The 56637-nt window shown below is 59.5% G+C and carries 53 protein-coding genes and 1 pseudogene (2 of these 54 only partly in view); 21 read left to right on the forward strand and 33 right to left on the reverse strand.

Annotated elements, in window-relative coordinates:
- The 3 genes from choV to AC1Q6D_RS02130 form a co-directional block, all read right to left on the reverse strand.
- A protein-coding gene (gene choV / locus AC1Q6D_RS02120; RefSeq protein WP_103404188.1) for a choline ABC transporter ATP-binding protein crosses the window boundary here: on the reverse strand, positions 1–743 show its 5' portion. It extends 436 nt beyond the left edge of the window; 743 of the gene's 1179 nt are visible here — the first part of the coding sequence; the start codon lies at positions 741–743; its stop codon lies beyond the left edge, outside the window.
- Complete coding sequence (gene choW / locus AC1Q6D_RS02125) at positions 740–1585, reverse strand: choline ABC transporter permease subunit (RefSeq protein ID WP_090466659.1); 846 nt, start codon at positions 1583–1585, stop codon at positions 740–742. Before choW ends, choV begins: the two co-directional genes overlap by 4 nt.
- A gap of 77 nt (positions 1586–1662) precedes the next feature.
- The gene (locus AC1Q6D_RS02130; RefSeq protein ID WP_103404187.1) at positions 1663–2613 is read right to left on the reverse strand and encodes a choline ABC transporter substrate-binding protein; all 951 of its coding nucleotides are present in this window, start codon (positions 2611–2613) and stop codon (positions 1663–1665) included.
- A gap of 436 nt (positions 2614–3049) precedes the next feature.
- On the opposite strand from AC1Q6D_RS02130, the gene AC1Q6D_RS02135 reads away from it, so the two are divergent.
- Together AC1Q6D_RS02135 and gbdR are read left to right on the forward strand one after the other, a co-directional pair.
- Entirely contained in the window at positions 3050–4426 is a 1377-nt protein-coding gene (locus AC1Q6D_RS02135; RefSeq protein WP_103404186.1) for an L-serine ammonia-lyase, read from the forward strand.
- A gap of 469 nt (positions 4427–4895) precedes the next feature.
- Positions 4896–5999 (forward strand): choline metabolism transcriptional regulator GbdR, encoded by a 1104-nt coding sequence (gene gbdR, locus AC1Q6D_RS02140; RefSeq protein WP_047534337.1) that lies wholly within the window; start codon positions 4896–4898, stop codon positions 5997–5999.
- Positions 6000–6114: 115 nt separating this feature from the next.
- Here the strand turns inward: gbdR and AC1Q6D_RS02145 are convergent, their stop codons facing one another.
- The 6 genes from AC1Q6D_RS02145 to AC1Q6D_RS02170 form a co-directional block, all read right to left on the reverse strand.
- Complete coding sequence (locus AC1Q6D_RS02145) at positions 6115–6378, reverse strand: hypothetical protein (protein ID WP_103404192.1); 264 nt, start codon at positions 6376–6378, stop codon at positions 6115–6117.
- Between the two features lie 366 nt (positions 6379–6744).
- Positions 6745–7908: a gamma-butyrobetaine dioxygenase gene (locus AC1Q6D_RS02150; protein ID WP_103404185.1), complete on the reverse strand. Its 1164-nt coding sequence runs from the start codon at positions 7906–7908 to the stop codon at positions 6745–6747.
- Positions 7909–7921: 13 nt separating this feature from the next.
- Positions 7922–8398, reverse strand: a complete 477-nt coding sequence (locus tag AC1Q6D_RS02155; RefSeq protein WP_103404184.1) for a thioesterase family protein — start codon at positions 8396–8398, stop codon at positions 7922–7924.
- A 123-nt stretch (positions 8399–8521) separates the two neighbouring features.
- On the reverse strand, positions 8522–9487 hold the full coding sequence (locus AC1Q6D_RS02160) for an L-carnitine dehydrogenase (protein ID WP_103404183.1): 966 nt from the start codon (positions 9485–9487) through the stop codon (positions 8522–8524).
- Between the two features lie 129 nt (positions 9488–9616).
- Positions 9617–10504, reverse strand: a complete 888-nt coding sequence (cdhC, locus tag AC1Q6D_RS02165) for a 3-dehydrocarnitine:acetyl-CoA trimethylamine transferase CdhC (RefSeq protein WP_103404182.1) — start codon at positions 10502–10504, stop codon at positions 9617–9619.
- A gap of 89 nt (positions 10505–10593) precedes the next feature.
- Positions 10594–11538, reverse strand: coding sequence for a choline ABC transporter substrate-binding protein (locus AC1Q6D_RS02170; protein WP_103404181.1), 945 nt, complete (start codon positions 11536–11538; stop codon positions 10594–10596).
- Positions 11539–11746: 208 nt separating this feature from the next.
- Here AC1Q6D_RS02170 and AC1Q6D_RS02175 point away from each other — a divergent pair.
- Positions 11747–12803, forward strand: a pseudogene (locus AC1Q6D_RS02175) (GlxA family transcriptional regulator).
- Here the strand turns inward: AC1Q6D_RS02175 and AC1Q6D_RS02180 are convergent.
- From AC1Q6D_RS02180 to AC1Q6D_RS02195, 4 genes are all read right to left on the reverse strand, one after another.
- Positions 12767–13183, reverse strand: a complete 417-nt coding sequence (locus AC1Q6D_RS02180) for a DUF3010 family protein (RefSeq protein WP_047534327.1) — start codon at positions 13181–13183, stop codon at positions 12767–12769. The pseudogene AC1Q6D_RS02175 and the gene AC1Q6D_RS02180 sit on opposite strands and share 37 nt — an antisense overlap.
- Before the next feature lie 33 nt (positions 13184–13216).
- The gene (locus AC1Q6D_RS02185) at positions 13217–13540 is read right to left on the reverse strand and encodes a helix-turn-helix domain-containing protein (protein WP_090466677.1); all 324 of its coding nucleotides are present in this window, start codon (positions 13538–13540) and stop codon (positions 13217–13219) included.
- Entirely contained in the window at positions 13524–13778 is a 255-nt protein-coding gene (locus AC1Q6D_RS02190; RefSeq protein ID WP_090466679.1) for a type II toxin-antitoxin system RelE family toxin, read from the reverse strand. The genes AC1Q6D_RS02185 and AC1Q6D_RS02190 overlap by 17 nt, the downstream gene beginning before the upstream one ends.
- 212 nt (positions 13779–13990) lie before the next feature.
- A complete protein-coding gene (locus tag AC1Q6D_RS02195) occupies positions 13991–14392 on the reverse strand; it encodes a lysozyme inhibitor LprI family protein (RefSeq protein ID WP_103404179.1) in 402 nt (133 codons plus the stop codon).
- A 249-nt stretch (positions 14393–14641) separates the two neighbouring features.
- Between AC1Q6D_RS02195 and AC1Q6D_RS02200 the strand changes: the two genes are divergently transcribed.
- The 7 genes from AC1Q6D_RS02200 (at position 14642) to AC1Q6D_RS02230 (ending at position 23110) form a co-directional block, all read left to right on the forward strand.
- A complete protein-coding gene (locus AC1Q6D_RS02200) occupies positions 14642–15619 on the forward strand; it encodes a dipeptidase (protein WP_103404191.1) in 978 nt (325 codons plus the stop codon).
- Between the two features lie 78 nt (positions 15620–15697).
- Positions 15698–16228 (forward strand): DUF5943 domain-containing protein, encoded by a 531-nt coding sequence (locus AC1Q6D_RS02205; protein ID WP_008048169.1) that lies wholly within the window; start codon positions 15698–15700, stop codon positions 16226–16228.
- 15 nt (positions 16229–16243) lie between these two features.
- Positions 16244–18304: a dimethylglycine demethylation protein DgcA gene (gene dgcA, locus AC1Q6D_RS02210; RefSeq protein ID WP_103404177.1), complete on the forward strand. Its 2061-nt coding sequence runs from the start codon at positions 16244–16246 to the stop codon at positions 18302–18304.
- A 172-nt stretch (positions 18305–18476) separates the two neighbouring features.
- A complete protein-coding gene (gene dgcB, locus AC1Q6D_RS02215) occupies positions 18477–20423 on the forward strand; it encodes a dimethylglycine demethylation protein DgcB (RefSeq protein ID WP_103404176.1) in 1947 nt (648 codons plus the stop codon).
- Complete coding sequence (etfA, locus tag AC1Q6D_RS02220; protein ID WP_103404175.1) at positions 20423–21643, forward strand: electron transfer flavoprotein subunit alpha; 1221 nt, start codon at positions 20423–20425, stop codon at positions 21641–21643. The genes dgcB and etfA overlap by 1 nt, the downstream gene beginning before the upstream one ends.
- 15 nt (positions 21644–21658) lie before the next feature.
- A complete protein-coding gene (gene etfB / locus AC1Q6D_RS02225; RefSeq protein ID WP_103404174.1) occupies positions 21659–22429 on the forward strand; it encodes an electron transfer flavoprotein subunit beta in 771 nt (256 codons plus the stop codon).
- A 114-nt stretch (positions 22430–22543) separates the two neighbouring features.
- Positions 22544–23110: a GNAT family N-acetyltransferase gene (locus tag AC1Q6D_RS02230; RefSeq protein WP_103404173.1), complete on the forward strand. Its 567-nt coding sequence runs from the start codon at positions 22544–22546 to the stop codon at positions 23108–23110.
- A 928-nt stretch (positions 23111–24038) separates the two neighbouring features.
- Here the strand turns inward: AC1Q6D_RS02230 and gbca are convergent.
- A complete protein-coding gene (gene gbca, locus AC1Q6D_RS02235) occupies positions 24039–25334 on the reverse strand; it encodes a glycine betaine monooxygenase oxygenase subunit (RefSeq protein ID WP_103404172.1) in 1296 nt (431 codons plus the stop codon).
- Between the two features lie 295 nt (positions 25335–25629).
- Here gbca and gbcB point away from each other — a divergent pair, with 295 nt between their 5' ends.
- Positions 25630–26730 carry a glycine betaine monooxygenase reductase subunit gene (gene gbcB, locus AC1Q6D_RS02240; RefSeq protein ID WP_103404170.1) on the forward strand — a complete coding sequence of 367 codons (1101 nt, stop codon included), beginning with the start codon at positions 25630–25632 and terminating at the stop codon, positions 26728–26730.
- 66 nt (positions 26731–26796) lie between these two features.
- On the opposite strand, the gene AC1Q6D_RS02245 is transcribed toward gbcB, so the two are convergent.
- The 7 genes from AC1Q6D_RS02245 to AC1Q6D_RS02275 form a co-directional block, all read right to left on the reverse strand.
- On the reverse strand, positions 26797–27288 hold the full coding sequence (locus AC1Q6D_RS02245) for a hypothetical protein (protein ID WP_103404169.1): 492 nt from the start codon (positions 27286–27288) through the stop codon (positions 26797–26799).
- A gap of 134 nt (positions 27289–27422) precedes the next feature.
- Entirely contained in the window at positions 27423–27806 is a 384-nt protein-coding gene (locus tag AC1Q6D_RS02250; protein WP_103404168.1) for a hypothetical protein, read from the reverse strand.
- A gap of 376 nt (positions 27807–28182) precedes the next feature.
- The gene (locus tag AC1Q6D_RS02255; protein ID WP_103404167.1) at positions 28183–28569 is read right to left on the reverse strand and encodes a hypothetical protein; all 387 of its coding nucleotides are present in this window, start codon (positions 28567–28569) and stop codon (positions 28183–28185) included.
- Positions 28566–30044 carry a hypothetical protein gene (locus AC1Q6D_RS02260; RefSeq protein WP_103404166.1) on the reverse strand — a complete coding sequence of 493 codons (1479 nt, stop codon included), beginning with the start codon at positions 30042–30044 and terminating at the stop codon, positions 28566–28568. Before AC1Q6D_RS02260 ends, AC1Q6D_RS02255 begins: the two co-directional genes overlap by 4 nt.
- On the reverse strand, positions 30041–30526 hold the full coding sequence (locus AC1Q6D_RS02265; protein WP_103404165.1) for an Hcp family type VI secretion system effector: 486 nt from the start codon (positions 30524–30526) through the stop codon (positions 30041–30043). Before AC1Q6D_RS02265 ends, AC1Q6D_RS02260 begins: the two co-directional genes overlap by 4 nt.
- A gap of 142 nt (positions 30527–30668) precedes the next feature.
- Entirely contained in the window at positions 30669–31493 is an 825-nt protein-coding gene (locus AC1Q6D_RS02270) for an SDR family oxidoreductase (RefSeq protein WP_103404164.1), read from the reverse strand.
- Between the two features lie 214 nt (positions 31494–31707).
- Positions 31708–32748 (reverse strand): threonine aldolase family protein, encoded by a 1041-nt coding sequence (locus AC1Q6D_RS02275; protein WP_047534314.1) that lies wholly within the window; start codon positions 32746–32748, stop codon positions 31708–31710.
- 131 nt (positions 32749–32879) lie between these two features.
- On the opposite strand from AC1Q6D_RS02275, the gene AC1Q6D_RS02280 reads away from it, so the two are divergent.
- From AC1Q6D_RS02280 to fdhA, 8 genes are all read left to right on the forward strand, one after another.
- On the forward strand, positions 32880–33623 hold the full coding sequence (locus AC1Q6D_RS02280; RefSeq protein ID WP_256590222.1) for a TraX family protein: 744 nt from the start codon (positions 32880–32882) through the stop codon (positions 33621–33623).
- 273 nt (positions 33624–33896) lie between these two features.
- Entirely contained in the window at positions 33897–35150 is a 1254-nt protein-coding gene (glyA, locus tag AC1Q6D_RS02285) for a serine hydroxymethyltransferase (protein ID WP_090466695.1), read from the forward strand.
- Positions 35151–35173: 23 nt separating this feature from the next.
- Entirely contained in the window at positions 35174–36424 is a 1251-nt protein-coding gene (locus AC1Q6D_RS02290) for a sarcosine oxidase subunit beta (protein ID WP_007980419.1), read from the forward strand.
- Positions 36425–36438: 14 nt separating this feature from the next.
- Positions 36439–36768: a sarcosine oxidase subunit delta gene (locus AC1Q6D_RS02295; RefSeq protein ID WP_047534309.1), complete on the forward strand. Its 330-nt coding sequence runs from the start codon at positions 36439–36441 to the stop codon at positions 36766–36768.
- The gene (locus tag AC1Q6D_RS02300; RefSeq protein ID WP_103404162.1) at positions 36765–39782 is read left to right on the forward strand and encodes a sarcosine oxidase subunit alpha; all 3018 of its coding nucleotides are present in this window, start codon (positions 36765–36767) and stop codon (positions 39780–39782) included. The genes AC1Q6D_RS02295 and AC1Q6D_RS02300 overlap by 4 nt, the downstream gene beginning before the upstream one ends.
- Positions 39783–39927: 145 nt before the next feature.
- Positions 39928–40560: a sarcosine oxidase subunit gamma gene (locus AC1Q6D_RS02305; RefSeq protein WP_047534306.1), complete on the forward strand. Its 633-nt coding sequence runs from the start codon at positions 39928–39930 to the stop codon at positions 40558–40560.
- Between the two features lie 157 nt (positions 40561–40717).
- Positions 40718–41575, forward strand: a complete 858-nt coding sequence (purU, locus tag AC1Q6D_RS02310) for a formyltetrahydrofolate deformylase (protein WP_047534304.1) — start codon at positions 40718–40720, stop codon at positions 41573–41575.
- Between the two features lie 199 nt (positions 41576–41774).
- A complete protein-coding gene (fdhA, locus tag AC1Q6D_RS02315) occupies positions 41775–42974 on the forward strand; it encodes a formaldehyde dehydrogenase, glutathione-independent (RefSeq protein WP_047534302.1) in 1200 nt (399 codons plus the stop codon).
- Between the two features lie 47 nt (positions 42975–43021).
- On the opposite strand, the gene AC1Q6D_RS02320 is transcribed toward fdhA, so the two are convergent.
- From AC1Q6D_RS02320 to AC1Q6D_RS02335, 4 genes are all read right to left on the reverse strand, one after another.
- The gene (locus AC1Q6D_RS02320) at positions 43022–44014 is read right to left on the reverse strand and encodes an RHS repeat-associated core domain-containing protein (RefSeq protein ID WP_103404161.1); all 993 of its coding nucleotides are present in this window, start codon (positions 44012–44014) and stop codon (positions 43022–43024) included.
- Positions 44015–44144: 130 nt separating this feature from the next.
- Complete coding sequence (locus AC1Q6D_RS02325) at positions 44145–44819, reverse strand: anti-sigma factor (RefSeq protein WP_103404160.1); 675 nt, start codon at positions 44817–44819, stop codon at positions 44145–44147.
- A complete protein-coding gene (locus AC1Q6D_RS02330) occupies positions 44816–45460 on the reverse strand; it encodes an RNA polymerase sigma factor (protein WP_103404159.1) in 645 nt (214 codons plus the stop codon). Before AC1Q6D_RS02330 ends, AC1Q6D_RS02325 begins: the two co-directional genes overlap by 4 nt.
- Before the next feature lie 55 nt (positions 45461–45515).
- On the reverse strand, positions 45516–46109 hold the full coding sequence (locus AC1Q6D_RS02335; RefSeq protein WP_103404158.1) for a fasciclin domain-containing protein: 594 nt from the start codon (positions 46107–46109) through the stop codon (positions 45516–45518).
- Between the two features lie 300 nt (positions 46110–46409).
- Here AC1Q6D_RS02335 and AC1Q6D_RS02340 point away from each other — a divergent pair, with 300 nt between their 5' ends.
- A complete protein-coding gene (locus AC1Q6D_RS02340) occupies positions 46410–46970 on the forward strand; it encodes a DUF2780 domain-containing protein (protein WP_103404157.1) in 561 nt (186 codons plus the stop codon).
- Here AC1Q6D_RS02340 and yihG read toward each other — a convergent pair whose 3' ends face one another.
- Positions 46971–47858 (reverse strand): 1-acylglycerol-3-phosphate O-acyltransferase, YihG family, encoded by an 888-nt coding sequence (gene yihG / locus AC1Q6D_RS02345; protein ID WP_103404156.1) that lies wholly within the window; start codon positions 47856–47858, stop codon positions 46971–46973.
- Between the two features lie 304 nt (positions 47859–48162).
- On the opposite strand from yihG, the gene rloA2 reads away from it, so the two are divergent.
- Positions 48163–48666 (forward strand): retropepsin-like aspartic peptidase RloA2, encoded by a 504-nt coding sequence (rloA2, locus tag AC1Q6D_RS02350; protein WP_090466713.1) that lies wholly within the window; start codon positions 48163–48165, stop codon positions 48664–48666.
- Positions 48667–48714: 48 nt separating this feature from the next.
- Here rloA2 and AC1Q6D_RS02355 read toward each other — a convergent pair whose 3' ends face one another.
- The 7 genes from AC1Q6D_RS02355 to AC1Q6D_RS02385 form a co-directional block, all read right to left on the reverse strand.
- Positions 48715–49800 (reverse strand): RHS repeat-associated core domain-containing protein, encoded by a 1086-nt coding sequence (locus AC1Q6D_RS02355; RefSeq protein WP_103404155.1) that lies wholly within the window; start codon positions 49798–49800, stop codon positions 48715–48717.
- Positions 49801–49957: 157 nt separating this feature from the next.
- On the reverse strand, positions 49958–51037 hold the full coding sequence (locus AC1Q6D_RS02360; protein ID WP_103404154.1) for an RHS repeat-associated core domain-containing protein: 1080 nt from the start codon (positions 51035–51037) through the stop codon (positions 49958–49960).
- A gap of 102 nt (positions 51038–51139) precedes the next feature.
- Positions 51140–51769: a glutathione S-transferase gene (locus AC1Q6D_RS02365; RefSeq protein WP_103404153.1), complete on the reverse strand. Its 630-nt coding sequence runs from the start codon at positions 51767–51769 to the stop codon at positions 51140–51142.
- A gap of 198 nt (positions 51770–51967) precedes the next feature.
- Complete coding sequence (locus AC1Q6D_RS02370; protein ID WP_047534278.1) at positions 51968–53266, reverse strand: MFS transporter; 1299 nt, start codon at positions 53264–53266, stop codon at positions 51968–51970.
- Between the two features lie 291 nt (positions 53267–53557).
- The gene (locus AC1Q6D_RS02375; protein ID WP_047534276.1) at positions 53558–53737 is read right to left on the reverse strand and encodes a hypothetical protein; all 180 of its coding nucleotides are present in this window, start codon (positions 53735–53737) and stop codon (positions 53558–53560) included.
- Entirely contained in the window at positions 53734–54864 is a 1131-nt protein-coding gene (locus AC1Q6D_RS02380; RefSeq protein WP_103404190.1) for a PepSY-associated TM helix domain-containing protein, read from the reverse strand. The genes AC1Q6D_RS02375 and AC1Q6D_RS02380 overlap by 4 nt, the downstream gene beginning before the upstream one ends.
- A 72-nt stretch (positions 54865–54936) precedes the next feature.
- Positions 54937–56637, reverse strand: partial view of a TonB-dependent siderophore receptor gene (locus AC1Q6D_RS02385; protein WP_103404151.1) — the 3' portion only. 729 nt of this gene lie beyond the right edge of the window; only the last 1701 of its 2430 coding nucleotides appear in the window; its start codon lies beyond the right edge, outside the window — the gene reads right to left on this strand; the stop codon is at positions 54937–54939.

Consider the following 56637-nt stretch of genomic DNA (forward strand, 5'->3'; position numbering starts at 1 on the left):
TGGATGATCCGGCCGTCTTTCATGATCGCGATACGGCTGCCGAGCTTGAGGGCTTCATCGAGGTCGTGGCTCACGAACACAATGGTTTTGCTCAGCTTGCGTTGCAGTTCCAGCAGTTCGTCCTGCAGGCCCTGGCGGATCAGCGGGTCGAGGGCCGAGAACGGTTCGTCCATCAGCAGAATGTCGGCGTCCATCGCCAGGGCGCGGGCCAGGCCCACACGTTGCTGCATACCACCGGACAGCTCGTTGGGTTTCTTGTTGCGCCACTGGGTCAGGCCCACCAGCTCAAGCTTGTCGTCCACCAGCTTGCGCCGTTCTTTCTCGGGACGGCCCTGCATTTCGAGGCCGAAGCTGATGTTCTCGCGCACCGTCAGCCAGGGCATCAGGGCGAACTTCTGGAACACCATCGCAATGCGCTTGGTGCGCATCATTTTCAGTTCTGCGGGGGTACAGGACGCAATGTCGATCTGCTTGCCTTCGTGCTCGACGAACAGCTTGCCGCGGCTGACGGTGTTGAGGCCGTTGATGCAGCGCAACAGGCTGGACTTGCCGGAACCAGACAGGCCCATCAGTACGCAGATTTCACCTTTTTCAATATCCAGGCTGGCCTTTTCGACCCCCACGATCTGCCCGGTCTTTTTCAGGATCTCGTTACGGGTCATGCCCTGATCCAGCAGCTTGAGCGCCTCGCGTGGATCCTTGGCGAAGATAACGTCGACGTTATCGAAGCGAATAATGCTCATGCGTCACCCCCTACTTTGGCGTCGGGTTGTTTGCAGATACGGTCGAGCATGATCGCCAGCAGTACGATCGCCAGGCCGGCTTCGAAGCCCAGGGCGATATCAGCGGTATTCAGTGCGTTGACCACCGGTTTGCCCAAGCCATCGGCGCCCACCAGTGCCGCGATCACCACCATCGACAACGACAGCATGATGCACTGGGTGATGCCGGCCGCGATGCTTGGCATGGCGTGGGGCAGTTCGATTCGCGAGAGCAACTGACGGCGCGAGCAGCCAAAGGCCTTGCCGGCGTCCATCAATTCTTCCGGAACATCGCGGATACCCAGGTAGGTCAGGCGGATGGGCGCGGCAATCGCGAACACCACCGTCGAAATCAGACCCGGGACCACACCCAGACCGAAGAGGGTCAGGGTAGGAATGAGGTACACGAACGTCGGTACGGTCTGCATCAGATCGAGTACCGGACGCATCAGCGTGTAGAACATCGGTTTGTGCGCGGCGACGATGCCCAGGGGGACGCCGATAACCACGCAGACCAGGGTGGCGAACATCACCTGGGCGAGGGTTTCCATGGTTTCCTGCCAGTACCCCAGATTGAGGATCAGCAGAAAGGAGGCAATGACGAATACGGTCAGGCCCCATTTGCGTTGGATGAAGTGTGCCAGTAGCGCGATGAGGCCGATCAATGCCAGCGGGTTGAACCAGGTCAGCGCAAACGTCACGCCGTGGATCATCGTTTCCAGTGTCACGGCGATTGCGTCGAAGGTGCTGGCGCCGTGTTGCGTCAACCATTCAACGAAGCCCGCGATGTACTGGCCTAGGGGGATTTTCTGATCAATCAGCATGGTAGTGAACGTCCGCATGCAAGGAAATAAACAGCCCGGACGGCGTGAGCCGCCCGGCGTAAGCGATGCTCCCTAATTCAAGGCTGGGCAAGCTTGGCTTTCACGGCCTCCAGGCCAGGTTTACCGTCAATGGTGGTCACGCCAGCGAGCCAGGTATCGAGCACCTGTGGATTCTTTTTCAGCCAGGCCTTGGCGGCCGCGTCAGGCTTCATCTTGTCGTCCAGGATGTTGCCCATGAGGGTGCTTTCCATGTCGACAGTGAACTCCAGATTCTTCAGCAACTGACCCACGTTACTGCATTCCTGGGCGTACCCCTTGCGGGTATTGGTCAGGACGGTTGCTGCACCGAAATCCGGGCCGAAATAATCGTCGCCGCCGGTGAGGTATTGGATTTTGAAACGCTTGTTCATCGGGTGAGGGGCCCAGCCGAGGAACACCACGGCGGTGTCGCGCTTCTGCGCGCGGTCGACCTGGGAGAGCATGCCGGCTTCACTGGATTCAACCACTTTGAAACCGGCGTCTTTGAGGCCGAAGGCGTTCTTGTCGATCATACTCTGGATCAGGCGGTTACCGTCATTGCCCGGTTCGATCCCGTAGATCTTGCCGTCGAGCTCTTTCTTGAACTTGGCGATGTCGGCGAAATCGTGCAGGCCTTTGTCATACAGGGCCTGAGGGACCGCCAGGGTGTATTTGGCGCCCTTGAGGTTGGTGCGCACGGTGTCCACGGTGCCGGCATCGCGGTAGGCCTTGATGTCGTTTTCCATGGTCGGCATCCAGTTACCGAGGAACACATCCATGTTCTTGCCATCGGCCAGCGACTTGTAGGTCACCGGCACGGAAATCATGGTGGTCTTGGTCTTGTAGCCGAGGGCATCGAGTACGACGCTGGTGGTTGCGGTTGTCGCGGTGATGTCGGTCCAGCCGACATCGGAGAAGTTTACGGTACTGCATTGTGCCGGCTCGGCGGCTTGCGCCAAGAGCGGCAGACTAAGCATGGCGGCCAACAACAACGACGGGGAACCTTTCATGGATGGACTCCTTGGTGTTTTTTTTGGCAGTGTTCCGACTGGGACCACCGCACTTATGGGTTGCGGTTGGATGGCGTTTTGGAGACAGCTCTACCACGGCGCCTTGCAATCGAGTCGATACGATCATGTACCAGTGAAAATCTGACGCCTACAGGGTGCGTCGTAACCAGTACAGGGATGGTCGCATCCAGTGTCAGTGACGTCGTTTACAGCTTTTTTCAGCCCGATTTCCCCCTGCGCCTCGCGAAAAAACGGCGAAAACGCGACGTAAAAGACACGCGGCGTTGGTGGGCATGAGTGCGTCGGTGTGAGACGTCGAGCGACACATTAAAAGCCTGATGATGCGGCCATCCTGACGGATTGCAGCTTGAGCGTAGCAGCTCCGTCACCGGGCGCTTTTGCGCCTGGAATTGGCACATCCAGGAGTCCGGCAGTAATGGCTATCAGTGTTTTCGACCTGTTCAAAATCGGCATCGGCCCTTCCAGTTCGCACACCGTGGGGCCTATGCGGGCGGCGGCGCTGTTCGTGCAAGGCTTGCGTGAACGCGGGATGCTGGAGCAAGTACGGCGCGTCGAAGTTCGTCTTTACGGTTCGTTGTCGGCCACGGGCATCGGCCACGGCAGCGACAATGCGGTGATCATGGGCCTGATGGGCGAATGGCCGGATGCGATCGATCCGTCGCAAATCGGCATTCGCATCGCCACCCTGCGCGAAACCCACACGCTGTTGCTCGACGGTCGTTTGTCGGTGCCGTTTATCTGGGACCGCGACATGCGCCTGATCGACGAGAACCTGCCGTTCCATCCCAACGCCATGACCCTGATTGTCGAAGACGACCAGGGTGAGTTGCATCGCGACACCTACTATTCGGTCGGTGGTGGTTTTGTCGTCGATGAAGCCCAGGCGTCCAGCGGTGTCGTCGACCTCGACAGCACCGTATTACCTTACGATTTCTCCAGCGCCGCCGAGCTGTTGGAACTGTGCAAAAAGCACGACTTGCGTGTGGCTGAATTAATGATGGCCAACGAGAAGGTCTGGCGCAGCGAAGACGAAATACGCAGCGGCCTGATGACGCTCTGGCGCGCCATGCAGGATTGCGTGGATCACGGCCTCAGGCACGAAGGCATCCTGCCCGGTGGCCTGAATGTGCGCCGGCGCGCGGCCAAGCTGCATCGCAGCCTGCAGGAGTTGAACAAGCCCAATGTGATCGGCTCGACGCTCAGCGCCATGGAGTGGGTCAACCTGTTCGCCCTGGCGGTCAACGAAGAAAATGCGGCCGGCGGGCGCATGGTCACGGCACCGACCAATGGCGCGGCGGGGATCATTCCGGCGGTGTTGCACTACTTTATGAAGTTCAGCGAAGACGTGACTGACGCCAACGTCGTCGACTACTTCCTCAGCGCGGCGGCCGTCGGGATTTTGTGCAAGAAGAACGCTTCGATTTCCGGTGCCGAAGTCGGTTGCCAGGGGGAGGTCGGTTCGGCCTGCGCCATGGCGGCGGCCGGGTTGGCGCAAATCCTCGGCGCCACGCCGGAGCAACTGTGCAACGCAGCGGAAATCGGCCTCGAACATAACCTCGGCCTGACCTGCGACCCGGTGGGCGGACTGGTGCAGGTGCCGTGCATCGAGCGCAACGCGATTGCCGCCGTCAAAGCGATCAACGCGGCACAGATGGCCTTGCGCGGCGATGGTCAGCATTTCATCTCCCTGGATCGGGTGATCCGCACCATGCGCGATACGGGTGCCGACATGCATGACAAATATAAGGAGACGTCGCGGGGTGGGTTGGCGGTCAGCGCTGTAGAGTGCTGAGACTGAGGTGGCCCCAATCGCTGGCTGGCCAGCGATAGCGTCAGACCAGTCAAAACTGCGCGCTAAGTGAACATCCGATCTCAAGCGCGCCACCTTTTGGAGCGTCGCAAACAGATAAATCATGACCCCGAGGTCAGGGATCGCCAGGGACCCTGACCGCCTGTCACCTGTGCCTGCGGTGACACTCTTTTCCGTATCGTTTCAGCCCTGTTCCCACAAGTGCTACCGATTTGCTCACACGCAACGGGGCAGCGCACCAGTCCCGCCTCATGGCCGCCTTAACCCTACTCGCCGCGCGTCATATGCAGACTCATTCCGACGTCGTTTTTAGGAGTTATTGAACGCGCATTCAAATTTAGGCATGGCATTTGCTCTGTCATTACAAAGCCCGTCTCCCACGCGAGAACGATGGCAATAACAAGAGCCTCCGCCTGAGGCCATCACCCGCTTTGTGTGAGGAGATACCGCGATGACGTCGTTCAACTCAGGGGCCCAACCCCAGAACCGTGCGCCTCAATCCATCGGCTTTTTGCTGCTGGACAATTTCACGCTGATTTCCCTGGCTTCCGCTGTGGAGCCTCTGCGAATGGCCAACCAATTGTCCGGTCGCGAGCTGTATCGCTGGACCACCCTCACAGTCGACGGCGGTCAGGTCTGGGCCAGCGACGGTCTGCAGATCACCCCCGACGCCTCCATGCACAAAGCACCACCCCTGGACACCGTGATCGTCTGCGGCGGCATCGGTATTCAACGCACCGTTACCCGCGAACACGTGTCATGGCTGCAGAGCCAGGCGCGTCAGTCCCGTCGCCTCGGCGCGGTCTGCACCGGCAGTTGGGCCCTGGCGTGCGCCGGCCTGCTTGACGGTTTCGACTGCAGCGTGCACTGGGAATGCCTGGCCGCGATGCAGGAAGCTTTCCCGCGTGTAGCCATGAGTACCCGTCTGTTCACCCTCGACCGTAACCGCTTCACCAGCTCCGGTGGCACCGCGCCGCTGGACATGATGCTGCACCTGATCAGCCGCGATCACGGTCGCGAACTGTCGGCCGCGATTTCGGAGATGTTTGTCTACGAGCGCATCCGCAACGAACAGGATCATCAGCGCGTGCCGCTCAAGCACATGCTCGGTACCAACCAGCCGAAACTGCAGGAAATCGTCGCGCTGATGGAGGCCAACCTCGAAGAGCCGATCGACCTCGACGAACTGGCGGTGTATGTCGCCGTGTCCCGTCGTCAGCTGGAGCGGCTGTTCCAGAAGTACCTGCACTGCTCGCCGTCGCGTTACTACCTGAAACTGCGCCTGATCCGCGCACGGCAATTGCTCAAGCAAACGCCGATGTCGATCATCGAAGTGGCGTCGGTCTGTGGCTTCGTGTCCACGCCGCACTTCTCCAAGTGCTACCGCGAATACTTCGGCATTCCGCCGCGTGACGAGCGCGTGGGCTCCAATACCACCCAGCAAGTGGCGATGATGCCGCTGCCGCAAGCGCTGGTGCTGTCGCCGTTGTCCGGGCCGTTGTCGGCGCTGAGCCAGGCGCGCAACGAATCGACGTTTGCCAGCGTAAGGCTCTAAGCCGAGGGGACTTCATCGCGAGCAAGCTCGCTCCCACATGGTTTTTGGGTTGTTCACAGAGGGTGTGTTCAACGCCAATCCCATGTGGGAGCGAGCTTGCTCGCGATGGGATTTATCAGGCGCGATGGCTCTGCTGATACTCCGCCAACGCCGGCAGCAATTGCTTGTCGATGGCCTGACGCACGGCGGGCAGGATGGTCGCGCTGCTGGTGTACATCTGCTTGACCATCGTGCGCAGCACGATCGCCCGTTCGTTGTTCAAACCTCGTACCGCACATTCGCAAGCCTGCTCGGCGGTGGAGCCGTTCGGTACTTGAAAGCCCAATGCCTTGAGCTGGCCCAACAGGTCTTCCTGGTCAATCAAATCGGCGTGCATCATGACGCAAATCCTTCTTCTGGGAACGGTGTCGTGGCTCGATTCTGGTGGGGGTGCAGGGTGGCGGCAAGGGCGATTTGTCGCGATGGCCGCAATGGCTATGAACAGGTCGTTTTCGGCTAACTTGCCGGTCAAGGGAGTGGGCACACTGGATTCAGCTTGCTTCACGAAGGTTTGGTCACCCTCGCGCGCAGCTCCTCAACAGTACCTTCTGCCTCGATCTTGTCACGGCTTGATCGGGGCTTTTTTTGCCTGTGAATCCTGGAATTTTGTTGCCTGTGCGGACGCCATCGCGAGCAGGCTCGCTCCCACAAAGTATCGCGTACCCCCTGTGGCAGCGAGCCTGCTCGCGATGAACAAGGACGCGGTCTAGCGTTGCAACACCAGGATGCGCGACAACAACTCATCGCGGTCCACATAGCAACCCTGGAAATGCCGGGCACCGGTGGCGGGGTCGAAGGCGTTGCGGGCGTGCAGGGTGCGGCGGTTGTCGAAGCACCAGAGTTCGCCGGGATTGAGTCGTTGCATCAAGCGGAACCGTGGCTCGCGCGTCATCGCGATAAAGCGCCGATAGGCCCGATACAACCGGGGCATCTGTTCCACCGACGCATCGAACGGGCCACGCAGAAAGTTGGCCATGCGGATTTCCGACACCTGGCCGCAAGCGTTCAGGGCGATGATCGGCGCGAGGCAGCGGTAGTCGCTGTGACGGTCCTTGTTGCGGAACTCCACGGGGATTTCGCAGAGGCTTTGAAAGGCTTGCGGATCTTCCTGGCGCAACGCCTCGGCGATGGCAAAGCCGTCGACAAAAATACTCTCGCCACCCTCGGCGTCGTTGACCAGGCAATGCAGGAACTGCAGCCCCGGTTGCAGCTCACGGGTCGGCAAATCGCTGTGCAACGGCAGGTTGAAAGCGGTGTAGGCGTTGCTGTCGGCATCGGCCTTGGATTGCACGTTGAACAGCACGCCGAAATTGCTTTCGCGAATGAACGAAATCCGCTGCGCGATCAACTTCAATGAGCCGGGTTCGGTGGGCACGCCACGGACCTGGGTCAGGCCGACATCGCGCACCGCCAGCAGCCATTGCAGCAAGGCATCGTTGTCTTGCATCAGCGCCGGGTAGTCGAACACCGGCAATTGCAAATCGCTGTGCCAGCGTTTGGCTTTCGGCTTGCCAGCCTGGCGCTCGGCACGGGATTCGTCGTCATACGCGTGGGCGCGCAGCCAGCCTGGATCGAATCGACTGCCGTGGCCGTCTTGCCACTGCACGCTCAGGCAGCCTTCAGCTTCGACGCTGGCCGCTGCGGGCACCAGCTGTTCCGGAACGTCGACGATCTCCAGGACCTGCTCGCGGGTGACGGTGTAGACGCATTGAGGGCAAGGGCAGTTGTCTCGTAGCCACTGATGATGAAACGGGCTGACGCGGTTGTCGGCCCACTCCACCAGAACATGATCGTCCATGACCTGCACGCCCTTCAGCGCGCTGATCAACGGGTAAGTACGGAAGTCGGCAAAAGCGGCGGCGGTGTTCATGGCGATCTCCTTGTTATTTTTTTGGGGGTAACGCGATCACTCGGCCAATGTACTCGGGGGTGGGCAGGTCGGTCTGGTCGGCGACGATAGCTTGCAGTCGGCCCAGGGTGTCCTCGCTGAAGGGCGCGGAACGCGGCCCGGCGAGGTCGACGTGCAGCAGCATTTGCTCGTTGCCCGCCAGTTCCTTGTCATCTCCCACAAGATGCAGGCTGTGATAGAGGTGCAGGCGTTTGCTGTCGTGACCGATGACCTGCGTGTGCACTTCAACGTCGGCGTCGAGCTTCACTTCGTGCAAGTAGTTCAGGTGCAGCTCCAGGGTAAACAACGAGTGGCCGCTGGCTTCGCGGCTGTTGCTGTCGAGCCCCAGGCGATCCATCAGCGCGTCGGTCGCGTAGCTGAAGATGAGCAAGTAGAAGGCGTCGCGCAGGTGGCCGTTGTAGTCGACCCAGTCGGGGATGATTTTGGTGCTGTAAGTGGTGAGGGTGGGCATGAGGACTTATCCAATAGGTGTAGTGACTGCGCCGCCCTCATCGCGGGCAAGCCCGCTCCCACAGTTCTTGCGCTGTTCACAAAACCTGTGGGAGCGGGCTTGCCCGCGATGGGGCCAGACCTGTTATTCGCTAAAGCTCATCCCATGCTTCTCTTTGGTGGTCTTCACCGCCTCCAGCACCGCCAGCAGGCAGTCATCACGATAGCGCTCCAGCGCCGAAATGCTGTGTTTGCCCAATTGCTCGCTAGTGCCATCGACCACGTCATCGATCAACTTGTCGGTGAGCTCCGGCGCCGGCAGGTAGGTCCACGGTAACTGCAACGCCGGGCCGAACTGTGCCATGAAGTGGCGCATGCCGGCATCGCCGCCGGCCAGGGTGTAGGTCAGGAAGGTGCCCATGAACGACCAGCGCAGGCCCGCGCCGAAACGAATCGCGTCGTCGATTTCGCCGGTGGTCGCCACGCCGTCGTTGACCAGGTGCAGCGCCTCGCGCCACAACGCTTCGAGCAAGCGGTCGGCGATGAAGCCCGGCACTTCCTTGCGTACGTGCAATGGGCGCATGCCGAGGGATTCATAGACTTTCATCGCCGCCTGCACCGCTTCAGGCGCGGTGTTTTTGCCGCCGACCACTTCGACCAATGGCAGCAGGTAAACCGGGTTGAACGGATGGCCAACCACGCAGCGTTCCGGGTGCGTGGCGCTCTCGTAGAACTCGCTCGGCAACAGGCCGGAAGTGCTGGAGCCGATCAAGGCGTCGGGCTTGGCGGCGGCGCTGATTTTGCTGTGCAGTTCCAGTTTCAGTTCCAGGCGTTCCGGGGCACTTTCCTGGATGAAATCGGCGTCGCGAACGCATTCTTCGATGGTCGCGACAAAGCGCAAGCGGTCCTGTGACGCGCCAGGGGCCAGGCCTTGTTTTTCCAGGGCTCCCCAGGCGTTGGCAACGCGTTTGCGCAAGGCTGCCTCGGCGCCGGGCGCCGGGTCCCAGGCGACTACGTCGAGACCGTGGGCGAGGGCGCGGGACACCCAACCGCTGCCGATGACACCGCTGCCCAGGGCGGCGAAGGTTTTGATTTCGGTGATAAAGCTCATGGCAACTTCCTGAATAGTTCGGTGATCCTTGCAGGAGTGAGCCAGCTCGCGATGGTGTTCCAGGCGCTGAGTGGCGTCGGCTGTACCTTTTTCGCGAGCAAGCTCGCTCCTACAGGGGAAAAGGAGCGGTTATCCGCGCTGGGTCAGGCCCATTTTCTTGCGGCCTTCAGCGGGGGTGAGCACGCGGGCACCGAGGCGGATGAGAATTTCCGAGGCCCGTTCAACCAGTTGGCCGTTGGTCGCCAGCACGCCTTTGTCCAGCCACAGGTTGTCTTCCAGACCGACTCGCACGTTGCCGCCGAGCAGCACCGCTTGCGCAGCCATCGGCATTTGCATGCGACCGATGCCGAAACCGGCCCAGACCGCGTCGGCTGGCAGGTTGTCGACCATGGCTTTCATGGTGGTGGTGTCAGCCGGCGCGCCCCATGGGATGCCCAGGCAGAGCTGGAACAGCGGGTTGTCGAGCAGGCCTTCCTTGATCATCTGCTTGGCGAACCACAGGTGACCGGTGTCGAAAATTTCCAGCTCGGCCTTCACGCCCAGCTCTTGAATGCGTTTGGCGCCAGCACGCAGTTGCGCCGGGGTGGAGACGTAGATGGTGTCGCCGTCGCCGAAATTCAGGGTGCCGCAATCGAGGGTGCAGATTTCCGGCAGCAGTTCTTCTACGTGCGCCAGACGGGTCAGCGGGCCGACCAGGTCGGTGTTCGGGCCGAACTCCATCGGGTTCTCGCCAGCGCCGATTTCCAGGTCGCCGCCCATGCCGGCGGTCAGGTTGACGATGATGTCGACGTCGGCTTCGCGAATGCGCTCCATCACCTCACGGTACAGCGCCACATCACGGCTGAACTTGCCGGTTTCAGGGTCGCGTACGTGGCAGTGAACCACGGTGGCGCCGGCCTTGGCGGCTTCCACGGCGGCAGCGGCGATTTGTTTCGGGGTGACCGGCACATGTGGGCTCTTGGCGGTCGTGTCGCCAGCACCGGTGAGTGCGCAGGTGATGATGACGTCGTGGTTCATGAGGTGGTTCCTTGCAGGCGTGATTAGTCTGTCCGCAGCCCTTTCGGGCTGCGAATCGGTGGTTCAATTCAGGTCTTTTTACGGGTGAGTCATTTGCTGGTCAGTTGCAGGTTTTGAGCCGCCGGTTTGCCATCGAAGGTGGTCACGCCTTCGAGCCAGCGTTGCTTGTCCTGCGGGTGATCCTTGAGCCATTGCCTGGCGGATTCGAAGGCGTCCTTGTGATCGAGCAGCGGCTGCATCATCCGGCTCTCGTCTTCGGCGGTGAACGTCAGGTTGCTCAGCAGGCGGCCGATGTTCGGGCATTGTTCGGCGTATTTGGGCGCGGTCACGGTCCAGACGGTGGCGCTGCCTTCGTTCGGGCCGAGGGCGTCGTCGCTGCCGGTGAGGTAGGTCATTTTGACGTTGACGTTCATCGGGTGCGGCGCCCAGCCGAAGAACACCACGGCTTCGTTGCGGCGCACGGCGCGATCCACCGCGGCGAGCATGCCGGCCTCGCTGGACTCGACCAGCTGGAACTTGCCGAGGCCAAACTGGTTCTTGGCGATCATCGCCTTGATCTGGGTGTTGGCGCCCGAGCCCGGTTCGATACCGTAGATTTTGCCGCCCAGTTCTTTTTCGAACCTGGCGATGTCGGCGAAGGTTTTCAGCCCCTTGTCCGCCAGGTAAGTCGGTACGGCGAGGGTGGCGCGCGCATCCTTGAGGCTCGGCGCTTGCAGCACCTTGACCTGATTGGCGTCGACAAACGGGGTGATGGTCTGGGTCATCAGCGGGTTCCAGTAACCCAGGAACAGGTCGAGGCGCTGATCACGGATCCCGGCGAAAATGATCTGCTGGGAGGCGCTGGTTTGTTTGGTGTTGTAGCCGAGGCCATCGAGCAATACCTGGGTCATGGCGCTGGTGGCGATCACGTCGGTCCAGTTCACTACACCCATGCGCACGTTCTGGCACGCGGCGGGTTCGGCGGCCATGACACTGGCGCTCAGGAAAGCGGTACCGCTGAGTGCAAGAACACAGCTGCTGATCAGTCGTTTCATCTCAGGTTTCCTCGGCAGTTCGTTATTGTGAGTTCCGGCGTCTGACGCGCCGGTGATGCCAAGTTACGCAGCTAAGGCGCCATGAAAGCGCACTGCGGCGACCAGCTCTTGCACTGCGGCGACCTGTGCTCTTGAATGCCACTGGTAAGTGGCGTATCAACATCAACACGCTACCCGCCCTCTCGTTCCCGCCAACCGAGTGTGCTCCATGTCCCAGGATTTCTATTTCTTGTTGATGCCGGGTTTCTCGGCCATTGGATTTATCTCGGCCATCGAGCCATTGCGGGTCGCCAATCGCTTTCGCGGCGAGCTGTATCGCTGGCATGTATTGAGCGCCGATGGCGGGGCAGTGCTGGCCAGCAACGGCATGTCGGTCAACGCCGACGCGGCGCTGGAGCCGCTGAAAAAAGGCGCAACCCTGTTAGTGGTCGCCGGTTTCGAACCGCTGAAGTTCGCCACCCCGACGCTGGAGCACTGGCTGCGCCGACTGGACAACGAAGGCGTGACCCTCGGTGCCATCGACACCGGCAGTTTCATCCTCGCGCAAGCGGGCCTGCTCGACGGTCATCGCCTGACCCTGCACTGGGAAGCCATCGACGCCTTCAAGGAGTCCTACCCGCAGCTCAGCGTCACTCAGGAGTTGTTCGAAATCGACCGTCGGCGCATCACGTCGGCGGGCGGCACGGCCTCCATCGACCTGTTGCTCGACCTTATCGCTCAAGCCCACGGCCCGGAGCTGGCGATTCAGGTCAGCGAACAGTTCGTACTCGGCCGCATCCGCCCGCGCAAAGACCACCAGCGCATGGAAGTCGCCACGCGTTATGGCATCAGCAACAAGAAACTGGTGCAGGTGATCGGTGAAATGGAGCAGCACAGCGAACCGCCGCTGAGCACGCTGGAACTGGCGGAATCGATCAAGGTCACCCGGCGTCAGCTCGAACGGCTGTTTCGCCTGCACCTGAACGACACACCGAGCAATTTCTATCTACGATTAAGGCTGGAGAAGGCCCGGCAATTGCTGCGCCAGACCGACATGAGCGTGCTGGAAGTGAGCATTGCCTGCGGGTTTGAGTCGCCGTCGTATTTCACTCGTAGTTATCGGGCGAAGTTTGAGCGTTGCCCGCGGGAGGACCGGCGTACTGCCAAAGCGTGATCCTGAAAACACCGAAAAAACTGTGGGAGCCAGCAGGCTGGCTCCCACAGTAATTTGTTTTGTCAGGAATACCGCTTACTTCTTCATCAGCGCCGAACACGCCGCCTTGTAAGCCTCATGCTGATACTTGTTCAGCGTCCCCGGCAGTTCAAAGTCGTGTTTCTTGCTCTGGGCATTGATGGTCTGCGGCGACAGTAGCGTCACCTCGCAACTTTCCAGCAACTGGAACACACCCTCGATCTTGAACGTGGTCGGTCCACCGGCGAACTCGCCTTTCTTGCTGCGCTTCTTGATGGCGATGCGATCAATGGCATTTTCGCGAACAAAGGACGCCACCTGAGCCGCGAAGACCTTGACGTTGGCGGCTTCGTCGTCATCGTCGAGGGCGATTTTCTTGGTGGCGAGCGCAACATGGCCCAGCGCCTGACCCTCCAGCATGGCCACGGCGATAATCGCTTCGCTGCCCTTGATTTCGATGCCGCAGACTTTCATGTTGAATCCCTTTACTGGCTGAAGGCATGCAGCTTACAGCTCTAGTTGACTGGCGTTGATGCCAAAAGCCGCAGCGATTTTTTCGCGGGTGGCCTTGCGCGGCTTGGCGACTGTTTCTTGCTGGGCGAAAGCCGGTTGGGAAATCCCCATCCGTTTGGCCACTTCATCCTGGGTAAGGTTCAAGTGTTCGCGCCAGGCGCGGATGGGTGTGGCGCCATCGACCACGCGACTGACTACATCGTGGGGGATCAGGTTGGGCTCGATTTTTTGCGCCAGATACTGCGCATAGGGGATGACCACGAATGCGGGGTTGCCGTATTCATCGTTGATGATTTGAACATCAGTAGGTGCGTTCATCGCGTTTTTTGACCTCTTGAATACTGACCACTTTGATCGCGCCATCCCAGTCGAACATGACCCGATAATTACCGACGCGTAGCCGGTAAGAGTGGTTATGACCAACCAGTGCTTTGACTTGACCCACATTGGGCATGTCAGCCAGCGCCGTGATGGCATCACGAACCTGAATCTGGTGAACGGAATGCAATCTCAAGAGTTGCTTAACGGCCTTTCGAGTCCAGTGAATGCTGTTCATGAAGAATATAAGTCTTTTATAAGATTTGCGAATCTTTGCTTATATTTTTCAGATGGCCAACAAGCGAAACTTATCGAGATATTGCTTGAAACGAATGCCAAAAATGCTCGTTCCGCCAGGAAGAGTCGGGAGAGTCAGAATGGTTTGTAGGAAGAGGGATTTTTGGGGCTGAAAGCTGGAGTTGGTTCCAGCTTTCGACGGCTAACCAGGGATTACTCCTGCCCAATCGACTCCAAAAACTCCGACCGCTCGTCACTCATCCGCGCCACGCAATCATTTTGCGCAATGGTGAAGGCCTTGCTGCCGGCGGTGGCCGGGAAGGCTTCGACGGCGCAGTCGGCGTCGCGGGTCTTCGTCCACTGCTGCTGGGCGGTCTTGATCCTGGCGGTGATGTCGCTCAGTTGCGACGGGTTCTTGCCGTAGAGCGACTGCATGCGCTCGTTCAGGCTTTTGAGGTTTTCGCTCAGCAGATCTTCGGCGGTGGATTTGCTGTAAGCCGAGCATTCCAGGGTCTGGACGTCGTTTTCGACTTTGTCGCAAGGGTTGTCGTCGGATTCCTCCGCCGCGTGTACGCCGGTCGCAATCAGCGCCAAAGCCAGGATGATGGATTTCATTACGTTGCCGCCCCTTATTCCAGTAAAGCTTCCAGTAAAGCCTCAAGAGATGCGGCGAATTCTGGCCCAAGCGGAAGGCCTTGAACAGGTAGCAGATTGCGCCTGGCGACGACCCTTTGTCGCGGATTGACGCTTTCGGCAATTCCCCTGTCGTTTTTGCACCCGGCTGCCAAGGCACCGAGGCATATGCTGGCCCCAAAGCGCCGGCAGACGATTCGGCGCATGAATCGCCAACAAGGGGACAGCCTGATGAGCCCAGCCGAATTGCACGCCGACAGCATCGTTATCGACGGGCTGATTATTGCCAAGTGGAACCGCGAACTGTTCGAAGACATGCGCAAGGGCGGTCTGACCGCTGCCAACTGCACCGTTTCGGTATGGGAGGGCTTCCAGGCCACCGTCAACAACATCGCCGCCAGCCAGAAACTGATCCGCGAGAACAGCGACCTGGTGATTCCGGTGCGTACCACCGCCGATATCCGCAAGGCCAAGGAACAGGGCAAGACCGGCATCCTCTTCGGTTTCCAGAACGCCCACGCCTTTGAAGACCAGATCGGCTATGTCGAAGTGTTCAAGCAGCTCGGCGTCGGTATCGTGCAGATGTGCTACAACACCCAGAACCTGGTGGGCACCGGTTGCTACGAGCGTGACGGCGGCCTGTCGGGCTTCGGTCGTGAAATCGTCGCCGAGATGAACCGCGTTGGCGTGATGTGCGACCTGTCCCACGTCGGCTCCAAGACTTCCGAAGAAGTCATCCTCGAATCCAAGAAGCCGGTCTGCTATTCCCACTGCCTGCCGTCGGGCCTGAAGATTCACCCGCGCAACAAGTCCGATGAAGAACTGAAGTTTATCGCCGACCACGGCGGTTTCGTCGGCGTGACCATGTTCGCGCCGTTCCTGGCCAAGGGCATCGATTCGACCATCGACGACTACGCCGAAGCCATCGAATACACCATGAACATCGTCGGCGAAGACGCCATCGGCATCGGCACCGACTTTACCCAGGGCCATGGCCAGGACTTCTTCGAATACCTGACCCACGACAAGGGCTACGCCCGCCGCCTGACCAGCTTCGGCAAGATCATCAACCCGCTGGGCATCCGTACCGTGGGCGAGTTCCCGAACCTGACCGAGACCCTGCTCAAGCGCGGCCACTCCGAGCGTGTGGTGCGCAAGATCATGGGCGAGAACTGGGTGAACGTCTTAAGAGATGTTTGGGGCGAATAAGCCGCCGCACTTCTGAATCCTTACCTGCGGCCATCCGCGCCGCAGGCAACACCAAAATTTTTCTGGAGTTAAGTTTCCATGGCCAAGATCGCCCCGCAATTGCCTATCGAAGTCGACAGCGAGACCGGTGTCTGGACGTCCGACGCCCTGCCGATGCTGTACGTGCCGCGCCATTTCTTCGTCAACAACCACATGGGCATCGAGGAAGTGCTGGGCGCCGAAGCCTACGCCGAGATCCTCTACAAGGCTGGCTACAAGTCCGCCTGGCACTGGTGCGAGAAAGAAGCTGAATGCCACGGCCTGGAAGGCGTCGCGGTGTTCGAGCACTACATGAAGCGTCTGTCGCAGCGCGGCTGGGGCCTGTTCAAGATCCAGGACATCGACCTCGACAAAGGCACTGCCAGCGTCAAGCTCGAACACTCGGCGTTCGTCTACGTCTACGGCAAGGTCGGGCGCAAGGTCGACTACATGTTCACTGGCTGGTTTGCCGGTGCGATGGACCAGATCCTCGCCGCACGCGGCAGCAAGATCCGCACCGTCGCCGAACAAGTCTACGGTGGTTCCGAAGAGGGCCACGAAGACGGTTTGTTCACCGTCAAGCCGTTGTAAGTCGAGGAACCCGCCATGGCTTTCGAAGCAATGTTCCAGCCGATCCAGATCGGCAAACTGACCATCCGCAACCGCGTGCTCAGCACCGCGCACGCCGAGGTCTATGCCACCGACGGCGGCATGACCACCGACCGGTACGTCAAGTATTACGAAGAGAAGGCCAAGGGCGGGATCGGCCTGGCGATCTGCGGCGGTTCGTCCGTGGTGGCCATCGACAGCCCGCAGGAATGGTGGAGCTCGGTAAACCTGTCCACCGACCGCATCATTCCGCACTTCCAGAATCTGGCCGACGCCATGCACAAGCACGGCGCCAAGATCATGATCCAGATTACCCACATGGGCCGTCGTTCCCGTTGGGACGGCTTCAACTGGCCGACGCTGATGTCGCCGTCGGGCATACGCGAGCCGGTACACCGTGCCACCTGCAAAACCATCGAGCCGGAGGAGATCTGGCGGGTTATCGGTAACTACGCTCAAGCCGCGCGCCGCGCCAAGGCCGGTGGCCTGGACGGTGTCGAGCTGTCGGCCGTGCACCAGCACATGATCGACCAGTTCTGGAGCCCACGGGTCAACAAGCGTACCGACGAATGGGGCGGCACCTTCGAAGGCCGCATGAAGTTCGGCCTGGAAGTGTTGAAAGCGGTGCGTGCCGAGGTCGGTGACGATTTCTGCGTGGGCATGCGTATCTGTGGTGACGAGTTCCACCCGGATGGCCTGTCCCACGAGGACATGAAGCAGATCGCCAAGTATTACGACGACACCGGCATGCTGGATTTCATCGGCGTCGTGGGTTCGGGTTGTGACACTCACAACACCCTGGCCAACGTGATTCCGAACATGAGTTATCCACCGGAGCCGTTCCTGCACCTGGCCGCCGGTATCAAGGAAGTGGTCAAGGTTCCGGTGCTGCACGCGCAGAACATCAAGGACCCGAACCAGGCCACCCGCATTCTGGAGGGCGGTTACGTCGACATGGTCGGCATGACCCGCGCCCACATCGCGGACCCGCACCTGATCGCCAAGATCAAGATGGGCCAGATCGACCAGATCAAACAATGCGTCGGCGCCAACTACTGCATCGACCGTCAGTACCAAGGCCTGGATGTGCTGTGCATCCAGAACGCGGCCACCTCCCGTGAATACATGGGCGTGCCGCACATCATCGAGAAAACCACCGGCGTGAAACGCAAAGTGGTGGTGGTCGGTGCCGGTCCTGCGGGGATGGAAGCGGCGCGTGTGGCCGCAGAACGTGGCCACGACGTGACCTTGTTCGAGAAGAAAGAATTCATCGGCGGGCAAATCACCACGGCCTCGAAAGCGCCGCAACGGGACCAGATCGCCGGTATCACCCGCTGGTATCAGCTGGAGCTGGCACGGTTGAAAGTCGACCTGCGCCTGGGGACTGCGGCCGATGCGCCAACCATCATGGACTTGCGCCCGGACGTGGTGGTGCTGGCGGTCGGCGGTCATCCGTTCCTGGAGCAGAACGAGCATTGGGGCGCGACTGAAGGCCTGGTGGTCAGCAGCTGGGACATCCTCGATGGCAAGGTGGCACCGGGCAAGAACGTGCTGGTCTACGACACCATCTGTGAATTCACCGGCATGTCCACGGCGGACTTCCTCGCCGACAAGGGCAGCCAGGTCGAGATCGTCACCGACGACATCAAGCCGGGCGTGGCGATTGGCGGTACGTCGTTCCCGACGTACTACCGCAGCATGTACCCGAAAGAAGTGATCATGACCGGCGACATGATGCTGGAGAAGGTCTACCGCGAAGGCGACAAGCTGGTGGCGGTACTGGAAAACGAATACACCGGCGCCAAAGAGGAGCGGGTGGTGGACCAGGTGGTCGTGGAAAACGGCGTGCGCCCGGACGAAGAAATCTACTACGCGCTGAAGGAAGGCTCGCGCAACAAAGGCCAGATCGACGTCGAAGCCTTGTTCGCGATCAAGCCGCAACCTTGCCTGGAGCAGAGCGGCGACGGCTATTTGCTGTTCCGCATCGGCGACTGCGTGGCCCAGCGTAACGTGCACGCGGCGATCTACGACGCGTTGCGGTTGTGCAAGGATTTCTAACGGCTTGTGGATAACCTTGTAGGAGCGAGCCTGCTCGCGATGAATTTGAAGGCGCCGCGTTCTTTCAGACCGCGCGCGTCATCGTTAACGACCATCGCGAGCAAGCTCGCTCCTACAGGGGGTCGAGCAAAGCATCCAGGTAGTTAAGCCCGAGGTCTTTGGGAGCTTCACCATGTTGAACACCCTTCTTCCAATCCTGTTGTTCGCTGCCCTGGGCCTTGCGGTTCTGGGCGCGTTGCGGCGGGTGTCCATGTGGCGCCGGGGCCGGGCCTCGAAGGTCGACCTGATCGGCGGCCTGTTCGCCATGCCCAAGCGTTACATGGTCGACCTGCACCACGTGGTGGCGCGGGACAAATACATTGCCAACACCCACGTGGCCACGGCCGGTGGTGCGGTGGCGTCCATCGTGCTGGCGATTCTGGTGCACGGTTTCGGCCTGCATAACCGCATCCTCGGGTACGCACTGCTGCTGATGTCGGCGGTGATGTTCGTCGGTGCGATCTTCGTTTACCTGCGTCGACGCAACCCGCCGAGCCGTTTGTCCAAAGGCCCGTGGATGCGCCTGCCGAAAAGCCTGCTGGCGTTCTCGGCGTCGTTTTTCCTGGTGACCCTGCCCGTGGCGGGCATTGTTCCGGAGCACTTCGGCGGCTGGCTGTTGGCGACGATCCTCGGCATCGGCGTGCTGTGGGGCGTATCGGAGCTGTTCTTCGGCATGACCTGGGGCGGGCCGATGAAGCACGCCTTCGCCGGTGCCCTGCACCTGGCCTGGCACCGTCGTGCCGAGCGTTTTGGTGGCGGTCGCTCCACGGGCTTGAAACCGCTGGACCTGACCGACCTGTCGGCACCGCTGGGCGTGGAAAAACCCAAGGATTTCACCTGGAACCAATTGCTCGGTTTCGACGCTTGCGTGCAGTGCGGTAAGTGCGAAGCGGCGTGCCCGGCCTTCGCCGCCGGCCAACCGCTGAACCCGAAAAAGCTGATTCAGGACATGGTCGTTGGCCTGGCGGGCGGCACCGATGCCAACTTCGCCGGCAGCCCGTATCCGGGCAAAGCCATCGGCGAACACGCCGGCAATCCCCATCAGCCGATCGTCAATGGTCTGGTGGATGCCGAGACCCTTTGGTCATGCACCACTTGCCGCGCCTGCGTCGAGGAGTGCCCGATGATGATCGAGCACGTCGATGCGATCGTCGACATGCGCCGTCACCTGACCCTGGAAAAAGGCGCGACCCCGAACAAGGGCGCCGAAGTCCTGGAAAACCTGATCGCCACCGACAACCCGGGCGGCTTTGCGCCGGGCGGGCGGATGAACTGGGCGGCGGACTTGAACCTCACTCTGCTCAGCGAAAAGAAATCCACCGACGTGCTGTTCTGGGTTGGCGATGGTGCCTTCGACATGCGCAACCAGCGCACCCTGCGCGCGTTCGTCAAAGTGCTGAAAGCGGCCAAGGTCGACTTCGCCGTGCTGGGCCTCGAAGAACGCGACAGCGGCGACGTGGCCCGACGCCTGGGCGATGAAGCGACCTTCCAGTTGCTGGCCAAACGCAACATCCAGACCCTGGCCAAATACCGCTTCAACCGCATCGTCACCTGCGACCCGCACAGCTTCCATGTGTTGAAAAACGAGTACGGCGCCTTCGACGGCCACTACCTGGTGCTGCACCACAGCACCTACATGGCGGAAATCATCCAGGCCGGTGCGCTGAACCTCGGTCAGCACAAGGGCGACAGCGTGACCTATCACGACCCGTGCTACCTCGGTCGCTACAACGGCGAATACGAGGCGCCGCGCGAGGTGCTGCGGGCGCTCGGGATCGAAGTCAAGGAAATGCAACGTTCCGGTTTCCGCTCGCGCTGCTGCGGCGGTGGCGGCGGAGCGCCGATCACCGACATTCCGGGCAAGCAACGGATTCCCGACATGCGCATGGAAGACATCCGCGAGACCGGCGCCGAACTGGTGGCCGTGGGTTGTCCACAGTGCACGGCGATGCTCGAAGGGGTGGTCGAACCCCGGCCATTGATCAAGGACATCGCCGAACTGGTGGCCGACGCCCTGCTTGAAGACGAAGCGGCCAAGTCGACGACTCCGGCCAAACGTGAACCTGCGGAGGTGCATTAATGAGCGACATAATCCGCCGCGACCCCCGCGCCGAATGGATCGCCCGTAACCGTCTGCATCCACTGCACGCAGCGATGCAGCCGGCACAACACAGCTGGATGGGGCCCAATGGCGTCATCCGCAAGAATCTCCATGGCATCGGTTTTATCGGGCCCAACGGCATCAAGCGTATCGATCGCAGCGGCGCTCAACAGGGGGGTACAACCAAGCGTACCGCCGCCGTTGAAGTGCAGTTGCCATTGCATCAAGTGCCTGCACCGGCGTTCTACATCAGCGTCGTGCCGGACATGGTCGGTGGCCGCTTGAGCAGTCACGACCGCGACCTCCTGGGCCTGGCCCATCAACTGGCGGGCAAGGACGGCGCGGTGCTGGCCGTGGTCTTTGGCGAACATAAAGAAAGCGCCTTTGCCACCGCTGGCGTCGATCGCCTGTTGGTACTCGAGGGCGATGAATTCAGCGGTTATGCACCGGAACAACGGGTGCAGGGCCTGCGGGCTGTGGATAACCAGTTCAGTCCGCGTCACTGGTTGTTGCCTGACAGTCGTACCGGTGGTGGCGAGCTCGGTCGCCGGTTTGCCGCGACGCTGGGCGAACGCCCGGCCACGCGGGTCTGGCAGGTCAAGGATCAGCAGTGTATTGGTCGCGCCGGTGCCGGTTTGCAAGACCTTGCGCGGCCGCTCGCACGGCTGATCCTGGCGGCTGCCGAATGCGCCGAACCGGTTAGCGAAACCCGTCATGAAGCCCTGCCGGTGGAGTTATCCACAGCAGTTCCGCGCAGCCTGTCGCGGATCGAGGATCTGGGGGCCGTGGCGGTGGATCCGGCGGCGATTCCGATGGCCGAAGCGGAGTTCATCTTCTCCGGCGGCAACGGCGTCAAGGACTGGGGACTTTTCCACAGGACCGCCGAAGCCTTGGGTGCCACCGAAGGCGCGTCCCGGGTTGCCGTGGACGACGGTTTCATGGCCCGCGACCGCCAGGTCGGCGCGTCGGGTACCTGGGTCACTGCGCGGGTCTATGTGGCGGTGGGGATTTCCGGGGCGATCCAGCACCTGCAAGGCATCGGTGCCTGCGACAAGGTGGTGGCGATCAACCTCGATCCCGGCTGCGACATGATCAAACGGGCCGACCTGTCGGTGATCGGCGAAAGCGCCGAGATTCTTCAAGCCTTGATCGCGGCGGTAGAGGCCTACCGCAACGACGCCAAGCGCGATGCGGCTTAAGGGAAGGAAAGGGTTATGAGCACGAAAATCATCAGCCTGGTGTCCATCGGCGCCCACCCGACGTCCGGCCGGCCACGTCGCGCCGAACAGGATGCACGTGCCGTGGAACTGGGTCTGCAGTTGGCTGGGGATAACTTGCAGGTGCTGCATGCCGGCGATGTCGCCGAGCCTGCGTTGCGCGCTTATCTGGGCATGGGGCTGGAGCAATTGCATGTCCTGGAACAACCCGAGGGCGCGGATGCGCTGCCGGCGCTGACCGCGTATTTGCGCGATGCCGGCGCTCAGGTGGTGTTGACTGGCAGCCAGGCTGAAACCGGCGAAGGTTCGGGCATGTTGCCGTTCCTGCTGGCTGAAAGCCTTGGCTGGCCGCTGGTGGTGGGGCTGGTGCAGGTCGAGTCCATCGATGGCAGCTCGGCGTTGGTGCTGCAAGCCTTGCCCCGTGGCCAGCGCCGTCGCTTGAAGGTTCGCCTGCCGTTCCTGGCGACTGTGGATAACGCTGCGCCCAAGCCACGGCAAAGCGCCTACGGCCCGGCCCGGCGTGGGGTGTTGCAGGCCGATGAAGTGGAAGTCGTTGACGATGAGCTGTTGGCGGTGGCGAACCTGCAACCGGCCAAGCCACGACCCAAGCGCCTGAAAGTCATCAAGGCCAAGAGCGGTGCCGACCGCATGAAAGCCGCAACGGCCAAGGCCAGCGGCGGCGGTGGGCAAGTGCTCAAGGGCGTCACGGCGCAGGCGGGGGCTGAAGCGATTCTCAAGCTGCTGATCGAAGAGGGCGTGGTGCGCTGACACCACCCAGCCTCTAGCCGCAATACCCGGAAAAACACCCATCCCTGAGGCGCATTGCTGCGCCGTGAGCGCCCACTTACAACGGGCGCTCGATGATCTGTGGAGTTTTAATCAATGTCGGTTGAGTTTCGTTCGGCGGTACGCGCGGATGCGCGCGAGATTGCGCGTCTGTTCCAGATTTCCTCGGAAGGCGCTTCGGATTACATCTGGAGCCAGATAGCAGAGCCCGGGCAGGATCTGTTGGACGTTGGAGCCATCCGTTATGCCCGTGAAGATGTGGATTTTTCCTACCAGAATTGCCTGATCGCCGAGGCCGACGGGAAGGTCATCGGCATGCTGCACAGCTACGTGATGCGTTACGACCCGTTCGCGGCGCCAGTGACCGATCCGGTGCTGGCGCCGTACGCCACGATGGAAATCCCCGACACCCTTTACATTTCCAGCCTGGCGCTGCACGAGGGCTGGCGAAACCAGGGCCTGGGCAAGCAATTTCTCGCTTACGCCTACGACCGTGCCAATCGTCTCGGGCTTAACGGCCTGAGCCTGATCGACTACGCCGCCAACACCGGTGCCCGGCGCTTCTACGAGCGCCACGGCTTCCGTATTGTCGATACCTGCCAGATCACGCCGCATCCGATGATCCGGGTCACGGGCGAAGCCTATTTGATGTACCGGCCTTAGCGGCCATCACGACTTCGCATCGCCCCTGGGAGAGCTGCCAGGGGCGGTACAAAGTGGTCATTACCTGAAAAGAATATTCCGCCCGCAAGACGCCACAGAACATGATCAGGGCACTTGTGTGGATAAAGCCTGCCTGGTTCTCCACAAACTCTGTTAGCGCTTCTGTGGATAACATGTTCACCCCTTGCTGCAGCCCCTGAAAGTAAAGCCGTTCAGCCCGTAGATCAAAAAACAATCAGCCTAAGCCATGGTTTTCTCGAGAGTTTTCTGAGGATAAGTGTGAGCGAGAAACAAAACTTGTCCCCGATCTCTGTTGGCGCTTCTGTGGATAAGATGTTCGCTTAGCGCTACAGGCCTTATAAACCGAGCCTTTCAGGTGTCTGATCAAAAATTGATCGAATGACCGTTTTTATCCATTCCACCTCCCGCAAATGCAGAAACTACAAGGCTTTCAGCGGTTTTCCACAGAGGCTCGGAAGTTGCCCCCAAAGTCTGTTGGCGCTTCTGTGGATAAGGTGTTTGCCATCCGCTACAGGCCATGTACTACGTGGCTTTCAAAGGTTTGGTTAAAAAGTGATCAAGCTCATCAGGAAACCGTGGTTCCGGATAAGTCACGGATTTTCTTCGGTTTCTGTGGAGAAAGTTATGCGCTTGTCCACAGTTGTCCCCATTTGCTGTGGGTGGAGATGTGGATAACTTGTTCGCGAAAGGCTGAGAGGCGCGCACCGTATAGCGCCGAACGAAATAGATCATATTTCGTACAGTTCTATATGGAAGAGGGTAATGGCGGGCGTAAAACGTCGCGAACAGGCCCCTGTAGGAGCGAGCCTGCTCGCGATGGTCGTGAACGGTAATGCGTTAAGCCAGATGCCCCGCGGCGTGCTCGGGTTCTTCGCGAGCAGGCTCGCTCCTACAGTGGGCGATGGCGTTAGCCTTGGACAGGGACGCCTTTGAGGTACGGCGCAGGCTCGGCCCCCAGATTGTTCAGCATCCGCTCGCTGTACCAATCCACGAAGTTCACCACGCCAAATTCATAAGTCTTGGAGTACGGCCCAGGCTGATAAGCGGTGGAATTGATGCCGCGCTGGTTCTCTTCGGCCAGGCGACGGTCCTGGTCGTTGGTGGCGTCCCAGACCTTGCGCATGCGCTCCACGTCGTAGTCCACGCCTTCGACGGCATCCTTGTGCACGATCCACTTGGTGGTGACCATGGTTTCCTGGGCGCTGATCGGCCACACGGTGAACACGATGATGTGGTCGCCCATGCAGTGGTTCCACGAGTGCGGCAGGTGCAGGATGCGCATCGAGCCCAGGTCCGGGTTCTTGATGCGGCCCATGAGCTTGGCGCAGCCTTGCTTGCCGTCCATGGTCATCGACACGGTGCCCTTGAGCAGCGGCATGCGTACGATGCGATTACGCAGGCCGAAGCTGGCGTGGGCGTAAGGGATCTTCTCGGCTTCCCAAGCGGCGGCGGAGGCGGCGACGTGGTCCTTGAAGGCCTGGTCGGCGCGCGGGTCGGTGACGTCGTCCCATTCCAGCAGGGTTTTCAGCAGTTCCGGGTGCGACGCGTTGCAGTGGTAGCACTCGCGGTTGTTTTCCAGCACCAGTTTCCAGTTGGCTTTTTCCATCAAGGTGGTTTGCACCGCCACCTTGGTGTTTTCCATGTCGTACGGTTCCATGTAGTGGTTGAGCGTCGACAGGAAGTCATCGATGGCCGGCGGATTATCCGACAGGCTGATGAAGATGTAGCCGCCCGCGGTTTTCACGTTCACCGGCTTGAGGCCGTACTGATTCATGTCGAAATCGGCGCCCATCTCGGTGCCGGCGAACAGCAGGCGACCGTCGAGTTCGTAGGTCCACTGGTGGTAATGGCAAACCAGTTTGGCGACCTTGCCCTTGTCGCTGGTGCACAGGCGCGAGCCACGGTGACGGCAGACGTTATGGAACGCGTGCACGACGCCTTCTGCACCACGGATCACGATGATCGGGTTCTTGCCCACTTGCAGCGTCAGGTAGTTGCCCTTGCTCGGGATCTCGCAGGTCATGCCGGCGATCAGCCACTCTTTCTGAAAGATTTCCTGCATGTCGATATCAAACAGGCGATCGTCAGAGTAAAACGGCTGCGGCAGCGAGAACGTGCGCTCGCGCTCTTGCAGCATCTGGGCGGTGGCCTTGCGTGCGGGTTCCAGCGGATCGCCCAGGCTCAGGGTAGTAGTGACGTCCATCGTTTAATCCTCAAGGCCATCTGCGTGGCCGGCGAAAGTGGCTAATCAGGTGTACTGCTCGGGTTTGCTACGCAAGGTGTAAAAGTTGTGTCTTGGTATGGGGCGAGTGTGGGGCCGGCGCTGGCCAGAACCTTATCCATGGGCGACATGGTGCAATCTGTTCCCGACGCGCAAGCCCCGGTAGTTGGGGGCTGGTCGCGATGAGCATGTGAATGTCGCAGATAGGTAAATGGGTGGTTCGCGCTATACGCAGAATCGCCAACATGAAGGCCGACAGTCGGCCGTGGAGATCAGCATGTCCAACAACTTCCTGAACCCGGTAACCACCCAGACCTGGGCCAATGGTCGGCACATCGTCCGTTGCGTCAAAGTCATCCAGGAAACCTGGGATGTGCGCACCTTTTGCTTCATGGCCGATCAGCCGATCATGTTCTTCTTCAAGCCGGGGCAGTTTGTCACCCTGGAGCTGGAAATCGAAGGCCAGCCGATCATGCGTTCGTACACCATTTCCAGCTCGCCATCGGTGCCCTACAGCTTTTCGGTGACCATCAAGCGCGTGCCGGGCGGCAAGGTCTCGAACTGGTTGCACGACACCCTGCACGAAGGCCAGGAGCTGGCGGTGCACGGGCCGGTCGGGCTGTTCAACGCCATCGACTTCCCGAGCCCGAAAGTGCTGTACCTCAGCGGCGGCGTGGGGATCACCCCGTGCATGTCCATGGCGCGCTGGTTCTACGACACCAACGGCAATGTCGACATGACGTTTATCCACAGCGCCCGCTCGCCCAAGGACATCATTTACCACCGCGAGCTGGAGCACATGGCGTCGCGGATCGACAACTTCAGCCTGCACCTGATTTGCGAGAAACACGGCCTGGGCGAACCGTGGGCCGGTTATCGCGGTTACCTGAACCACAAGATGCTGGAACTGATGGCGCCGGACTTCCTCGAGCGCGAAGTGTTCTGCTGCGGCCCGACGCCGTACATGAACGCGGTCAAGCGCCTGCTGGAAAACGCCGGCTTCGACATGAAGCGCTATCACGAGGAATCGTTCGGCGCGACACCACCGGAAGCCCGCGCCGATGCAGTGGAACAAGCCGAGCAGGCCGCCGATGCACCGGAAGTCGACGCGGCCGATCTGCATGAAGTGGAATTCACTGCCTCCGGCAAGAGCATTCGTGTGGCACCGGGCGAGACCGTTCACGCCGCTGCCGCGAAAGTCGGCCTGATGATCCCGAAAGCCTGTGGCATGGGCATCTGCGGGACATGCAAGGTGCTGAAACTGGGCGGTGAAGTGGAGATGGAGCACAACGGCGGGATCACCGAGGAAGACGAAGCCGACGGGTTTATCTTGTCGTGCTGCAGCGTGCCGAAGGGGGATGTGCGGATCGAGTTTTGATGGGGAGCTGCGAAATAACCGATCTGCCGTGGGGGAGATCGGCTGTCGATAATTATGCCGCATTGGTTATTCAAGGCTAACGCCGAAAAAAAGAGATAGCCAATGCAGGAATACTCCAATGATGAAGCTGTAAATGCATATCTTTTTATAAGCTCGTAAATCGAATTTGATGTTGTAGTTTGCAGTCAGTATCGCGAGTGATAGAAGGCATGTCGCGAATAAAATCAGTATGGATACCGGAAAAATTAAACTTAATCCTGTGAACTCGTGCCAGGGTACTTTTCGGCTGAGAAAAGGGATGGCGATTTTCTGGTTGTGAAGGGCGCGTATTGCAATTGCGATGAGAGTGAATGCGATCGAAGTAAAAATTAATACGTATATGGTCTGTGCTTTGGGTGACATTTTGTCGCTGTATTTATTGATGGGGAGGTGGGTTTTTGCTTTTTTTCGGTTTTTACTTGCACGTGCTTGTTTGGGATGGATGTTCGGAGCATGAAAGCTGGCAGTGTCTTTCGGGGGTGGCTTTGGTATTGAAGAATTGGGATCTGTAGTTCTCATGCGGTGCTCCTTAAAATAGTACGGTCGAATTGTATTAATTCAAATTCAGCGATCAAGCTCAGTCACGCCGTCACAGATGAGAAGTAGGTCGTAAGTTTGCGTTTTAATAATATTTCTAGTTGAGTGGGTTGGGTTTAAAAAAATAAGCCAGACTTTCCAATCGCAACAAGTGCTGCGAGAGTTGTAAAGAGTCCCCATGCTGCCCATTGTAAAATTGACAATTTCCGTTTTAGGCAAGGCGGGAAATTACGTAAATCCTCTATGTCGACACCGCCATGTTTAAGGTAGATTCCTGGAAAGGTGACTATTCCGGAAATACCACCCACCAACAAAAACTTTCCAAATGGACCTGCGTTTTTCTGCGGTGCGCGATTTGTTACTGCGGAACAGTTTTTGAGATGTGCCAACATCACATCTAATTTGGTGTAGGCCATATGCAGCGCTACTCCAATCCAAACAAACATGGATGTAATCACTATGGCGCACAAATAGCCAACAACCAATTGAGTGTTACTCATTTTGTATTCTCATAAATTATTTCCCCTGCGATTTCTCCGCCTATCCTGCCTATAAGCCCTCCAGCAAAACACCCTACCCCGACCACAATAAGACTGCATATAAGAGTTCCCGCCCCGCCAGTTGGTACGCTCAATCCAGCGCAGACCCAGCCGAAGGCTGAGCCAATTAAGGTGGCGGAGGTTGTAGCGCCACCAGCGATTCATATTTTTGTTTCTGTGGTCGGTATAACAGTCCTTGCGTAGGATGTCAGTCGTGTAAATGTGATATCAGGCAGCGGCTCATTTAGATAACTTCTAGCTCAGTTACCACTATCAACCCGGCCACCACGATTGGAAATCACCGAAAGTCTCACTATTTTCGACTCTTAAGATACGTTTAGACTAGGTCGAGTGTGACTACTGCCCAGAGGCCGAACATTAACGTAAGAAGTACCCAGCCGGCCCACTGTAAAATAACTAACTTGCGTTTAAGGTGAGTCGGAAAATTCCTGATTTCCTCAATGTTTACCCCTCCGTCGCGCAGATAAATCCCAGGTGTAGTTACGGCGCTCATTATTCCGCCAAGTAAAAATAATTTCCCCCACGGGCCACCGCTTTTAAAGGGGACTCGGATTGTTACTGCAGGAGAGTTTTTCAAATGGATTAACATTATGTCCATTTTCGTGTAGGCAAGATGCAGCGCAACGCCAAGCCAGACCAAAAGACCGCCGATATCAATTAGACCGACACACAAAAAGATTTTGTCAGCCGTGGTTAAACTCATTTATTTGCCTCGTAGATACGTTCTCCCAATGCTTCGCCAATTTTTTCTCCACCAAGTCCACCTATAAAAGAGCCAACTCCGACCAGGACAACGCCGCATAAAAGAGTTCCCGCCCCAGCCGTTGGCGCCCCGAGTGCAATACAAATAGCCGCGCCAGCAGAACCGGCTAAAAGTGAACCAGCGGCACCTCCGACCACAAAACCGCCTGCAAAACTTCCGGCTTCGGTAAATTTCACCTTTTTGCAGGCTTCTACGTTGCCTTCTGCGCACACTCCTTGGACCTTAATAGCTGAAGCCCCGCCGCCCACGGCGGTGCCGATCCATCCGCCATACTTAACGTACTGGGACGCTTTTGAGATTCCTTCAATATGGGTGGCATAGCCTGGAATTTGCCCAGCCGCACCGGCTTTTCTCCAGCGATGTACAAGGCTTTTGTTCGAAATGCCCAAAGCTATTTTCAGGTTGGGGTGATCGGGGAACCCGATGCTCTTTCTGGTCAGTCTAGTGAGTTGCGCGTCCAGCTTAGTAAGTAGGCGCTTACGTTCGGCATAAAATTCGGGGCTTTTTTTCAGCCTGCCTTCGGCTTGAAATGTCCGCGTGTGCAAGGCCTCTATTTCGCGAAGAATTATTCCAACGTCGTCCAAATGCTTGCCAAACATGGCCAAGCCAGCTCCGACCCCGAGTGACCCTTTTCCGACGTAGAAAGCTATGTCGTTATAGTGCTGAGCCATAAAGTCCGCTTCTTCCGGGCTGAGTGGTTCCAGCGCCTTATTTACCGTACTGGCGGCCTGCATCAACAACGCTTCCTCATAAGTACATTGCTGATTATTCGGATCACTCAGCACAATCATCGACCCGGCTTTTACTTGATCCAGATTCGGATTCAGGGTTTTGAATTTGGCGATGACGGCGGGGGAGGCGGAGCTGAACAGCTGGGCCTCCAGTTTTTCAGCGGTCGTGCTTTTGGGGACGATGTAGAAGCCCGGTTGCTCGGGCTCCGGGATGGGCGCTGGCCAGCGCTCGCTGGGGAAGAATTTCAAGTCGGGGACTGGGGGCGGCGAAGGGGCAGCCTCGAATGAGTTGGTTGTGTTGGCGGCATTCGTTTTGAGATTTTGCGCGTGAACATGCCTCAGTAAACGCTCGGAGTCCGGTTTCAATCCTGGTTGCGTGAGCCTTGAAGTTGGCATTCTTTCAATCGAATCGACGATCGCGTGCGGGCCTTTGCGCGTGACAACTTGCGATTGGATGAGCAGGTCACGCTGCTCTCGCAGCAACGCCTGTATGCCTTGTTCCGGGGTTTTTCGACCTTGAGCGACATCGTCGGCAATGCGCTTGGCGTACCAGGCGACTTCCTGATTGAACTGCACACGTGCCATGCCATGGGACAGGTGGCGTGTACTGAGGGTGTGGGCCTGCGCGATCAGTTTTTCTGCGGCGCCGTTGACGTCCCAGATGTCGTAACGGTTGGGGTTCATCCCTCTTCGCCCCACGAGCTGTAGCCGCTGGTGCCTGCTGTGTGGTGGGTCCAGGCGATATCACGGTAACGGATGGCGAGATGTTCCTGAGGTTCTGCATCGTTTTGCATAATCGCGTGAGGCACTTCAAACGTCAGGTCAACAATGACGCCGCCACTGATCGAAACGGAATAAAACTTTTCCTTTTGACCGGAGGCAGACACGCGATAGAAACGAAGGGTGCATTCGATTTCTTCTCTCTTTGAGAGTGCCTGGGCCAGTAGCGGTGAGGATTTATCGATGGCTTTGGTGATGATGATCGGGCTGTGTGTGGATTTATTGATGTTCCCGATATTGGACATGTTGTGGTTGAAAGACAGCAGCATGATTTCATCGGTGTGCTCAGCCTGAAACTTGTTCCCGATGGACGCCGGGCTTGAGCAGCCGGCGGAGATGAGTCCTTGAATCTTTCCGGTGATGGTCATGTAGCCGGGGTTCGCCATGAGTAACACTCCTTGTAGACAAGGAGGCAGTTTACGACGATGGATTGAAGCGTTTATGTAGTCCGTTTCCGAAAAAACTCAATGGTATCAATGCGTGCAAGCAGGCACCGATCCCGATGGGCAGGATCGGTGTTTAACGCGTTCAGTCGATAAAGAGGTCCGGCATCAGCTTGTCGTTGCTGTCGGGTGCGAATCGATAGTGGTCGAACTCGGTCACGCCGTTCTCTCGCAGTATCTGCTCATCAATCAGCAGCCGCCCGGTCAGGCTGCGATTCGCGCTGCCGAGAATCACGTGGGCGGCATCGGCCATGATCGCGGGAGTCCTGGCGTGCTTGAACGACTCCCGTGAGCCCAGCTGAAACTCGATGGCGGCGGTGGCAATCATCGTCTGTGGCCACAGCGAGTTGACGCTGATCCCGTAGTTTTTGAATTCTTCGCTCATGCCCAGCGTCAGCATGCTCATGCCGTACTTGGTCACGGTATACGGGCTGTATTGGGCGAACCATTGGGTCGCCAGGTTCAGGGGTGGCGACAGGTTGAGGATGTGCCCGGCGGATTTCTTCAGGTAGGGCAGGGCGGCCTGGCTGCACAGCAGCACGGCGCGGGTGTTGATCTGATGCATGAGGTCGAAGCGCTTGAGTTCGATGTGTTGCACCCCGGTCAACTTGATCGCCCCGGCGTTGTTGACCAATGCATCGATGCCGCCGAAATGTTGGTTGGCCTGGGCCAGTGCTTGATGCACGGCGACTTCATCGCGCACATCCACTTGCAAGGCCAGCGCCTGGCCACCCGCGGCTTCGACTTCCTTGGCCACGCTGTAGATGGTGCCGGGCAGCTTGGGGTGCGGTTCGGCGCTTTTGGCGGCAATCACAATGTTTGCGCCATCGCGTGCGGCCCGAAGCGCGATCTCCCGACCAATCCCGCGACTGGCACCGGTAATGAACAGCGTTTTGCCTTGAAGGGACATGCGTGCGCTCCTGGTTATTGTTATGAGAGCGGATGGGCTCGACAAACAATGTAGACGAAGTCTTCAGGTGCGAATGATGAGGGCGATGGGGTGCGGCTTTTGTGGGAGCGGGCTTGCTCGCGATGGCGGTGTGTCAGCTGACATCATTGTTGGATGGGCTGGCCTCATCGCGAGCGAGTTCGCTCCCACAGGGGGGCAGTGCAAACCTGGGTTTTTAGTGCGACATCACTTCACGGATGTCCCTGGCCAATTCCCGCACGCGTTCTTCTTCGGTGTCCCATGAGCACATGAAGCGTGCACCGCCGTTGCCGATGAAGGTGTAGAAGCGCCAGCCCTTGGCGGTCAGCGCGGCGATGGCCGGTTCCGAGAGTTGCAGGAACACGCCGTTGGCCTGCACCGGGAACATCAGTTCCACGCCAGGAATGTCGCTGACCAGCTCGGCCAGCAATTGCGCGCAGCGGTTGGCGTGGTTGGCGTATTTGAGCCAGGCGTCGTTTTCCAGGATCCCGACCCAGGGCGCGGAGAGGAAACGCATTTTCGACGCCAGTTGCCCGGCCTGTTTGCAGCGGTAGTCGAAGTCTTCGGCCAGCTTGTGATTGAAGAACAGAATCGCTTCGCCGACGGCCATGCCGTTTTTCGTGCCGCCGAAGCACAGCACGTCGACGCCGGCCTTCCAGGTCAGGTCCGCTGGCGAGCAGCCGAGGAACGCGCAGGCGTTGGAGAACCGCGCGCCGTCCATGTGCAGGTTCAGGCCCAGTTCCTTGCAGGTGGCGCTGATGGCGCGGATTTCGTCCGGGGTGTAGACGCTACCGACTTCGGTGGCCTGGGTGAGGGTCACGACGCGGGGTTTCGGGTAGTGGATGTCCTGGCGCTTGAGGGCGACTTCGCGGATCGATTCCGGGGTCAGCTTGCCGTTTTCGGTGCGGGCGATCAGCAGTTTTGAGCCGTTGGAGAAGAATTCCGGCGCGCCGCATTCGTCGGTTTCGACGTGGGCGGTTTCCGAGCAGATCACGCTGTGGTAACTCTGGCACAGCGACGACAAGGCCAGGGAGTTGGCCGCAGTGCCGTTGAAGGCGAAAAACACTTCGCAGTCGGTTTCGAACAGTTTACGGAAATCGTCGGACGCGCGGGCGGTCCATTCGTCGTCGCCGTATGCGCGCTGGTGGCCATGGTTGGCCTGCTCCATGGCAGCCCAGGCTTCAGGGCAAATGCCGGAGTAGTTGTCGCTGGCGAATTGTTGGCTCTTGTCGGTCATGGCCTGCTTCCGTGGTCGAGACGCCTATGGTGAAGCGTCTCGTGGTCAATGAGGGTGCGCACTTTACCGAAGATCGTCCGGGGCGCACACGGGATGTCACTGTCAGAAAAATACAAGGATGCCGGCCAATTATGCACGTGGCGATGCTCTTGACACAGCAGCACTTGAAGCCGCGCGACGGTGCGCTCGATCTGCTCAAGTGGCTGGCGCTTTTGAGCATGGTGCTCGATCACCTGCGCTATGTCGGTTATTCGGTCGATCTTTTGTATGTGCCGGGGCGTCTGGCGTTTCCGTGGTTTTGTCTGGCGATGGCGGCCAATCTGGCGCGCGCGCCCGCCGTGAAGTCAGGGGGACAATGGCGCTATCTGGGCTGGTTGTTGCTGTTCAGTGCGGTGAGCGAAGTCCCTTACCGGATGTACATTCCCGATCCCGACACCTTGAACGTCTTGCCGACCCTGGCCTTGGGCCTGCTGGTGGCACGGGGCTGGCAAGCGCAGGGGCGTCAGGCGCGACTGTTGGCGCTCGTCGCCCTGGTGCTGGCGGCGGTTTTCTGGTCGCGACTGATGTTTGGTTTCTTTGGTGTGCTGTTGCCGCTGGCAATGTTGCTGGTGATCCGTCGTCCCTGGTATTTCGCGCTGTTGCCGGGGCTGATCTGTCTGGCGGCCAATCAATGGCAAGTGCTGTATCACGCCGCACGATTGGGCAACCCGGCGGCCATTCCGGCCATCGCCACATGCCTGATTGCGCCCTGGCTCGGACTGTTCCTGTTGCGACATGCCAAGGGCGTAAAACCACCCCCCATGCGGCGTTGGGCTTATGCGCTGTATCCGGTGCATTTCCTTGTGCTGCTACTCGTCCGCCAGATCGCCGTATAACCCTGTGGGAGCTGGTTTGCCAGCGATAGCGGTATATCAATGCCGGATGTGACGCCATCATCGCTGGCAAGCCAGCTCCCACAGGGTTTCTCACTGATTTGAGAAGAGTGCCCGACCAGTCATTTCCCGCCATGTCGTAAACGCACCTTTACGTGGCGTCCGTAGGCATTTGGCCTGTCTGCGCCGGTCATACCATCGCTATCAAAGGGCACTGCCGAAACACCGGTGCCTTACCGAGACGAATGGCGCATAGATGCCGCTGGGAGAGACGCGATGTTCAGCAAGCAAGACCAGATCCAGGGTTACGACGATGCACTGCTGGCGGCGATGAATGCCGAGGAGCAACGTCAGGAAGATCACATCGAGCTGATCGCGTCAGAGAACTACACCAGCAAACGCGTCATGCAGGCCCAGGGCAGCGGCCTGACCAACAAATACGCCGAAGGTTATCCGGGCAAGCGCTACTACGGTGGCTGCGAGCACGTGGACAAGGTTGAAGCCCTGGCCATCGAGCGCGCCAAGCAACTGTTCGGCGCCGACTATGCCAACGTCCAGCCGCATTCCGGCTCTTCGGCCAACAGCGCCGTGTACCTGGCGCTGATTCAGCCAGGCGATACCATTCTCGGCATGAGCCTGGCCCACGGCGGTCACCTGACCCACGGCGCCAAAGTGTCGTCCTCGGGCAAGCTGTACAACGCCGTGCAGTACGGCATCGACACCAAGACCGGGCTGATCGATTACGACGAAGTTGAGCGTCTGGCCGTGGAGTGCAAGCCGAAGATGATCGTCGCCGGCTTCTCCGCCTACTCCAAGACCCTGGACTTCCCGCGCTTCCGTCAGATCGCCGACAAGGTCGGTGCGCTGCTGTTCGTCGACATGGCGCACGTGGCCGGTCTGGTCGCCGCCGGTCTGTACCCGAACCCGCTGCCGTACGCTGATGTGGTCACCACCACCACCCACAAAACCCTGCGCGGTCCACGGGGCGGCCTGATCCTGGCCAAGGCCAACGAAGAAATCGAGAAAAAGCTCAACGCCGCCGTATTCCCCGGCGCCCAGGGCGGCCCGCTGATGCACGTGATCGCCGGCAAGGCAGTGTGCTTCAAGGAAGCGCTGGAGCCAGGCTTCAAGGCTTACCAGCAACAAGTCATCGACAACGCCCAGGCCATGGCCGGCGTATTTATCAAACGCGGCTACGATGTAGTGTCCGGCGGCACCGATAACCACCTGTTCCTGGTCAGCCTGATCCGTCAGGGCCTCACCGGCAAGGACGCGGATGCAGCACTCGGTCGCGCCCACATCACCGTGAACAAGAACGCTGTCCCGAACGACCCGCAGTCGCCGTTCGTGACCTCCGGCCTGCGCATCGGCACCCCGGCGGTAACGACCCGTGGCTTCAAGGTCGCTCAATGCACCGAACTGGCCGGCTGGATCTGCGACATCCTCGACAACCTCGGCGATGCCGATGTCGAGGCCAACGTCGCCAAGCATGTGGCAGCCCTGTGCGCGGACTTCCCGGTTTATCGCTGAGTGCGGTTTTGGAGTAAATGACTATGCAACGCTACTCGGGCTTCGGCCTCTTCAAACACTCTCTCAGCCACCACGAAAACTGGCAGCGGATGTGGCGCACGCCGACCCCTAAAAAGGTCTACGACGTGGTCATCGTCGGCGGTGGCGGGCACGGTCTGGCGACCGCCTACTACCTGGCCAAGGAACACGGCATCACCAACGTGGCCGTGGTCGAAAAAGGCTGGCTGGGCGGCGGTAACACCGCGCGCAACACCACCATCGTTCGCTCCAACTACCTGTGGGACGAGTCGGCGCACCTGTACGAACACGCAATGAAACTGTGGGAAGGCCTGTCCCAGGACCTGAACTACAACGTGATGTTCTCCCAACGCGGCGTCTACAACCTGTGCCATACCCTGCAGGACATCCGTGATTCCGAGCGTCGGGTCAGCGCCAACCGCCTCAACGGCGTCGACGGCGAACTGCTCGATGCCAAGCAAGTGGCCGACGAGATTCCGTACCTCGACTGCTCGAAGAACACCCGCTACCCGGTGATGGGCGCTACCGTCCAGCGTCGCGGCGGCGTGGCCCGTCACGATGCCGTGGCCTGGGGCTTTGCCCGTGCCGCCGACGCACTGGGCGTGGACTTGATCCAGCAGACCGAAGTGATCGGTTTCCGCAAGGAAAACGGCGTGTGCATCGGTGTCGAAACCAACAAGGGCTTCATCGGCGCCAAACGCGTCGGCGTGGTCACCGCCGGTAACTCCGGGCACATGGCCAAGCTGGCCGGTTTCCGTCTGCCGATCGAATCCCACCCGCTGCAAGCGCTGGTGTCCGAGCCGATCAAGCCGATAATCGACAGCGTGATCATGTCCAACGCCGTACACGGTTACATCAGCCAGTCCGACAAGGGCGACCTGGTGATCGGCGCCGGTATCGACGGCTACAACGGCTACGGCCAGCGTGGTTCGTACCCGGTGATCGAGCACACCATCCAGGCCATCGTGGAAATGTTCCCGGTGCTGTCGCGCGTACGCATGAACCGTCAGTGGGGCGGCATCGTCGACACCACGCCGGATGCCTGCCCGATCATCTCGAAAACCCCGGTACCGAACATGTTCTTCAACTGCGGTTGGGGCACCGGTGGCTTCAAGGCAACACCTGGCTCGGGCAACGTGTTTGCCGCGAGTCTGGCCAAGGGTGAAATGCACCCGTTGGCCGCACCTTTCTCCATCGACCGTTTCCACAACGGTGCGTTGATCGATGAACACGGCGCTGCTGCGGTTGCCCACTAACAGGAGAAATCCCCATGTTGCATATCTTCTGTCCTCACTGCGGCGAACTGCGCTCCGAAGAGGAATTCCACGCATCCGGCCAGGCGCACATCCCGCGTCCACTGGATCCGAACAGCTGCACCGACGAGGAGTGGGGCGACTACATGTTCTTCCGCGACAACCCTCGCGGTCTGCACCATGAACTGTGGATTCACGCCGCCGGTTGCCGTCAGTACTTCAACGCCACCCGCGACACCGTGACCTACGAGATTCTCGAAACCTACAAGATCGGCACCAAGCCACAATTCACCGACAAGACCGATAGCCCGAAAGCGGCCAGCACGGCTCTGGGAGAGAAGGTATGAGCCAGACCAATCGCCTGTCCAGCGGCGGACGGATCGACCGCAACAAAGTCCTGACGTTCACCTTCAACGGCCAGAGCTACAAAGGCTACGAAGGCGACTCCCTGGCCGCTGCACTGCTGGCCAACGGCGTCGACATCATCGGTCGCAGCTTCAAATATTCCCGTCCGCGCGGCATCTTCGCCGCCGGTGCCGAAGAGCCGAACGCGGTGCTGCAGATCGGCGCCACCGAAGCCACGCAGATCCCGAACGTACGCGCCACGCAACAAGCGCTGTATCAAGGCCTGGTCGCCACCAGCACCAACGGCTGGCCAAGCGTGAACAACGACATGATGGGGATTCTCGGCAAGGTCGGCGGCAAGCTGATGCCACCGGGCTTCTACTACAAAACCTTCATGTACCCGCAATCGTTCTGGATGACTTACGAGAAGTACATTCGTAAGGCCGCCGGTCTTGGCCGTTCGCCGACCGAGAACGATCCGGACACCTACGACTATATGAACCAGCACTGCGACGTGCTGATCGTCGGCGCCGGCCCTGCGGGTCTGGCCGCTGCACTGGCGGCTGCACGCAGTGGCGCCCGGGTAATCCTCGCCGACGAGCAGGAAGAGTTCGGCGGCAGCCTGCTCGACTCCCGCGAAAGCCTCGACGGCAAGCCTGCCGTGGAATGGGTCGCCAGCGTCATCGCCGAGCTGAAGGACACCCCGGACGTGCTGCTGTTGCCACGCGCCACGGTCAACGGCTACCACGACCACAACTTCCTGACCATTCACGAGCGCCTCACCGATCACCTCGGCGACCGCGCCCCGATTGGCCAGGTGCGTCAGCGTATCCACCGCGTTCGCGCCAAGCGTGTCGTGCTGGCCACCGGCGCTCACGAACGTCCGCTGGTCTACGGCAACAACGATGTGCCGGGCAACATGCTGGCCGGTGCTGTCTCGACTTATGTGCGCCGTTACGGCGTGGCACCGGGCAAAAAACTGGTGCTGTCGACCAACAACGACCACGCCTACCGTGTGGCGCTCGACTGGCTCGACGCTGGCCTGCAAGTCGTGGCCGTCGCCGATGCCCGCAGCAACCCGCGTGGGGCGCTGGTGGAAGAAGCACGTGCCAAAGGCATCCGCATCCTCACCGGCAGCGCCGTGATCGAGGCCCGTGGCAGCAAGCACGTGACCGCCGCTCGCGTAGCCGCGATCGATGTCAAAGGACACAAGGTCACCAGCCCCGGCGAATGGCTCGAGTGCGATTTGGTCGCCAGTTCCGGCGGCTACAGCCCGGTGGTTCACCTGGCTTCGCACTTGGGCGGCAAGCCGATCTGGCGTGAAGACATCCTCGGTTTCGTGCCGGGTGAAGCACCGCAGAAACGCGTATGCGTCGGTGGCATCAACGGCGTCTACGGCCTGGGTGATTCCCTGGCCGATGGTTTTGAAGGCGGCGTGCGCGCGGCCAGCGAAGCCGGTTTCGGTCCGGTCGAAGCGACGCTGCCCAAAGCCCTGACACGTCTGGAAGAGCCGACCCTGGCGCTGTTCCAGGTGCCTCACGAAAAGAACACCGCACGGGCGCCGAAGCAATTCGTCGACCTGCAAAACGACGTCACCGCCGCCGCCATCGAACTGGCGACTCGCGAGGGCTTCGAGTCGGTCGAGCACGTCAAGCGCTACACCGCACTGGGCTTCGGCACCGATCAGGGCAAGCTCGGTAACGTCAACGGCCTGGCGATTGCCGCCCGTTCGCTGAACGTGACCATCCCGCAGATGGGCACCACCATGTTCCGCCCGAACTACACGCCGGTAACCTTCGGCGCCGTGGCCGGTCGTCACTGTGGGCACATCTTCGAGCCGGTGCGGTTCACCGCGCTGCATCACTGGCACCTGAAAAATGGCGCCGAGTTCGAAGACGTCGGTCAGTGGAAGCGTCCTTGGTACTTCCCGAAATCCGGTGAAGACATGCACGCCGCGGTCAAGCGTGAATGCAAAGCCGTGCGCGACAGCGTCGGCCTGCTGGACGCATCGACCCTGGGCAAGATCGACATCCAGGGCCCGGATGCGCGTGAGTTCCTCAACCGCATCTACACCAACGCCTGGACCAAGCTCGATGTGGGCAAGGCGCGCTACGGCCTGATGTGCAAAGAAGACGGCATGGTGTTCGACGACGGCGTGACCGCCTGCCTGGCCGACAACCATTTTGTGATGACCACCACCACGGGCGGCGCCGCACGCGTGCTGCAATGGCTGGAGATCTATCAGCAGACCGAATGGCCAGATCTGAAGGTTTACTTCACTTCCGTGACGGACCACTGGGCGACCATGACCCTGTCCGGGCCGAACAGCCGCAAGCTGCTCAGCGAAGTCACCGACATCGACCTGAGCAACGAAGCCTTCCCGTTCATGACCTGGAAAGAAGGTCTGGTCGGCGGCGTGCCAGCGCGGGTGTTCCGGATTTCGTTTACCGGTGAGTTGTCGTACGAAGTCAACGTGCAGGCCGACTATGCGATGGGTGTGCTGGAAAAGATTGTCGATGCCGGCAAGAAGTACAACCTGACGCCATATGGCACCGAAACCATGCACGTGCTGCGGGCCGAGAAGGGCTTCATCATCGTCGGTCAGGACACTGACGGCTCGATGACCCCGGACGACCTGAACATGGGCTGGTGCGTGGGTCGCACCAAACCGTTCTCGTGGATCGGCTGGCGTGGCATGAACCGCGAAGACTGCGTGCGTGATCAACGCAAGCAACTGGTCGGCCTCAAACCGATCGATCCGACCAAATGGCTGCCGGAAGGCGCGCAACTGGTGTTCAACACCAAGCAGGCGATCCCGATGACCATGGTCGGTCACGTGACCTCCAGCTACGCGCACAACTCCCTGGGCTATTCGTTTGCCATGGGCGTGGTCAAGGGCGGCCTGAACCGCATGGGTGAGCGTGTGTTCGCGCCACTGGCGGACGGCAGCGTGATCGAGGCGGAAATCGTTTCTTCGGTGTTCTTCGATCCGAAAGGTGAGCGCCAGAACATCTGACACCACAACCTCTGTAGGAGCGAGCTTGCTCGCGAAGCACGGGAGGGCAACGCGTTAAACCAGAAAGTACGCGTTACCGTTGACCTCCATCGCGAGCAAGCTCGCTCCTACAGGTGAGATGCAAGAATTCAGGAAAAGGTGCTTTATGACCGCAGCCAATGTTTACCAACAACGCCCAACCTCCGGGGCCAAGGCCGAGTCGTCGCTGCATCACGCCGACCTCGCCAGCCTGGTGGGCAAGGGTCGCAAGAACGCCGGCGTGACCGTGCGCGAGAAAAAACTCCTCGGTCACCTGACCATTCGTGGCGATGGCCATGACGCAGCGTTCGCTGCCGGCGTGCACAAGGCCCTGGGCATCGAATTGCCGGCCGCGCTGACCGTCATCGTCAAAGGTGAAACCAGTCTGCAATGGATGGGGCCGGATGAATGGCTGCTGATCGTGCCGACCGGTGAAGAATTCGCCGCCGAGAAAAAACTGCGTGAAGCACTGGGCGACCTGCACATCCAGATCGTCAACGTCAGCGGCGGGCAGCAGATCCTCGAACTGAGCGGCCCGAACGTGCGCCAGGTGCTGATGAAATCCACCAGCTACGACGTGCACCCCAATAACTTCCCGGTGGGCAAGGCGGTGGGCACGGTGTTCGCCAAGTCGCAACTGGTGATCCGTCACACCGCCGAAGACACCTGGGAACTGCTGATTCGTCGCAGCTTCTCGGATTACTGGTGGTTGTGGTTGCAGGATGCGTCTGCCGAATACGGCCTCAGCGTCCAGGCCTGATCAGCACCTGACCCTGTAGGAGCGAGCCTGCTCGCGATGGACTTGAGAGCGACGCGATAAATCAGGAAATACGCGTCATCGTTGACGTCCATCGCGAGCAGGCTCGCTCCTACAGGTAGGGTGATTTGTTTGCCGATTTCTCAGGAGTCACCGCACTATGAGCCGCGCCCCAGACACATGGATTCTGACCGCCGACTGCCCCAGCGTCCTCGGCACGGTGGACGCGGTGACGCGCTTTCTGTTCGAGCAGGGCTGCTACGTCACTGAACACCATTCCTTCGATGACCGGCTCTCGGGCCGTTTCTTCATTCGCGTGGAATTCCGTCAGCCCGACGGTTTCGACGAGCAGTCATTCCGCGCGGGTTTGCAGGCGCGCGGTGAAGCCTTCGGCATGGCCTTCGAGCTGACCCCGCCGCACTACCGGCCGAAAGTGGTGATCATGGTGTCCAAGGCCGATCACTGCCTCAACGACTTGCTCTACCGCCAGCGCATCGGCCAGTTGTCGATGGACGTGGTGGCCGTGGTCTCGAACCACCCGGACCTCAAGCCGTTGGCGGACTGGCACCAGATTCCGTACTACCACTTCCCGCTGGACCCGAACGACAAGCCGTCCCAGGAGCGTCAGGTCTGGCAGGTGATCGAAGAGTCCGGCGCCGAACTGGTGATCCTTGCCCGCTACATGCAAGTACTGTCACCGGAGCTGTGCCGCAAACTCGACGGCAAGGCGATCAACATCCATCACTCGCTGCTGCCGGGTTTCAAGGGCGCCAAGCCGTACCACCAGGCCTACAACAAGGGCGTGAAACTGGTCGGCGCGACCGCGCATTACATCAACAACGACCTCGACGAAGGGCCGATCATCGCCCAGGGCGTCGAGGTGGTGGATCACAGTCATTACCCCGAAGACTTGATCGCCAAGGGGCGTGACATTGAAGGTCTGACCCTGGCCCGTGCGGTGGGATACCACATTGAGCGACGGGTGTTTTTGAACGCCAATCGCACCGTCGTTCTTTAGATTGCTATCGCTGGCAAGCCAGCTCCCACAGGGTTTTATGTCGTTCGCAGATTTGTGTACACCCCGTCCACTGTGGGAGCTGGCTTGCCAGCGATGAGGCCCTTACAAGCAACACAAGAAACAGCATCTGTACCCGAGCACTTAACGCGCTGCCTGCCTGGGCAACGCGGTTCCATAAAAACAACAGCGAGGTGAAAGCATGTCTGGCAATCGTGGTGTGGTGTATCTCGGCGCTGGCAAGGTCGAAGTACAGAAAATCGACTATCCGAAAATGCAGGACCCGCGCGGCAGGAAGATTAATCACGCCGTCATCCTGCGTGTGGTTTCCACCAACATTTGTGGTTCCGACCAGCACATGGTGCGCGGCCGTACCACGGCACAAACCGGCCTGGTGCTGGGCCACGAGATCACCGGTGAAGTGATCGAGAAGGGCAGCGACGTCGAGAACCTGCAAATCGGCGACCTGGTGTCGGTTCCGTTCAACGTGGCTTGCGGGCGCTGCCGTTCCTGCAAGGAAATGCACACCGGCGTGTGCCTGAGTGTCAACCCGGCGCGTCCGGGCGGTGCTTATGGTTACGTCGACATGGGCGACTGGACCGGTGGCCAGGCCGAGTACGCGATGGTGCCGTACGCCGACTTCAACCTGCTGAAACTGCCGGACCGCGACCGGGCCATGGAGAAAATCCGTGACCTGACCTGCCTCTCCGACATCCTGCCAACCGGTTACCACGGCGCCGTGACGGCGGGCGTTGGCCCGGGCAGCACGGTGTACATCGCCGGCGCCGGTCCGGTCGGTCTGGCGGCTGCCGCTTCGGCTCGCCTGCTGGGTGCCGCCGTGGTGATCATCGGTGACGTCAACACCGTGCGCCTGGCCCACGCCAAGGCCCAGGGTTTCGAAATCGCCGACCTGTCCCTGGACACCCCGCTGCACGAACAGATCGCCGCGCTGCTGGGCGAGCCGGAAGTGGATTGCGCCATCGACGCCGTCGGCTTCGAAGCCCGCGGCCACGGCCATGACGGCGTGAAACACGAAGCCCCGGCCACCGTGCTCAACTCGCTGATGGGTGTGGTACGTGTGGCGGGCAAGATCGGTATCCCTGGCCTTTACGTCACCGAAGATCCGGGTGCCGTCGACGCCGCCGCGAAAATGGGCAGCCTGAGCATTCGCTTCGGTTTGGGCTGGGCCAAATCCCACAGCTTCCACACCGGCCAGACCCCGGTGATGAAGTACAACCGCCAGCTGATGCAGGCGATCATGTGGGACCGCATCAATATCGCCGAAGTGGTGGGCGTGCAGGTGATCAGCCTGGATCAGGCGCCGCAGGGTTATGGCGAGTTCGATGCCGGCGTGCCGAAGAAGTTTGTGATTGATCCGCACAAGATGTTTAGTGCGGCGTAAGGGCTATAGATAAAAAGGGCGACTTGAGGTCGCCCTTTTTGCGCACCTTAAAACCAATTTCCACTTCGTATACCCGACGCCAATGCATTGAGTGGCTCAGGATGAGGTAAATCCAGCGGAAGGGGCCCAAAGTGCACAACTCTGTCATTCATATGCTGCACCATCGGGTACGGATAATTTCTTATGGCATCGTGAAAGGTTATTCCCGATTGGACTGCCGCCGAGGGGGCAATTCCTTTGACTTGCCCAAACCCGACATCGGTTATGACAGGTAAAAGGTTCTTTCCAGAGGTTTTTTCAATAAGCCTCATCATGTTTAAGGAGGTTAAGGCTTTTACCGATTCGTTCATGCGTGTTGAGGTTTGGGAGACATTCGCAAGATCCTTGCCCTGAAGATTTCCAAATATTTTTTCTAATATCTCATTAGGCATATCGTCAAGACCGGTGTTCTTTAACGTATTTGACTGCCTCAAACCAATGGTTTTCCCTAACCATTTCAGGAATCCAAAAATTCCAGCATGCCCCATAGGATCCAGCCGATTCACCGGATCCCCCACACAATACCCATACGCATTCAACCCACCCTCCCCAAACGGACTCCAACTGTCCGGACTGTTAAACCGCATCAACACCGGGTTAAACGCTCGATAACCATTGCCCAACAAATAAGACCCCGTCACCGGATCCCGCCGTTCGCCATTGAACCCGAGCAGGCTGAGCAAGCCGTTCTGCCGATGACCGTAAGGTGTGTAGGCGAGTGGATGCCGCACACTGGCGTCGAGCAGGTTCAACACCGAACGCTGTTGATCCGTGGCCAGGAGGTGGGTTTGCACGGCGGTGGTTTGGCGTTCTCGCTGCGCCAGCAGTTGATCTTCGTGCTGCATGATCGAACGCTGCACGGCGCCCTGGATTTCGGTGGTCAGGCGGTCTTTCAGATAGAAGCGCTGAACGCTTGCCTGCGCCGAGGGCGCACTGGCGGTCACTCGATTCAGTGCATCGTAGTGGTAGCGGCACAGCACGGTAGCGCGATTGGAGGGCATGGTCAGGGCTCCCTGAAATATCCGGTCATTCAGGGTTTTACTGTGGCGCAATCGAACTGAACTGCCTACTAACAGAACTGATAGTGGCGCCGTATTTGCGCAGTGTTCACAGCCCTCGCCACAAGGGCGATTACAACGCCGCCAACGCCCCTTGATACAACACCGGCCCGGTCGGTTGCCCGGTCGGCGAACCGCCCTTCGGTTCCAGGCTGACCGCCAGCGCAATCGGTTTGCCGATCAGCGCTTTCTGCGCGTCGCTCAGTTCAACCTTGCCTTTGCCGCCCGCCGGGATTACCCCGAGGGAAACCGGTTTGCCGTCGGCCGGTATCGCCCACAGTTCCAGGCTTTGCTGCGGTGTGATCGCCGCCAATGCCAGCGGTTCGACTTGCAGGTAATCGGCGTGCGCCTGGACGCGCAATGCCGGCTGCGCATCGGCGCTGGCCAGGGTTGCGCTGTAGCGCACATCGTCGCGGGTGTAGATCACACCGAGGGTCACGGCAATCACCAGGGAGGCAATTGCCGCCGTTGCCCGCAGCCAGTTCCAGAACGGGCGTTTGTGCGGCACATGCAGGACCTGCGGCTCGATGCGCGCGGTAATGCCTTTCCACACGCGGTCCGGCACCGGTTGCTCAGGCAGGGTATCGGTGAGGCTGGCCAGGCTTTCCTGCCATTGCGCCAACTCCACACGTAGCGCCGCGTCTTCCAGCAGCAGCTGTTCGAAACGTCGACGCGCGGCCAAGGGCATCAAGCCAATGGCGTAGTCGGCGGCGAGGGCGCGGCGCAGGGACGGCGTTTGATAGTTCATGATTCAAGGCACCTGCGCAGGCGTTCCATGCCACGGCGGATCCAGGATTTCACCGATCCCAGCGGCACCGCCAGGTGTTCGGCCAGTTCGGCGCCGGACATTCCCTGAAAGTAGGCGATGGTGATTGATTGGCGCTGCATGCCCTCGAGGCTGTCCAGGCAGCGCTTCAAGGCGCTGGCCTCGCGGGCACTGTTCAGCTGTTCGTGGGCGGATGGGGTTTCGTCCTCCAGTGATTGTTCTTCGAGATCGCTCAACGGCCGGTCGCGGTGTTTGCGCAACTGGTCGATCGCCTGGTTGCGGGTGATGTTGATCATCCAGGTCAATGGCGCCGACAGATGCGGTTCGTAGCGCGAGGCGTTGTTCCAGATTCGCACGAAGCTTTCTTGCAGCACTTCTTCGGCCAGGTCGGGGCGCCCCATGAACCGCAGGGCCACGCCATGCAAGCGCGGGCCGACGCTGCGGTAAAGCGTCTCGAACGCACGGCGGTCACCCAGTGAGCACTGGGCCAGGAGCTGCCTGAGCTGATCGGCGTCGGCGATGGAAATAGCGGTTCTCCAGGCAATCAGGGTGGCCACGGTCGGCGGCGGGTGGTGCCGGTTGCAGGCAGAGGTTAGTTCACGGTGCGCAGTTGTTCCATTCACCAGCGGATACCCCGGAAAAACCGCCGGCCCCCAGGTACGGGGCCGGCGGCACGGCTCAGCTTTTCGGCATCAGGACTTTGTCGATGACCTGAATCACACCGTTGGACTGGTACACGTCATAGGTGGTGATGTCGGCGACGTCGCCTTTTTCATCCTTGATCGTGATGTTGTGCGGGCCGTTCATCATTGCCCATAGCTTGCCGCCGGCGACTGTGGTCAGTTCGGTCTTGCCGCCGCCGGCCTTGATCTTCTCGGCCAGGGTCATCATGTCGAGTTTGCCGGCGACCACGTGGTAAGTGAGGATCTTGGTCAGGGTGGCTTTGTTTTCCGGTTTCAGCAGGGTGTCGACGGTACCGGCGGGCAGGGCGGTAAACGCCGAATTGACCGGGGCGAAAACGGTGAACGGGCCTTTGCCCTTGAGGGTGTCGACCAGGCCTGCGGCCTTCACGGCGGCGACCAGGGTGGTGTGATCGGAGGAGTTGACCGCGTTATCGACGATGTCTTTGCTCGGCAGCATGCTTTGGCCGCCGACCATCACGCTGTCGTGGCTCATGGTAGCGGCTTGCACGCTGGTGTTCAGGGCGACGCCGCCAAGGGCCAGGGTCAGCAGGCTGGCAATCAACGGGGTTTTGATCGAGGTGCGTGTCATGGTGATGATCCTTTGGTGAGGAGTCGGCCAGGAATGTCTGTCCGTGCTTGATATACGGGCGTGGGACGGGACTGGATGCAGCACCGGGAAAATATTGTGATGAACCTGATCCCTGTAGGAGCGAGCCTGCTCGCGATGGACGCCAACGATAACGCGTGCTATCTGAATGACCGCGTTGTCCCTGCGTTTTTCGCGAGCAGGCTCGCTCCTACAGGTGCGGGAACAATGTCGGGGGAAACCAGTCCAATGCGCAGCTGTTCACCGCCCACTGCCGGGCGGTTTTTCATAGAGGATGTCTGGATGAAGATTTCACGCGGTATTGCACTGGCTTCGCTGATGACCCTGGCGGCCAGCCCGGTCTTCGCCCAGTTCAGCCTGGGCGATGCGGCCAACGCCATTTCGGGGATGCAGGGCGGTAACGCGGCCACCAATGCCGCGCCGACGCCGCAGACAGCCGACTTGCTGGGCGCGCTCAGCCAGTTGAACGTAACGCCGCAACAAGTGATCGGTGGCACCGGGGCGATGCTGGGGCTGGCGAAGAATCAGCTGAGTTCGACCGATTATTCTGAACTGGCCAAAAGTGTGCCGGGCATCGACAGCCTGTCGGGTGGTGGCGAACTGGGCGCGCTCGCCGGTTTGCTCGGTGCAAGCGGCAAGGCGGCGGGACTGGATAATGCCTTGGGCAACGTCAAGGACACCAACGACTTGAACAACGCCTTCAGCGCCCTGGGCATGGACAGCGGCATGGTCGGCATGTTTGCCCCGGTGATCCTGCAATACCTCGGTCAGCAGGGCGTTGCCGGTTCGCTATTGCAAAGCCTGGGCGGCATCTGGGGCACCGGTATCGGCACCGGCAGTTGATCAGCGACTTTCACCCCGCAACGCGTCGATGCGCTGGTCCTTCTCGATCCAGAGCTGGTTGACCCAGTTCTGGATTTTCTCGCGAAACAGCGGATCGTTTTCGTAATCGCCCTGCCACAGCGCCGGGTCGAGTTCGCGGGTCTTGATGTCGATGATGACCCTTGGCACGTTGCCGCTGATCAGATCCCAGAACCCCGGAATCCCCTGCTGCGGATAGACCACGGTCACGTCGAGAATCGCATCCAGTTGTTCGCCCATTGCCGCCAGCACAAACGCCACGCCGCCGGCCTTGGGCTTGAGCAGGTAAGTGAACGGTGACTGCTGCTGAGCGCTTTTGGCTGCGGTGTAGCGAGTGCCTTCCAGATAATTGACCACCGTCACGGGTTGGCGCTTGAACAATTCGCAGGCCTGCCGGGTGATCTCCAGATCCTTGCCGGCCAACTCGGGGTGTTTGGCCAGAAACGCCTTGGAGTAGCGCTTCATGAACGGGTAATCCAGCGCCCACCACGCCAGGCCCAGGAACGGCACCCAGATCAGCTCTTTCTTGAGGAAGAATTTGAAGAACGGTGTGCGTCGGTTCAGCGTCTGGATCAACGCCGGGATATCGACCCAGGATTGGTGATTGCTGATGACCAGGTAGGAGGTGTCGCGACGCAGGTCATCACCGCCGCGTATATCCCATTGGGTGGGAATGCACAGGCGGAAGATCAGCTTGTCGATTTCCGACCAGGTCTCGGCGATCCACATCACCGACCAGGAGGCGTAATCGCGAAAGCGACCGGGCAGCACCAGTTTGAGCAGGGCAAACACCATCAAGGGCCCGATCAGGGTCAGGGTGTTGAGCAACAGCAGCAGGGTGACGAAACAGCCGGTGAGCAGGCGGCGCATAAGTAACTCTTGAAAGCCTTTGGGCGCGCCATGATAAGCAGCTTCGGTCGGCAGGCCAAATCGGCTGATGACGAATGTTTCACCATTGGATGGGTAGGCTGGGCAGGAAAATCAGGTCACATCATGATGCTGATTGCACCGGCCCCTTCGCGGGCAAGCCCGTTCCCACAGTGGATTGCGGTGTTTTTGAGTCAGATAAAACCCGGTGGGAACGCGGCTTGCCCGCGAAGCGATTTCAAGAACGAACGAATTGCCCGCTGACGGTCTAAAATTTCGCTGCCCATTCACCCAGGATGCCCATCACGTGAAATCCCTTCTCGCACTGCTGTCCCTGTTAGCCCTGCCGGTGCTGGCCGCCGAGCCCACCCTGTACGGGCGTTACGAATACATTGCCCTGCCGGAAATCGGCGGTGAAGTGCTCAAGGCGAAAATGGACACCGGCGCCCTGACGGCGTCGCTGTCGGCCAAGGACATCGAAACCTTTACCCGTGATGGCGAGAACTGGGTGCGTTTCCGCCTCGCCACCAAGGGGGCGAGCGACAAAGTCTACGAACACAAGGTCGCGCGTATCAGCAAGATCAAGACCCGCTCCGAAGAGGACGATGACGAAGAAACCGCCGCGCCTTCCAAGCGCCCGGTGGTCGATCTGGAATTGTGCCTGGGCAACGTCAAGCGCACGGTCGAGGTCAACCTGACGGACCGCAGCAGCTTTAACTATCCGCTGCTGATTGGTGCCAAGGCCTTGCGTGAGTTTGGCGCGGCGGTGAATCCGGCTCGACGGTTTACGGCGGACAAGCCTGATTGTTGATCAGGTTCCAAGCGTTGGGACGCGTACCTGCGGCAACGATAGCGCGTCCTATGATTGGCGAATTTTAATCTGTCCATAATAGGGGGGCGGGAGTGTGTCTTGGGCAGGGATCGGATAAGGCGGGGGCGGATAGGGGAACATTGAGTATTTTGGTAGTACGCGTTGCTCTGTGATTAGTTGAACTTGATAGTCGGCCTTGATATGCAGAGCATTTATCGTCTCAAGGGTTTGTGGTGTCAGGAATTGTTTTCCTCCGTTGCCCAAGTCTTTGAGGGTGTCATTGAACATACTGATGTTGAGTTTGATTGCATCCAGATTTTGAGAGCGGTAGGGCGGCGGCGAAGTGGATTTTAAAATTGATTGGCTCGAAGAGAACTGATGGTTTAGTGATTTTTCAACTTTTTGAAAGGCGTGTTCCAAAAGAACTTTTTCCGCTCTTATTCCGGATGCCTTGACCAGTTTTCCGATGCCCCTTTTTCCTCCAAGCTCTCTTTTTGAGGTCTTCAACAGGTTTTTGGTGAGCTTGCTAAGCGAGTTGGTCGGGGGGCTTGGCAAAGCATTCAACTGAGTTGTCATTTGCTTGATGAGCGGTTTGATGAGTGCATGCCCATTCGGATCCACCCTGTTGATCGGCTCGCCCCCACAATACCCATACGCATTCAACCCTCCCTCCCCAAACGGACTCCAGCTGTCCGGACTGTTAAACCGCATCAACACCGGGTTGAACTGCCGATACCCATTGCCCAGATGATAGTGCCCGGTCAGCGGGTCCGGCTGTTCGCCGTTGAAGCCGCGCCGGCTGAGCAGTCTATCGACCGCCGGATGATGGCCATAAGGGGTATAAGCGAGGGGATGAGGTCCCGTGGCGTCGAGGGCGTTGAGCACCGAACGTTGCTGATCGGTTGCCAGTAACGTGGCGGTCACGCTTGCTTCGCGATGATTTCGTTGCGCCAGCAACTGATCGCCTTGCTGAAGGATGCTCCAGCGCGTACCGCCCTGGATTTCAGTGGTCAATCGGCCGTCACAATGAAAACGCTGGATGACCGGTTGTTGAGGCACCGTGCAGCCACTCTGGCGGTCCAGCGGATCGTAGTGGTAGCGGCACAGCAGGGTTTCATGGGGTGAATCGGGCATGGGTTGAGCTCCGTGCTAGGTCCGGTTGGCCGGACCTTGAGCATCGGAGCTTTTTCAGGTTTTGCCCACTATCAGAACTGATAGGCTTTTTGGCTATTGGTCCTGAATCAAATTAGAAAATGGTGGAGATGTTGGCCATGAAAATTTCAGGTGTGAGTCACATTCCTCCCTTGTACTTCCAGTGATCCCGACGTCCTTGTATGTACGGCTTACTGTTCTTCCAGGCTGACTCTTCCGCATCTCTTATGTTTCTCGCTTCAGTTTCGGTCATAAATTTTGTATGGCGCTGTTTTCTGATTGCTGGATGGAATTGATAGATGTCACTGTTTGTACTTATATAACCGTTATTTTTTAATGCTGATTGTATTTCGCTAATAAAATCTTTGTTGGTCTGTGAAATGTTTTCTAAAGGTGTTATGTTTTTGAGTACTCCGGCTCTTGGTCGTGTACTGATTGTGGATTGAACTGTGTATGTTGCGATTTTGTTTTTATATGTGTACAGCCCTTCAGTTAGTTTCGTGTTGGCTTTGATGTCTATTAGCACGCCTTGGGTAATATTGAGATCCATATCTCTTGGTGCTTTAAATAAGTTGCCTACTGTCGCCTCTGAAGCGACTATTTCGTCAAATTTTTTGATGGCAGATTTGGCGGCGGACTTTTTATATATTCCAGCCCATCTCAGGAAGGATTTTAAAAAAATCGGGGTATGCCCTGATCGATCATTTCCAGTTACCGGGTTACCTAAGCAATACCCATACGCATTCAACCCCCCCTCCCCAAACGGACTCCAACTGTCCGGGCTGTTAAACCGCATCAACACCGGGTTGAACTGCCGATACCCATTGCCCAAATGATAGTGCCCGGTCAACGGGTCAGGCTGTTCGCCATTGAAGCCGCGCAGGCTCAGCAGTCTATCGACCGCCGGATGATGGCCATAAGGGGAATAAGCGAGGGGATGAGGTCCCGTGGCGTCGAGGGTGTTGAGCACGGAACGTTGCTGATCGGTCGCCAGTAACGTGGCGGTCACGCTTGCTTCGCGATGATTTCGTTGTGCGAGCAGATGGTCGTCGTGCTGGAGGATGCTCCAGCGCGTACCGCCCTGGATTTCAGTGGTCAATCGGCCGTCACAATGAAAACGCTGGATGACCGGTTGTTGAGGTAGCGTGCAGCCACTCTGGCGGTCCAGCGGATCGTAGTGGTAGCGGCACAGCAGGGTTTCATGGGGTGAATTGGGCATGGCTTGAGCTCCGTGCAAGGTCCGGTTGGCCGAACCTTGAGCATCGGAGCTTTTTCAGTTTTTGCCCACTATCAGAACTGCTAGTGCGTTGGTGGGGTCTGGTTAAACCTTTGGCATGGTCGCAATCATCGAAGGCCGCTGGCTCACCTCGAAATACCACGCTGCCAACTGCGGGTTCGCATCACGCCAGGCCAGGTCCGGATGGCGCAAGTCCAGGTAGCCCAAGGCACAGGCCACGCTGATCGCCGCCACATCGAAATGGCTGGTCAGTTCGGCGATCGCATCTTTTTCCAGCAAAGCCAGGGCGCGGTGGATCTTGTCGCGCTGACCGTCGAGCCATTCATCCCAGTGTTTTTCCGGGGCACGCAGGGCCACTTCGTAACGGACCAGCACGGCGGCGTCCATGATGCCGTCCGCCATAGAGGCCAGGGTCAGGCGCCGCCAGCGTGCGGAGCCGTCGCGGGGAATCAGCGGGTTGCCGACGTGCTGGTGGTCGAGATAGTCGAGGATCACCCGGCTGTCGTGGATGACGTTGCCGTCGGGCAGGCGCAAGGCGGGGATTTTGCTCAGTGGGTTGTCGTCGATCAGGGCCTGGTCCGGGGCGACGGGTGTGAGCACGCAGTTTTGCAGGGCCACGCGGTCCTGTTGACCGGTTTCGTGCAGCAGCACCATGACTTTGCGGACGAAGGGCGAAAGAGGGTTGTGGTACAGGGTCATGCTCGGGGCGGACATGGCAGGCACTCGGTCGGTGGCGGTGTCACGCAGCATAACGCGTGGATGCGATAGCTCAAGATCACCGTCACCTGTAGGAGCGAGCCTGCTCGCGAAAAACCTGAGGACGCCGCACGGTGTCAGGTGCGCGGCGTCATCGTTAACGACCCTCGCGACGGTGCGACGATTCGACAGGCTCGCTCCTACAGGGTTTGCGTGTTAGCTGGCGGGTTGCAGCGTCTGCCCGGCTTCAGGGCCTGAAGCTGCCTGAGGCTTGAGTTCACGAGCAACGGTCCAGACGATGAACGCTGCCACGATGTCGAAAATCGCCAGCACCACGAACAGCGGGCTGTAGCCGATCTTGGTCACCATCACGCCAAACACCAAGGTGAAGGCGGCTGCACCCAGGTAGCCGAACATGCCGCCCATGCCCGTGGCGGTGGCCACTTCGTTTTTGCCGAACGAGTCGGAGGTGATCGCATACAGCGCACCGGACAAGGTCTGGTGGGCAAAGCCACCGATGCACAGCAACGCAATGGCGGTGTAAGGGCTGGCCACCAGGCCGATGCACGCAGGGCCGATCATGCACGAGGCGCCGAACAGCAGGACCATTTTGCGCGAAGTGAACAGCGACACGTTGCAGTACTTGTGGAAGAACGGGCTCAGGTAACCACCGAGCACGCAGCCCAGGTCAGCGGCAAGGAACGGCAGCCAGGCGAACATCGCGATTTCCTTGATGTTCATGTGTCGCTCGGTCATCAGGTACAGTGGGATCCACGCGTTGAAGGTCTGCCAGGCCGGCTCGGAGAGCATCCGGGCACTGGCGATGGCGTAGAAGTTGCGGCTGCCGATGATCTTCTTCCAACTGCCCTTTTTGTGGGTTGTGTCTTTGAAGTGATCTTCCTGACCGCTGAGGATGTAGTCGCGTTCTTCATCGCTCAGGCGTTTTTGATCGCGCGGATGCTTGTAGAGGATCATCCACAGGAACGTCCAGGCGACGCCCAGGCCGCCGACGATCAGGAACGCCAGCTCCCAGCCGCTGTGCAGGATTGCCCAGACCACCAGAGGCGGCGCCAGCACGGCACCGATCGACGAGCCGATGTTGAACCAGCCGATGGCCACCGAGCGCTCTTTGGCCGGGAACCATTCGGTGGAAGTCTTGACCGCCGCCGGCAAACCGGCCGCTTCCGTCAGGCCGAGCAGGCCGCGGACAAACGCCAGTCCCTGCCAACCCGTCGCCAGTGCCGCCAGCGCACAGGCGATCGACCAGGCGAAAGCAAAAATGGCGAAGCCCATTTTGGTGCCGATGGCATCGATGATGTAGCCGGCAACCGGTTGCATCAGCGCATAGCACACCTGCCAGGCGACAACGATGTGCGAGTACTGCTCGGTGGAGATGTTCATTTCGCTCATCAGGGTCGGAGCGGCCACTGAGAGGGTATTGCGAGCCAGGTAGTTGACCATCAGGCCGGCAGTCACCAGACCGACCATCCACCAACGGATGCCTTTGACTTTCATCACTTCACCATTCTTTATTTTTGGATTTTTTGGTGCTGCAGTTGTTGTAGGTTGTCGTACAACATGCGTCTTTATAGAAGCACACAGGTTAAAGTGTCAACAAATATGTCAGAGGATTTGCGGAAGAAGGCGACGGGCGGGGAAGAGTGGTTGTCGTATGACCTGTAGGGGCGAGCCTGTCGAATCGTCGCACCGTCGCGATGGTCGGCAACGATGACGCGGTACGCCTGATGCCCCGCGGCGTATTCGAATGCATCGCGAGCAGGGCTCGCTCCTACAGGGGATGTCACGTCAATTGCGTTGCATCAATCCTCGCAGGCCAAGCACAGCGGGAATCCCCAAGCCCAGCCAGCTCAAGGCATCCCAAATGCCATCGCCCAGGAGCGCGGCAAACAACCCGGCGGCACTGAACAGGGCGATGACGGTGGGGGTGGCGAAGACCTTCCAGAAGTTCGACTGGCGGGGCCTCATGCCACGCTCTCCGCTTTTTCCAGCAGCGGTTTCGCGGTTTTGCGCCGTACCAGCCAAAGGTAAACCCCGCTACCGAGCACGATGATCGTCAGCACATCCAGGGTCGCCCAGAGGATTTTCATCGGCATGCCGCCGTAGTCACCGAAGTGCAGCGGCTGCGACATGCCCATGGCGTCCATGTACCACGGGCGTTCGGCCACGGCGGTGACCTGCAGGGTGCTGGCGTCGATCAGTACTGGCGTCAGCAGGTGCGAGGTCAGGTGCGTGCTGCCTTTCATGAACACCGCGTAATGGTGTTCGCTGGAGAAGCGGGTGCCGGGGAAGGCGATGAAGTCTGGCTGCATGTCCGGCGCGACTTCGTTGGCGATGTCCAGCAACCGGGTCGCGGGCGCCAATTGTGTCAGCGGCGGTGCGTCGCGGTACGGCGCGATCATCGCGCTGAGGCTGTCGTTGCGCCAGGCGGCGATCAGCAAGTCGGCGCAGGCACTGATGACCCCGGTCACGCCCACCACCAGGGCCCAGGTCAGGGTCACGACGCCGATCAGGTTGTGCAGGTCGAGCCAGCGCAGGCGGGTGGATTTGTCCTGGCGCACGGTGGCGAATTGCAAGCGCCGCATGAACGGCAAATACAGCACGGTGCCGGAAATGATCGCCATCACGAACAGGATGCCCATGGATGCCAGCAGCAACTTGCCCGGTAGGCCGGCGAACATGTCTACATGCAGGCGCAACATGAACATCATGAAACCGCCGTTGGCCGACGGCATCTCCAGCGCTTCGCCAGTGCGGGCGTCGAGCATGAAGGTGTGGGACGAATTCGGTTCGGTGCCGGCGGTGGGCGCCATGATCGCGACCACGGCGTCGGGCTCATCGTCCTCGAAACCGAAATACTGCATGACGTTGTCGGGGCGATGCTGCTCGGCGGCCTGCACCAACTGCTGCAAATTCAGGCGCGGGGTGTCCGCAGGCATAACCTTCAGTTCGGCGGCATCGCCCAGCCAATGGTCGATCTCGTGATGGAAAATCAGCGGCAGGCCGGTCAGGGCCAGCATCAGCAGGAACACCGTGCAGATCAGGCTGGACCAGGTGTGCACGGCGGACCAGCGGCGAATTGTTTTGCTTTTCATTTCATGGCCTTCAGGAATACCCAGGCCGTCCATGAAGGACGGCCTGGGTATAGGGCGTGTCAGATCAAGCCATTACCACTTGTAGGTGGCACTGGCGACGACACTGCGTTGGTCGCCGTAGTAGCAGTAGAAACCGTCGCAAGTGGAGATGTAGTCCTTGTCGAGCAGGTTGGTCGCGTTCAGTGCCAGCGAGGCGCCTTTAAGGCTGTTGTCGAGACGGCCGAGGTCATAGTGAACAGCGGCGTCGAACACGGTGTAGGCGTCGGCCTTGCCTAGCCAGGTGTTGGCCTGGTCGCCGTAGGTGTTGCCGGTATAGCGCGCGCCGGCGCCGATGCCGAAACCGTCCAGCACGCCGTTGTGCCACGTGTAGTCAGCCCACAGCGAAGCCTGCTGGTTAGGCATCAGTTGCAGGCGATTGCCCTTGAAGTCGCCTTTTTGCACTTCGGATTTGGCCAGGGTGTAAGCGGCGATGACCTTGAGATTCTCGGTCACGTCGGAAACGGCTTCCAGCTCCAGGCCTTTGACTTTCACTTCGCCGGTCTGGCTGGTGATCGAAACGTTATCGGCGTTGGTGGTGGTGACAGAGACGTTTTTCTGCGTCAGGTCATACACCGCAGCGCTCAGTAAGGTGTTGCTGCCCGGCGGTTGATATTTGAGGCCCAGTTCCCATTGCTCGCCTTCGGTCGGCTTGAACGAGTCGGTCGGCGAGGCCGTGGCTTTGCTGGTCGGCTGGAACGACTCGGCGTACGACAAGTAGGGCACGAAGCCGTTGTCGAACACGTAGCTGATTGCCGCGTTGCCGCTAAATTTCTTGTCGCGTTCAGTGTTGGTTGCGTCGTCGTGATTGAAGAACCTGGTGCCGGTGTGGACCCAGTCTTCACGGCCCCCCAGCGTCAGGCGCCATTGATCGAGGGCCATCTGGTCCTGGATGTACAGACCGGTCTGGTAGGTCTTCTGGTCGTAGTCATAGAACGCACTGGAACGTGGTGGACGAACGATCGTCTGGCCGTAGATCGGGCTGACCACGTTAGTGGCCGGCGCGCTACCGAAGATCGAGGTGTAGTGGGTATTGCTGCGCTGGTGATCGAGACCGAGCAGCAGGGTGTGACGAATATCGCCGGTGTCGAAATCGGCCTGGAAGTTGTTGTCCACCGCAAACTGGCTGATGTCTTCGTCGGTGCTGGTGGTCGAGCGGCCCACGTTGCCTGCGTTGTCGACCTCGGTAAACGGGTAGGCGCCGACGGTGATGGCCTGGAAAGAAAGATCGGATTTGGTGTAGCGCAGGTTCTGCCGGAACTGCCAGACATCGTTGAAGCGATGCTCGAAGGCGTAGCCCAGTGCGTAATAGGTGCGGTCGTAGTATTCCCAGTCCGGGTCGCCGAGATTCTTGTGGTGGGAAACATCGCCGAACGGCATGTCGATCCTGGTGCCCTGGATCGGCAGGAACTGGCTGGTGATGCCGGTATCGTCACGGGTGAATTGCGTGAGCAGGGTGAAACGGGTGTCTTCGTCGATGTTCCAGGTCAGGCTTGGCGCGATGTTGTAACGCTTGTTGTCGACATGGTCGATCTGAGTGCCGCTGTCGCGCACGACACCGCTCAGGCTGTAGAGGAACTGGCCTTCATCGTCGATCTTGCCGGTGCTGGCGAAATTGATCTGGCGGTGATTGTCGCTGCCGTATTGCAGCTGGATTTCATTGCTGGACTCGGCGCCGGGACGGCGGCTGACCATGTCCAGCAGGCCGCCCGGCGGGGTCTGGCCATAGAGGGAGGA

It is taken from the genome of Pseudomonas sp. MT92, assembly GCF_058792515.1.

Coding starts and splice junctions, on each gene's coding strand:
- choW (WP_090466659.1), bottom strand. CDS start 1,585: ATGCTGATTGATCAGAAAATCCCCCTAGGCCAGTACATCGCGGGCTTC.
- AC1Q6D_RS02130 (WP_103404187.1), bottom strand. CDS start 2,613: ATGAAAGGTTCCCCGTCGTTGTTGTTGGCCGCCATGCTTAGTCTGCCG.
- AC1Q6D_RS02135 (WP_103404186.1), top strand. CDS start 3,050: ATGGCTATCAGTGTTTTCGACCTGTTCAAAATCGGCATCGGCCCTTCC.
- gbdR (WP_047534337.1), top strand. CDS start 4,896: ATGACGTCGTTCAACTCAGGGGCCCAACCCCAGAACCGTGCGCCTCAA.
- AC1Q6D_RS02145 (WP_103404192.1), bottom strand. CDS start 6,378: ATGATGCACGCCGATTTGATTGACCAGGAAGACCTGTTGGGCCAGCTC.
- AC1Q6D_RS02150 (WP_103404185.1), bottom strand. CDS start 7,908: ATGAACACCGCCGCCGCTTTTGCCGACTTCCGTACTTACCCGTTGATC.
- AC1Q6D_RS02155 (WP_103404184.1), bottom strand. CDS start 8,398: ATGCCCACCCTCACCACTTACAGCACCAAAATCATCCCCGACTGGGTC.
- AC1Q6D_RS02160 (WP_103404183.1), bottom strand. CDS start 9,487: ATGAGCTTTATCACCGAAATCAAAACCTTCGCCGCCCTGGGCAGCGGT.
- cdhC (WP_103404182.1), bottom strand. CDS start 10,504: ATGAACCACGACGTCATCATCACCTGCGCACTCACCGGTGCTGGCGAC.
- AC1Q6D_RS02170 (WP_103404181.1), bottom strand. CDS start 11,538: ATGAAACGACTGATCAGCAGCTGTGTTCTTGCACTCAGCGGTACCGCT.
- AC1Q6D_RS02180 (WP_047534327.1), bottom strand. CDS start 13,183: ATGAAAGTCTGCGGCATCGAAATCAAGGGCAGCGAAGCGATTATCGCC.
- AC1Q6D_RS02185 (WP_090466677.1), bottom strand. CDS start 13,540: ATGAACGCACCTACTGATGTTCAAATCATCAACGATGAATACGGCAAC.
- AC1Q6D_RS02190 (WP_090466679.1), bottom strand. CDS start 13,778: ATGAACAGCATTCACTGGACTCGAAAGGCCGTTAAGCAACTCTTGAGA.
- AC1Q6D_RS02195 (WP_103404179.1), bottom strand. CDS start 14,392: ATGAAATCCATCATCCTGGCTTTGGCGCTGATTGCGACCGGCGTACAC.
- AC1Q6D_RS02200 (WP_103404191.1), top strand. CDS start 14,642: ATGAGCCCAGCCGAATTGCACGCCGACAGCATCGTTATCGACGGGCTG.
- AC1Q6D_RS02205 (WP_008048169.1), top strand. CDS start 15,698: ATGGCCAAGATCGCCCCGCAATTGCCTATCGAAGTCGACAGCGAGACC.
- dgcA (WP_103404177.1), top strand. CDS start 16,244: ATGGCTTTCGAAGCAATGTTCCAGCCGATCCAGATCGGCAAACTGACC.
- dgcB (WP_103404176.1), top strand. CDS start 18,477: ATGTTGAACACCCTTCTTCCAATCCTGTTGTTCGCTGCCCTGGGCCTT.
- etfA (WP_103404175.1), top strand. CDS start 20,423: ATGAGCGACATAATCCGCCGCGACCCCCGCGCCGAATGGATCGCCCGT.
- etfB (WP_103404174.1), top strand. CDS start 21,659: ATGAGCACGAAAATCATCAGCCTGGTGTCCATCGGCGCCCACCCGACG.
- AC1Q6D_RS02230 (WP_103404173.1), top strand. CDS start 22,544: ATGTCGGTTGAGTTTCGTTCGGCGGTACGCGCGGATGCGCGCGAGATT.
- gbca (WP_103404172.1), bottom strand. CDS start 25,334: ATGGACGTCACTACTACCCTGAGCCTGGGCGATCCGCTGGAACCCGCA.
- gbcB (WP_103404170.1), top strand. CDS start 25,630: ATGTCCAACAACTTCCTGAACCCGGTAACCACCCAGACCTGGGCCAAT.
- AC1Q6D_RS02245 (WP_103404169.1), bottom strand. CDS start 27,288: ATGAGAACTACAGATCCCAATTCTTCAATACCAAAGCCACCCCCGAAA.
- AC1Q6D_RS02250 (WP_103404168.1), bottom strand. CDS start 27,806: ATGAGTAACACTCAATTGGTTGTTGGCTATTTGTGCGCCATAGTGATT.
- AC1Q6D_RS02255 (WP_103404167.1), bottom strand. CDS start 28,569: ATGAGTTTAACCACGGCTGACAAAATCTTTTTGTGTGTCGGTCTAATT.
- AC1Q6D_RS02260 (WP_103404166.1), bottom strand. CDS start 30,044: ATGAACCCCAACCGTTACGACATCTGGGACGTCAACGGCGCCGCAGAA.
- AC1Q6D_RS02265 (WP_103404165.1), bottom strand. CDS start 30,526: ATGGCGAACCCCGGCTACATGACCATCACCGGAAAGATTCAAGGACTC.
- AC1Q6D_RS02270 (WP_103404164.1), bottom strand. CDS start 31,493: ATGTCCCTTCAAGGCAAAACGCTGTTCATTACCGGTGCCAGTCGCGGG.
- AC1Q6D_RS02275 (WP_047534314.1), bottom strand. CDS start 32,748: ATGACCGACAAGAGCCAACAATTCGCCAGCGACAACTACTCCGGCATT.
- AC1Q6D_RS02280 (WP_256590222.1), top strand. CDS start 32,880: ATGCACGTGGCGATGCTCTTGACACAGCAGCACTTGAAGCCGCGCGAC.
- glyA (WP_090466695.1), top strand. CDS start 33,897: ATGTTCAGCAAGCAAGACCAGATCCAGGGTTACGACGATGCACTGCTG.
- AC1Q6D_RS02290 (WP_007980419.1), top strand. CDS start 35,174: ATGCAACGCTACTCGGGCTTCGGCCTCTTCAAACACTCTCTCAGCCAC.
- AC1Q6D_RS02295 (WP_047534309.1), top strand. CDS start 36,439: ATGTTGCATATCTTCTGTCCTCACTGCGGCGAACTGCGCTCCGAAGAG.
- AC1Q6D_RS02300 (WP_103404162.1), top strand. CDS start 36,765: ATGAGCCAGACCAATCGCCTGTCCAGCGGCGGACGGATCGACCGCAAC.
- AC1Q6D_RS02305 (WP_047534306.1), top strand. CDS start 39,928: ATGACCGCAGCCAATGTTTACCAACAACGCCCAACCTCCGGGGCCAAG.
- purU (WP_047534304.1), top strand. CDS start 40,718: ATGAGCCGCGCCCCAGACACATGGATTCTGACCGCCGACTGCCCCAGC.
- fdhA (WP_047534302.1), top strand. CDS start 41,775: ATGTCTGGCAATCGTGGTGTGGTGTATCTCGGCGCTGGCAAGGTCGAA.
- AC1Q6D_RS02320 (WP_103404161.1), bottom strand. CDS start 44,014: ATGCCCTCCAATCGCGCTACCGTGCTGTGCCGCTACCACTACGATGCA.
- AC1Q6D_RS02325 (WP_103404160.1), bottom strand. CDS start 44,819: ATGAACTATCAAACGCCGTCCCTGCGCCGCGCCCTCGCCGCCGACTAC.
- AC1Q6D_RS02335 (WP_103404158.1), bottom strand. CDS start 46,109: ATGACACGCACCTCGATCAAAACCCCGTTGATTGCCAGCCTGCTGACC.
- AC1Q6D_RS02340 (WP_103404157.1), top strand. CDS start 46,410: ATGAAGATTTCACGCGGTATTGCACTGGCTTCGCTGATGACCCTGGCG.
- yihG (WP_103404156.1), bottom strand. CDS start 47,858: ATGCGCCGCCTGCTCACCGGCTGTTTCGTCACCCTGCTGCTGTTGCTC.
- AC1Q6D_RS02355 (WP_103404155.1), bottom strand. CDS start 49,800: ATGCCCGATTCACCCCATGAAACCCTGCTGTGCCGCTACCACTACGAT.
- AC1Q6D_RS02360 (WP_103404154.1), bottom strand. CDS start 51,037: ATGCCCAATTCACCCCATGAAACCCTGCTGTGCCGCTACCACTACGAT.
- AC1Q6D_RS02365 (WP_103404153.1), bottom strand. CDS start 51,769: ATGTCCGCCCCGAGCATGACCCTGTACCACAACCCTCTTTCGCCCTTC.
- AC1Q6D_RS02370 (WP_047534278.1), bottom strand. CDS start 53,266: ATGAAAGTCAAAGGCATCCGTTGGTGGATGGTCGGTCTGGTGACTGCC.
- AC1Q6D_RS02375 (WP_047534276.1), bottom strand. CDS start 53,737: ATGAGGCCCCGCCAGTCGAACTTCTGGAAGGTCTTCGCCACCCCCACC.
- AC1Q6D_RS02380 (WP_103404190.1), bottom strand. CDS start 54,864: ATGAAAAGCAAAACAATTCGCCGCTGGTCCGCCGTGCACACCTGGTCC.